General features: G+C 45.2%; 44 protein-coding genes. 18 read left to right on the plus strand and 26 right to left on the minus strand.

Annotated features, from left to right (window positions below; genetic code table 11):
• Positions 1 to 226: 226 nt before the first annotated feature.
• Entirely contained in the window at positions 227 to 526 is a 300-nt protein-coding gene (locus tag QUF61_RS11180) for a hypothetical protein (RefSeq protein ID WP_289681733.1), read from the minus strand.
• A gap of 293 nt (positions 527 to 819) precedes the next feature.
• Here QUF61_RS11180 and QUF61_RS11185 point away from each other — a divergent pair, with 293 nt between their 5' ends.
• Both QUF61_RS11185 and QUF61_RS11190 read left to right on the plus strand, forming a co-directional pair.
• On the plus strand, positions 820 to 2319 hold the full coding sequence (locus QUF61_RS11185) for a M48 family metalloprotease (protein WP_289681734.1): 1500 nt from the start codon (positions 820 to 822) through the stop codon (positions 2317 to 2319).
• Positions 2320 to 2559: a hypothetical protein gene (locus tag QUF61_RS11190; protein WP_289681736.1), complete on the plus strand. Its 240-nt coding sequence runs from the start codon at positions 2320 to 2322 to the stop codon at positions 2557 to 2559.
• A 9-nt stretch (positions 2560 to 2568) separates the two neighbouring features.
• Here QUF61_RS11190 and QUF61_RS11195 read toward each other — a convergent pair whose 3' ends face one another.
• From QUF61_RS11195 to QUF61_RS11210, 5 genes are all read right to left on the minus strand, one after another.
• Positions 2569 to 5268: a glycosyltransferase family protein gene (locus tag QUF61_RS11195; RefSeq protein ID WP_289681737.1), complete on the minus strand. Its 2700-nt coding sequence runs from the start codon at positions 5266 to 5268 to the stop codon at positions 2569 to 2571.
• Positions 5269 to 5272: 4 nt separating this feature from the next.
• Positions 5273 to 5626, minus strand: a complete 354-nt coding sequence (locus tag QUF61_RS18220) for an SMR family transporter (RefSeq protein WP_103921363.1) — start codon at positions 5624 to 5626, stop codon at positions 5273 to 5275.
• A gap of 2 nt (positions 5627 to 5628) precedes the next feature.
• Positions 5629 to 6588, minus strand: coding sequence for a glycosyltransferase family 2 protein (locus QUF61_RS11200; RefSeq protein WP_289681738.1), 960 nt, complete (start codon positions 6586 to 6588; stop codon positions 5629 to 5631).
• Positions 6589 to 6799: 211 nt separating this feature from the next.
• On the minus strand, positions 6800 to 8521 hold the full coding sequence (locus tag QUF61_RS11205) for a hypothetical protein (RefSeq protein WP_289681739.1): 1722 nt from the start codon (positions 8519 to 8521) through the stop codon (positions 6800 to 6802).
• Positions 8522 to 8616: 95 nt separating this feature from the next.
• Entirely contained in the window at positions 8617 to 13839 is a 5223-nt protein-coding gene (locus QUF61_RS11210; RefSeq protein WP_289681740.1) for a glycosyltransferase, read from the minus strand.
• Between the two features lie 425 nt (positions 13840 to 14264).
• On the opposite strand from QUF61_RS11210, the gene QUF61_RS11215 reads away from it, so the two are divergent.
• The 4 genes from QUF61_RS11215 to QUF61_RS11230 are packed head-to-tail and all read left to right on the plus strand — an operon-like array spanning position 14265 to position 19876.
• Positions 14265 to 15368 (plus strand): cytochrome-c peroxidase, encoded by a 1104-nt coding sequence (locus QUF61_RS11215; protein WP_289681742.1) that lies wholly within the window; start codon positions 14265 to 14267, stop codon positions 15366 to 15368.
• Positions 15369 to 15382: 14 nt separating this feature from the next.
• Positions 15383 to 16594: a cytochrome-c peroxidase gene (locus tag QUF61_RS11220; RefSeq protein ID WP_289681743.1), complete on the plus strand. Its 1212-nt coding sequence runs from the start codon at positions 15383 to 15385 to the stop codon at positions 16592 to 16594.
• Positions 16591 to 17166 (plus strand): arsenate reductase (azurin) small subunit, encoded by a 576-nt coding sequence (locus tag QUF61_RS11225; RefSeq protein WP_103921358.1) that lies wholly within the window; start codon positions 16591 to 16593, stop codon positions 17164 to 17166. The genes QUF61_RS11220 and QUF61_RS11225 overlap by 4 nt, the downstream gene beginning before the upstream one ends.
• Before the next feature lie 10 nt (positions 17167 to 17176).
• Complete coding sequence (locus tag QUF61_RS11230) at positions 17177 to 19876, plus strand: arsenate reductase (azurin) large subunit (RefSeq protein WP_103921357.1); 2700 nt, start codon at positions 17177 to 17179, stop codon at positions 19874 to 19876.
• Positions 19877 to 20516: 640 nt separating this feature from the next.
• Here the strand turns inward: QUF61_RS11230 and QUF61_RS11235 are convergent.
• Positions 20517 to 21836 carry a TRZ/ATZ family hydrolase gene (locus QUF61_RS11235; protein ID WP_289681745.1) on the minus strand — a complete coding sequence of 440 codons (1320 nt, stop codon included), beginning with the start codon at positions 21834 to 21836 and terminating at the stop codon, positions 20517 to 20519.
• Between the two features lie 206 nt (positions 21837 to 22042).
• Between QUF61_RS11235 and QUF61_RS11240 the strand changes: the two genes are divergently transcribed.
• On the plus strand, positions 22043 to 24652 hold the full coding sequence (locus QUF61_RS11240) for a DUF4091 domain-containing protein (RefSeq protein WP_289681747.1): 2610 nt from the start codon (positions 22043 to 22045) through the stop codon (positions 24650 to 24652).
• Between the two features lie 46 nt (positions 24653 to 24698).
• Here QUF61_RS11240 and QUF61_RS11245 read toward each other — a convergent pair whose 3' ends face one another.
• On the minus strand, positions 24699 to 25523 hold the full coding sequence (locus QUF61_RS11245) for an OmpA family protein (protein ID WP_289681748.1): 825 nt from the start codon (positions 25521 to 25523) through the stop codon (positions 24699 to 24701).
• 102 nt (positions 25524 to 25625) lie between these two features.
• Between QUF61_RS11245 and QUF61_RS11250 the strand changes: the two genes are divergently transcribed.
• The 5 genes from QUF61_RS11250 to QUF61_RS11270 all read left to right on the plus strand — a co-directional run bounded on the left by QUF61_RS11250 (position 25626) and on the right by QUF61_RS11270 (position 33462).
• Entirely contained in the window at positions 25626 to 26654 is a 1029-nt protein-coding gene (locus tag QUF61_RS11250; RefSeq protein ID WP_289681749.1) for a M28 family peptidase, read from the plus strand.
• Between the two features lies 1 nt (position 26655).
• Positions 26656 to 28125 (plus strand): DUF3375 domain-containing protein, encoded by a 1470-nt coding sequence (locus tag QUF61_RS11255; protein ID WP_289681750.1) that lies wholly within the window; start codon positions 26656 to 26658, stop codon positions 28123 to 28125.
• Between the two features lie 62 nt (positions 28126 to 28187).
• On the plus strand, positions 28188 to 28805 hold the full coding sequence (locus QUF61_RS11260) for a DUF4194 domain-containing protein (protein ID WP_289681751.1): 618 nt from the start codon (positions 28188 to 28190) through the stop codon (positions 28803 to 28805).
• 42 nt (positions 28806 to 28847) lie between these two features.
• Entirely contained in the window at positions 28848 to 32246 is a 3399-nt protein-coding gene (locus tag QUF61_RS11265; protein ID WP_289681769.1) for an ATP-binding protein, read from the plus strand.
• A complete protein-coding gene (locus QUF61_RS11270) occupies positions 32200 to 33462 on the plus strand; it encodes a DUF3322 domain-containing protein (RefSeq protein WP_289681752.1) in 1263 nt (420 codons plus the stop codon). The genes QUF61_RS11265 and QUF61_RS11270 overlap by 47 nt, the downstream gene beginning before the upstream one ends.
• A gap of 186 nt (positions 33463 to 33648) precedes the next feature.
• On the opposite strand, the gene QUF61_RS11275 is transcribed toward QUF61_RS11270, so the two are convergent.
• The 3 genes from QUF61_RS11275 to QUF61_RS11285 form a co-directional block, all read right to left on the minus strand.
• Positions 33649 to 34215: a DUF8082 domain-containing protein gene (locus QUF61_RS11275; protein ID WP_103921347.1), complete on the minus strand. Its 567-nt coding sequence runs from the start codon at positions 34213 to 34215 to the stop codon at positions 33649 to 33651.
• Between the two features lie 6 nt (positions 34216 to 34221).
• Positions 34222 to 35394: a HAMP domain-containing protein gene (locus tag QUF61_RS11280; protein ID WP_103921346.1), complete on the minus strand. Its 1173-nt coding sequence runs from the start codon at positions 35392 to 35394 to the stop codon at positions 34222 to 34224.
• 244 nt (positions 35395 to 35638) lie between these two features.
• On the minus strand, positions 35639 to 37846 hold the full coding sequence (locus tag QUF61_RS11285) for an OmpA family protein (protein WP_289681754.1): 2208 nt from the start codon (positions 37844 to 37846) through the stop codon (positions 35639 to 35641).
• A gap of 32 nt (positions 37847 to 37878) precedes the next feature.
• On the opposite strand from QUF61_RS11285, the gene QUF61_RS11290 reads away from it, so the two are divergent.
• From QUF61_RS11290 to QUF61_RS11300, 3 genes are all read left to right on the plus strand, one after another.
• Positions 37879 to 39111, plus strand: a complete 1233-nt coding sequence (locus QUF61_RS11290) for a vWA domain-containing protein (RefSeq protein ID WP_103921344.1) — start codon at positions 37879 to 37881, stop codon at positions 39109 to 39111.
• Between the two features lie 117 nt (positions 39112 to 39228).
• Positions 39229 to 40392 carry an 8-amino-7-oxononanoate synthase gene (gene bioF / locus QUF61_RS11295; RefSeq protein ID WP_289681757.1) on the plus strand — a complete coding sequence of 388 codons (1164 nt, stop codon included), beginning with the start codon at positions 39229 to 39231 and terminating at the stop codon, positions 40390 to 40392.
• Position 40393: 1 nt separating this feature from the next.
• Positions 40394 to 42817: a reprolysin-like metallopeptidase gene (locus QUF61_RS11300; RefSeq protein WP_289681759.1), complete on the plus strand. Its 2424-nt coding sequence runs from the start codon at positions 40394 to 40396 to the stop codon at positions 42815 to 42817.
• Positions 42818 to 43022: 205 nt separating this feature from the next.
• Here QUF61_RS11300 and QUF61_RS11305 read toward each other — a convergent pair whose 3' ends face one another.
• The 12 genes from QUF61_RS11305 to QUF61_RS11360 form a co-directional block, all read right to left on the minus strand.
• Complete coding sequence (locus tag QUF61_RS11305; RefSeq protein WP_289681760.1) at positions 43023 to 43580, minus strand: protein disulfide oxidoreductase; 558 nt, start codon at positions 43578 to 43580, stop codon at positions 43023 to 43025.
• A 69-nt stretch (positions 43581 to 43649) separates the two neighbouring features.
• A complete protein-coding gene (locus QUF61_RS11310) occupies positions 43650 to 44555 on the minus strand; it encodes a respiratory chain complex I subunit 1 family protein (RefSeq protein ID WP_103921340.1) in 906 nt (301 codons plus the stop codon).
• Between the two features lie 3 nt (positions 44556 to 44558).
• Positions 44559 to 46427: a proton-conducting transporter transmembrane domain-containing protein gene (locus QUF61_RS11315; RefSeq protein WP_103921339.1), complete on the minus strand. Its 1869-nt coding sequence runs from the start codon at positions 46425 to 46427 to the stop codon at positions 44559 to 44561.
• 6 nt (positions 46428 to 46433) lie between these two features.
• Positions 46434 to 47894: a complex I subunit 5 family protein gene (locus QUF61_RS11320; RefSeq protein ID WP_289681763.1), complete on the minus strand. Its 1461-nt coding sequence runs from the start codon at positions 47892 to 47894 to the stop codon at positions 46434 to 46436.
• Positions 47891 to 48364, minus strand: a complete 474-nt coding sequence (locus tag QUF61_RS11325; protein WP_103921337.1) for a sodium:proton antiporter — start codon at positions 48362 to 48364, stop codon at positions 47891 to 47893. Before QUF61_RS11325 ends, QUF61_RS11320 begins: the two co-directional genes overlap by 4 nt.
• 103 nt (positions 48365 to 48467) lie before the next feature.
• Entirely contained in the window at positions 48468 to 49169 is a 702-nt protein-coding gene (locus QUF61_RS11330; RefSeq protein WP_103921336.1) for an MnhB domain-containing protein, read from the minus strand.
• A 4-nt stretch (positions 49170 to 49173) separates the two neighbouring features.
• Positions 49174 to 49488, minus strand: coding sequence for a Na(+)/H(+) antiporter subunit B (locus tag QUF61_RS11335; protein WP_103921335.1), 315 nt, complete (start codon positions 49486 to 49488; stop codon positions 49174 to 49176).
• On the minus strand, positions 49485 to 49823 hold the full coding sequence (gene mnhG / locus QUF61_RS11340; protein WP_103921334.1) for a monovalent cation/H(+) antiporter subunit G: 339 nt from the start codon (positions 49821 to 49823) through the stop codon (positions 49485 to 49487). The genes QUF61_RS11335 and mnhG overlap by 4 nt, the downstream gene beginning before the upstream one ends.
• Before the next feature lie 2 nt (positions 49824 to 49825).
• Entirely contained in the window at positions 49826 to 50119 is a 294-nt protein-coding gene (locus tag QUF61_RS11345; RefSeq protein ID WP_103918272.1) for an MrpF/PhaF family protein, read from the minus strand.
• A gap of 92 nt (positions 50120 to 50211) precedes the next feature.
• On the minus strand, positions 50212 to 50784 hold the full coding sequence (locus tag QUF61_RS11350; protein WP_286019478.1) for a Na+/H+ antiporter subunit E: 573 nt from the start codon (positions 50782 to 50784) through the stop codon (positions 50212 to 50214).
• 256 nt (positions 50785 to 51040) lie between these two features.
• On the minus strand, positions 51041 to 51322 hold the full coding sequence (locus QUF61_RS11355; protein ID WP_103921333.1) for a DUF2442 domain-containing protein: 282 nt from the start codon (positions 51320 to 51322) through the stop codon (positions 51041 to 51043).
• Positions 51303 to 51548, minus strand: a complete 246-nt coding sequence (locus tag QUF61_RS11360) for a DUF4160 domain-containing protein (RefSeq protein ID WP_289681765.1) — start codon at positions 51546 to 51548, stop codon at positions 51303 to 51305. Before QUF61_RS11360 ends, QUF61_RS11355 begins: the two co-directional genes overlap by 20 nt.
• Before the next feature lie 380 nt (positions 51549 to 51928).
• On the opposite strand from QUF61_RS11360, the gene QUF61_RS11365 reads away from it, so the two are divergent.
• A complete protein-coding gene (locus QUF61_RS11365; protein WP_289681766.1) occupies positions 51929 to 53179 on the plus strand; it encodes a tetratricopeptide repeat protein in 1251 nt (416 codons plus the stop codon).
• A gap of 27 nt (positions 53180 to 53206) precedes the next feature.
• Here the strand turns inward: QUF61_RS11365 and QUF61_RS11370 are convergent, their stop codons facing one another.
• On the minus strand, positions 53207 to 54028 hold the full coding sequence (locus tag QUF61_RS11370) for a tRNA 2-thiocytidine biosynthesis TtcA family protein (protein WP_103921330.1): 822 nt from the start codon (positions 54026 to 54028) through the stop codon (positions 53207 to 53209).
• Positions 54029 to 54055: 27 nt separating this feature from the next.
• Between QUF61_RS11370 and QUF61_RS11375 the strand changes: the two genes are divergently transcribed.
• Both QUF61_RS11375 and QUF61_RS11380 read left to right on the plus strand, forming a co-directional pair.
• The gene (locus QUF61_RS11375; RefSeq protein ID WP_289681767.1) at positions 54056 to 55060 is read left to right on the plus strand and encodes an SPFH domain-containing protein; all 1005 of its coding nucleotides are present in this window, start codon (positions 54056 to 54058) and stop codon (positions 55058 to 55060) included.
• A 16-nt stretch (positions 55061 to 55076) separates the two neighbouring features.
• Complete coding sequence (locus QUF61_RS11380) at positions 55077 to 55538, plus strand: NfeD family protein (protein WP_177428569.1); 462 nt, start codon at positions 55077 to 55079, stop codon at positions 55536 to 55538.
• An 82-nt stretch (positions 55539 to 55620) separates the two neighbouring features.
• Here QUF61_RS11380 and bioB read toward each other — a convergent pair whose 3' ends face one another.
• Positions 55621 to 56580, minus strand: a complete 960-nt coding sequence (gene bioB / locus QUF61_RS11385; RefSeq protein WP_103920612.1) for a biotin synthase BioB — start codon at positions 56578 to 56580, stop codon at positions 55621 to 55623.
• 26 nt (positions 56581 to 56606) lie between these two features.
• The coding region (locus tag QUF61_RS11390; RefSeq protein WP_289681768.1) for a tetratricopeptide repeat protein at positions 56607 to 57230 on the minus strand (624 nt) is incomplete at its 5' end.

The following is a 57230-nucleotide window of genomic DNA, read 5'->3' on the forward strand; positions in this document are numbered from 1 at the left end:
GGTCAGATTTCTCCCTTATTTTCGTTAAATATACCCAATATTCGCCTCAAATAATGAAAAAATCTGCCTCAAACCAGCCTTCCCTCGCTACGGCCTCTGTTCTCGGATAGCCTCCTAGGAGGCTGTCCGAGAATAGCAAAATCAATGATTTTGCTAAAATTAACTCATTAATTATCAATGAGTTAAAAATCTAATTTTTAAAAAAACCAATTTCTCAGACAGCCTCCTAGCCCAGCGCGTCTTTAATTTTCTGAAATAAATCGAGGAGTTCTTTTATTACGTATTCTAAAAATGCAACGGCCTGATTGGAGCGCTCTTTCATGGAACCATCATCCATAACCACTTCCAGTTCCGTTCCGTAGACAATCCAGATGAACGTAAAAATCAATGCACCCACGCCCAGTGCCAATAATAAAAATACGATAAGCTTCAGCAGTTTTGACACAATACCTTGCTTGCCTTTGGCATAATAACCCAGCACCAAGCCAAGCAATGCAGAGGCCAGGCAGTATAAAATACATTCCATTACTTGACCTGTTTATAAAAAAGTAGGATTTGCCAGTTATATTGGGAATGATGGGCATGCGCTGCTTTGCCCATCCTACGCTTTATTATTATAACTTGAAGCTAAGGAACGGTCAGTAAATAACTAATGCATTTAATTTGTCTTTTTATCCGTGTTCTGTGTTATGAAAATAGTTATATAGCCCACTATGCGCCTGTTTTCGTGCCTTTTTGAAATAAAAATAATTCAATCCACTAATATGCCAATTGCAATCAGGTATAATGTATTTTTATTTTTCAGTCTATTGAATGCTTATGCCTCATTTCTCCAGCTTACTACTGAGCCTGTTGCTGACTTTAGTCACCGCGCCATCCTTATTGGCTGAAAGTACCCTGCCCGATATTGGCAATCCTGCTGATCAAAGTCTGTCACCTGCTGAAGAAATGGAGCAGGGGCAGGCTTTTTTTCGGGAAATCCGCCAGCAGGCATATCTGCTGGAAGACCCGGAAGTGGAAAATTATATCAACAGTCTGGGGTATAATCTGGGTTCTCACAGCCAGCAATCGCAACAGTCTTTTCGCTTTTTTGTGGTCAAAGATGACAGCATTAATGCCTTCGCTGCACCTGGTGGTTTTATCGGGGTTAATACCGGCTTGATTTTAAAAACCCATAATGAAGGCGAACTGGCAGCGGTAATGGCACATGAGGTGGCGCATGTAACGCAGCGGCATATTGCCCGTCGTGATAATGAAAGCACACCGTGGTCTATGGCATCAATGGCAATGCTGGCAGCGGCAATTTTAATTGGTACGCAAAACCCGGAACTGGGGCAGGCGGGCATTATGACCGCACTGGCAGCAAATATGCAGGTACAGATCGATTTTACCCGCGCCCATGAAGCCGAGGCGGATCGCGTGGGCATCGATACTCTGGCAGGCGCGGGGTTTGATCCTTTGAGTATGCCGGATTTTTTTCAGCGTTTGCAGGATGCGTATAAATATACCAGTGGCGAAGAACCTTTGCCGGAGTTTCTACGCACCCATCCGGTGACGCTGGATCGGATTGCGGAAGCCAGGGATCGCGCTGATGACTACCCACATCAGTTGCAGGAAAGCTCTGTGGCTTACCAACTGGCACGGGCAAAAATTCTGGTCTTGTCCTCAGATGATGCTGGAAAACTGTTAAAACAATTAAAAAAATCCCTGGCTCAGAAAAAATACCGCAGTGAACGCGCTGTGCGTTATGGCATTGCCTTGGCAGGCTTAAAAACAGAAAATACAAAATACAGCACAGAAATACAACAGCAGTTGGATTGGCTCAGGCAAAAAGATAATGATCGGGAAAATTATCGGATTCTTGCTGCGCAGCTTGCCATGCTCAATCAGCAGCCAGAAACCGCAGCGTCTATTTGCCGGCAAACCCTGGATTTATATCCCGGTGATCGGATGGTGACATTAGCCTGCGCGCAGATATTTCTGGACAGCCAGCAGTCACAAACCACAGAAACCATCCTCAGCCAACTGCCCGATCAGAAAAATTTTAATTACAATCCTGCTTATTATCGCCTGCTGGCAAAAGCCCAGCATGACAGGGGAAAAACCGCAGCATCACGTTTATCAATGGCTGAGGCTTATTATCAGAATGGACAGACAGGGCAGGCGGTGACGCAATTAAAATTGGCGCGCAAAGCGAAAATGGATTTTTATCTGGCTTCGCAAATTGATGCGCGCCTGGAAGAACTGGAAGCATTGTTACTGGCGCAAAATAAACGTCCGGATAAAAAACAGCGCAAAAAAGAAGATGAGGAACCTTAAATGCCCAGTATTCAGCAGTTATTACAAGATCCAAATATGCAGACACAGTTTGCGTTGGTCTACGCGCCGCGCCGCCAGCGCAACCGTTTCCCGGAAAACTGCGTGGAATGCGTAGCAACTCAGGAAATTGCGCTGGAACGCGCAGATCCTGATAAAAAACGCTATCCTGCGCAGGTTTCCGGGCCGTCCCGCTCTTCTGAAGGGGTTAATTTGTATTATCTGGTGCAGTGGTTAGGATGATGAGATCACTTAAGTTTTTATTTTATTCCCATTTCTTAACCGCTTTACCGTTTTGACAATGTGTTTCGCGCGTTGCTCAAAGCTATGATATTTTTTTATAAAGTCTCGCGTTAAACCATGCTGCTGTGGATTTTCCTGCATTGCAGTATATCGCTGTTTTAATCCCGCTGGCGTGTCATCATAAACGCTGACCGCGCCCTGAAAAAACACGTTCAAATCCACACCTGCCACAGCGTCAGAAATAACCCTTGCATTGCAGGCGCAGGCATCAAATAAACGATTGGAAATAAACCCCGCTTGGCGCATGGCATCCCAATGATCATTAAGTAATACCTTGCAACGGCTGTAATATTGGCGTAGTTGTTGGTTCTGAATATGTTGTTCAGCAATATAGTGTTCCGGAATGCGTTTGTGCCAGTGGTTGCCGTATACGGTTAAGGGTAAGTCGGCCTGGATGGCATTAAACACTATCGGGCGGTTTTGCAAACGGGAGTTACCGATAAATAATAATTCATGTTCAGCTATATCGGGGTTTGATTCAGGATAAAAAATATCCGGGTCGGTGCATTGCAATAACACTTCAAGCGGTACATCCAGGCGTTGTTTTAATTTTTCTGCCCAGAATTCAGAGGCAATAAATACCAAATCATAGGTTTCATATTCTTCATCTGAAATTTTATCTGGATGGCTGATATTCCATAATAGATTGATCTGATCAGGGCGCGGCAGGTATTGGCTCAAACCACGTAAAACCAGCGTAACATTATCGTCATCGCAATGTTCGCCATACCACTGATCCAACATATCAATCCGCGCTGCGTGACCTTGCTGTTCCAACGCTTTTTTCACACCACAGGCAAAATGATAATCGCCCCATTCCTGGCAAACTTGTTGATTGGGTGCGGCAATTTTTAAGGCAAATATCAGCTTATCAGCGCAAGATTTACTGATTGAAGCTTGAATGATTTGTTTAAGCGTGACAGCGCGATGCGCATAAGTGTGTTGCGCCAGCACCTGCTGGCGTAATTGTTGAACTTTTTGCTGGCGTTGTTGTGGGTTTTCCAAATAAAAACCTAATAAGTCTGCCAGTTGTTGTGGGGTTTCCCAGACTGGTAATGCTCCGGCAAAAACCTCCTCGGCACCGGCCTTGCCATTGCTTAATACCAACACACCTGCCGCCAGGGCATCAAACACCCGACTGTTGACTGAAGCCCAGGGCTTGGTCACATGGTTGGCATCATCAAGCAGAATTTTACTGTTTTGATAAACTTCAGCCAGTTGTGTATACGGCAAAAAACCTTTTAAGTAAGGCTTAAATTGTGGTGTGTTGTCCCAGCCCTTACCATAAAGGGCAAATTGATAGTTTAATGCTGCCGGATTAAACTGTTCAATCTCTCTGGGGCTGTCCCAGCGACTGCCGGTAAAACAATAATCAATGGATATTTTGCTATTTTCCGGTGCGGGTTGAAAGCACTTTGCATTGGTTGCAATGCGTAATACTGAAACCGGTAACTGATATACATCCGTTAAAAAATCTGCGGCTTTTTGCGAAGATGCCAGACGTATATCGTAATGGGTATAACTGGCTTGTTCCGCCCAACGGGTAAACCAGTTGCGCATCCAGGCAATGGTTAAGGGTGGTTTTTTCTGCTGACTAATTTTATCCAGTTCATAATCATCCAACATGACAATTAATACATCAATACCAGTGAAATGATACCAATCTGCCCGCGCCAGATAAGAAATTTCCCAGCCATAGGCCTGATTTAAGGCCTGCCCCAATTCTGAGGCCGTAAAATAATCTCCTGCCGTTGTTTTTGGGTGGTTGTCTGTTACCGCAAAGGCCAGACGGAGGGTGTTATCTAAAGCTAATTTTTTAGCAGGTTTAATGTTTGCTGAAGCGGATGTGACAGGCTGCTTAAACCGGTGTATCTGACCTAGAATCTGTTGCAGATGATCGGCTGCTAATTGTACTTTAGGACGGCGCAATACAATTTCAATCAAGCGAATCAGGCGATCCCCTAATTTCCAGCGCCAGGAAGCCAGCAAGGCTTGAATGTCAAATTCAAGTTGATCCAGCCAGAGTTGCATACGCTGTTGTTGCTGTTTTTCTTGTTTGAGTTGTTGTTGCCAGTCTTGATGCATGGCTAACAGGTCTTGACTGCCTGCGGATATAGAGAGTATAGGTAATGGGGTATTTGTTTTTTGCAACCATTGTTCAATGGTTTTATCCAGTTGTGCCTGGGCAAGTGATAAATAAGCAGCAGGTACAGTTTCCGCTAAGTTGATTATGTATTTTTCAGCTTGAAATGCTTGCTTTTGCTTAAAATCTGGCAAGTATGTGTTAAGCGCAGCAAGTAAGTTATCTGCTGCTTGCTGAGGTTGTTGCAGCCATTGTCGACCATCACAGCAAATACTGTTTAATGGAGTTATTACAGATAAAACCGAAACTACATAGTCTTCCCATTGCGCTAAAGCCAAGAGCAATGCATGGGTATTCAAATACTGGACAGCCAGCAAGGGCGGTGTATATACAAATACAAACAGATTATTTTTATGTTCCAGCGAAGTCAGTTGCTGTTGCAGCTTATCTCCTACATTCTGTGCTGGAAAAATCCAGTTATCCATGACTGTCAGTGACTGTTGCTCGAGCCAATATTTAACCGGCTCAGTCAGCGGTGGGCAACCTAACAGGATGATTTTTGCCATGATATTAAGCGGGCTTGACTAAAAATATTCCGGCAACGATTAAAAGAATACCTATGACCTGGGATAGATTAATGGGTTCTTTAAACAGGAATGTACCAATTAATAAGACAAATACCAGGGAAAGACCCGTATAGGAAGCATAAAAACTACCAATATTAACAAATTTCAATACATGAAGATAATAAAGGAAAATAAGCACATAAACACTAATCGCTAGTCCAATATAAAACCAGTAGTTTAAGACTGTAGACATGTAATCAACATTGATATTTTTGTTGGCTACCCATTTCATTAGACCATGGGAAAAGGCCAACATGCCGGCCAAGATAATGGCATTCAGTATAGAATACAAATACATCTCTAAGTTTTACCTTTTTTTTCTTTTAAAATAGTGTCTTTTTTATTTAATAAATAATGTGGACGTTGTTTGACTTCATTATAAATATGGGCAACATAAACACCCAGCATACCTAATCCCAACATCAGAAACCCGCCTATCAGTAATAACAATAATATCACTGTAGTAAAGCCACTCAATGCAATCCCCATAAACTTATCATATAAGGCAATCCCTCCCGTAATGACACTGAGTATAATAAAGGTAATGCCCAAACCGGTGATAATATGTAGAGGAGCGGTGGAAAAACTGGTAATGGCAGTAATAGATAGTTTTATGAGTCCTGTAATTGACCAACTGGAAGTGCCATGCAAACGTGGTTCAACTGTAAATGGAATTTTTGCGCTGCTAAAACCCATCCAGCTAATCAAACCACGAAAAAATCGCTCCCTTTCAGGTAGATTAAGATAAGCATGAACAACTTTTATATCTAAAAGTTTAAAATCAGAATGATTTTGCAACTCAATTTTAGATAAAAAGTGAAACAAACTATAAAAGCTATTTGCAAAAATATGTGATAATTTCCCCTCATCGCCACGCGTCGTTTTATACGCCTCTACAACATCAATACCTTGTTTCCATAAGTTAAGCATTTTGGGAATTAAACTGGGGGGGTGCTGCAAGTCACTATCCATCACAATCACAGCATCGGGTGTGTTGCTAACGGCCTGTTGTAAACCGGCAAACATGGCAGCCTCTTTACCAAAATTACGGGTTAAACAGAGCAATTCAATCTGATCGTATGTCTTAATAAGCCGCTTTGCTTCTATTACTGTCGTATCTTTAGAGCCATCATCAACCAATAAAATATCTATTTTCCAATCTGAGATTTCATCAATATATTGAACAAGCTTGGAAATATGAGGGTAAATACCTTCAGCTTCATTGAATATGGGAATAACAATAGATAATTTATTTTTCATATCATACTGATAAATTGTACTAAGGAGTGAGGATGAAATAAGTGCAGGAACTGGGCACAGGATTTTTATTCATTTTCAAGGCGTGAAAACAGGCGCATAGCAAGCTATGTAACTGTTTTTACAACGCAGAAAATGGAGAAAAAGACCAGCCAGGTTGCTGAAGTTATAAAATTCTCACTCCTAAATAAAGTGAAAAGAAAATTAATAGATATTAATAAGAATATCTAGTAAATATATTTTTTGAAAATAGCATGATACGCATGGCTTTGATTTGAATCATAAAACTTTGCTCTGTTTTTGATACTAATTTAAGATTCAACTTTTTAACTTGGTGATATTGATATTCTCTTTTTTGCCAGTTTTTGATAGTGAATGGCATTTTAAGTGAACGCCGTTTAAATATACCTTGTTTATTAATATAGGGTGTAAGCACTGCTTCATGAACTACCTTATCCATTTTATCAATTAATTGTAGTTTAACATGGCAATTTTTAATTTTTTCACTTTGGAACTGTATCCAAAAATAAAAATCAACTGGTAACCCAGGAATAGAAATTGATTTTTCAGTACCTGCCGGAGTACATGTAAAATTTTCTGGAAATACTTTGTTCAAAATATGTCTTGTTTTATTAAATAGCTCAGGATTATTTAAGTACATTTTCCAGCGTGGAGCAGGCCATACTGTAATCAGCTTATCAGGATTGTTTGTCCAGGCATGAATTTCATTTCCCCATAAAGGGGTTGTTTTTTGATATGCCAGATAGTTGCCCTCCTTATAATGGGTAAGCATATTAATTATGATAAATAAAATTATCATATTCAACCACAAAGGGCGAATAGATAAAAAATATACTGTTTGATTAGAAGATATGGATTGAACACTTAATAAAGAAATGATGAACCATAATATAAATAACCCAGGTAATACCATATAACGTCCTCCTGGTACATGGCGCATTGCACCGTAAGTAACCAAAAGGCTTAAAAGCGGGAATAATATTAATAGCAGCCAAAAATAAGGGGATAAACTCCGACGTTGCTGAAATAACCAAATACTCAGGATAAAAATTAGAATACCTGCCAAACACAGCCCCAATATAAAATGCTGGTTTAACCAAGCAGTAAGGCTAAGCATATTTTTATATCCCACTAATGGAGATAATACATGATATTTTAAAAGGGAAAGTAAGGCAGTCCAGAGATCAAATTCTGTTGTTTTAGCTAATGATAATAAATTGTGGGTTTTGAGATAAATAAAAATACTGACTTGTATCAGTGCTGTGAAACTGACTAATAAAAAATGAATAACTGATTCTCTACTGCGTTCCAGCCACATTTTTATAAAAAAGCCAGGCCCTAAAAAAGTGGTATAGACCCCGGATAAACCACAAAAAATCAATAATCCACGGTATAACCAGCGAGCTTTTAGGGATAATCCTTGTAAACGTTCAAATAAGATAACTGCACTGATTACACCACAAAATACTTGTGAGTTTGTTACATTAAGCCAAACTTCATGAGGTGCTGAAATATTTGCTGAAATTAAAATCACCATAGAAGCTGCTAGCAGTTTTTGCCAGGCACTGTCCCATAAATATGAGCTTCCCCAGAGTAATAAAGCAACTGGAATAAGGGTAAATAATAGTGCAAAATAGGTATTTACAAATGGTGCATATTCTAGTGGAACCAGGGTTGCTAGGCTGCTAGCCAGATTTGCCAACAAGCTGATATAACCTGCGGTATAGACTGGAATATTAAACAAGCCAGCCCAAAAACCCTGTTCAAATGCAGTGGCAAAAAATAAACTGGCTTCTTCTGCCCAAAAGCGAGGCATCCATAATAATTCTGGAGCACGATAGACCAGAAGAAAAAAGAAAAACAGAAAAGCAAAATATTTTTCTTGTTGCGTAAATTGTTGTGATTGATTAGACATTATAATAATAAAGTTCACTAAAAATTACAGTAATATTTTAGATGGTTTTCAGTGCTATAAGCAATGAAAACCATCTAAATAAAACTTAGGTTAAATTAAATTTTTTGTAAAACAGCCGTAATATTCAATCCGTTTCTATCCATAGTATTGACCTTAAAGGAGATTTGGGTTGACAACCAATTTAAAAATATTTGAAAACTCTCATCAGTCCAGGTATGTACATGGATATTCTGTTGATTTTCAAATGCTATTTGAATATGCGCTGAATCAGTAATATTTTTTACATTTTTAAAATAGTCAGCATAATTGTTCAAAGATACCTGTGTGGTTTTTTGTGAGTATTTTTCCTTTAGCTCGGATAAGGGGGTTACGGCACGTTCTCTATCAAAACATTCGCGTTTATCCGGCACCATCATATAGACAATACCACCGGGTTTAACCACGCGTAACCATTCTTCAATTGCCCGTCCAGGGTTTGCCAAATGCTCAATCAAGTGACTGTTACAGACAAAATCAACGCTGTTATCTTCCAGGGCAGAAAGATCATCGCCATTACTGATAATACTGACATTGACAATTTTTTCGAGCGGCACATTCTGATGGCTTGCATATTGTTTTTGCAGGGAGGGTGTATCCATGCGATCAACATACAGCATTTGGGTCTGATCATTGATTGGAAATGGTGCGTGTAATGCACCAATTTCTACACCAGTACCTGATAAGTATTGTTTAACAAAGGCCTTCACGTCACTGGGAATCACCAGTGTTTGATTAAAAGAAAAAGGTGCGCCAAGTGTTTGCATTGCTTGGTTTTGTAAGCCCTGATAAGCAGCAACAAAATCACTGGCACAATGTTTTAGAATGTGTTTTTCCTCCAGTGTAGCAAAAGCATTTTGAGCTAATTTTTCACGTAAAGCCTCATCTTCAATCAATGATTTCATCGCCTGATACCAGGCTTTTGTGGTATTTTTAACCAAAAAGCCATTATCTCCATCGCGCACAACCGCACGGTAAGGAGTAATATCACTACAAATTGCGGGTATACCCAGTGCGGCATAATCCAGATACTTGATATAACTTTTACTGCGGTTAAACGGTGTTTGCTCCAATGGAATAATACCAAAATCCCAGCGGTTGTTGCGGCGAAACCATTGTACAAATTTTAAATAGGCATCATCCTTGCTGCTGATGCCTTCAATTTTAAGAATATTGGCAAATTTCTGGAAGCTTTGATTGGTATCGCTAATACCGCCGATAATGTCGAGTTCAATATTTGTTTGGGAACTGGCATAGTCTTTTTTTAATTGCTGCCAGGCTTTGGTGATTTCCTTAAGATCACGTTCATGCGTCTTGGTACCCATATATAAAATACGGATGGGATCACTGGCATTACGCGTGGGTTGTGGGCGACTGAAGCTGTTTCCTGCTGCCTGCAACCAGATTTTTTCATCATGTGCATTCGGCACCGATACCACGTCCTGATTATAAGCTGACATGGTTTGTTTGAGTTGTTCAGAGCTGACGACAATGCGATCTGCGGCTTTGGCAAGTGCTTCCAAGGCATTAATATTATCTGCACGATAGGTCACATCTTTGGCTTTTTTATGGTGCAGATTGAGCAGATCATCATCCATTTCCAACACCAGTTTCAAGCCTTTTTGCTGGCAATGTCCAACCAGTTTTTTAACAAAATCTGGATGCGGCAAGGTGGCGCGTTGTATGACGATAATACCAGTATCCACACTCAACAGATCTTTGGGATCGGTGAACACCTGCAAGCAAAGTTGATCTTTGACTGATTTATGTAATAAGGGCTGTAATAAGCGGATGCTGGCAGATCCCGTAGGCATACCACCACGTTGCACAGCTACCAACAATGACAGGTGTAATTTATGTGGCGCGTTATTCCAGTCCGGACTATTGTATGCGGCAAGTTTATCGTTACAGACAACGGGCTTGGCTTGCCTTGCTTGTTTCGCCAGCATCAGATGGAATATTGCCAGTTCCGATAAGGCGGCGCGTGGCACGCTGTAGTTTTTAGCGGTATTTAATGCCTGCTCACGCAACTGTTGGAACAGGGATTTATTATCAATCAGGCTTGTTAACGCCGTTTGCAATACTTTCTGATTGCGGGTATCAACAATTAGCGCATTGCTCTTATCTTTGGCATATTCATGCACCCCGCCTTTTTCTGGCAGAATCGGTACGCAGCCGCAGGCCATGGATTCCAGGCCGGTGCGCCCAAACGCCTGATAATCTGAAAAATCGATAAAAATGTGTGCCTGGTGATATAAAGCCGCGACTTCTTCACGGGTGAGAATACCGTGGTTGCGATAAGCAAAATCATGCTCCAGTTCTTGCAGGGCTTTATCCTGGCAGCCGAATAAATCAATACCGATTTTATTACCATAAATCTGGCTGATGTATTTCAATACTGACATAGTTTTTCCCGCACCACGCCTTGGTGTTGCCGGTCGAATCATCGCCACAATACGGATCTGCTCAGTACCGGGCAAACTTGCAGGAGGATGAAAAATGATACGATCCAAACCTGGCGATACCTTATGCATCTTAACCTGATGTAACTCATCAACGGTTTGACACAACCAGTCGGTTTTGGCGAATAAGCACATATTGGGAATCAAGGTATAAGATTCCAATGCAATTTTTAGCTTATCTGGGCGGATATTGGTGAAAAACCACGGCTCATAATCCTGCACATAATATGCGGCAACAATATCCGGGTATTTTTTGAATACGGGTGCAAGCAGGCGTGGCGAGGACCAGACCGTTGCTACCAGCACATGCACTTGGGCCGCTTCCTGGTATAAATGATTCTGGTTTCTATAAAAGAAAAATAAATCCTCTTTATAAAGCTCAGGATAATAACGTGCGTATTCCCCGGCATTTTCCGCCATGGTTGCTATCCGTGCATCCACTCCCAGGCTGCGCATTCCTGCGCATTCCTGCACAATGGAATGGATGCCACCCGCCACACCGCCCACGGGTAATACAAACAAAATACGCCAGGCATTTTGTGCCTGTGGCAACGCTTTTCCGCTTAACCAACTATTTAAACGTTCTCGCATCCCAGATAACACCGGATTCTGGCGCAGATTCTGGGTCAAGGACTTAACCTTGTCCTCGCCGTGTTTGTTTTTCAGCGCGCTATCGCCGGCTTTGGCTAAAACGGCGCGGCGCTCATGGCTGTAGCTTTTAGACTTGGCATGATATACATAGAGTTGATCGGCAATCGCCAGCTTAAAACCCGCATCCCCGGCGCGCAGGCAATAATCATTTTCTTCGCCATAGCCTTTAGGAAAGTTTTCTTCATCCAGATAGCCAATTTTATCAATCAATGCCCGCTTCACAGCAAAACAAAAGCCGTTAACGATAGGCACAATCGGAAACTGAAAGGCTGATGCCTGATACACCAGTTCCGCCATATCATTAACTGTAAAACCTTCCGGTAATTCATTAACCGCCCAATCCCCATTTTCAGCAAAACGCTCGGGTACGGATTGCCAGCTTGCGGCATTGGATAAAGCGCCGATAATACCGATTTCTTGTCGGCTTTGACCACAGGCCACTAAATGGCTGAGCCATAAACGCGGCACGATGGTGTCGCTGTTGAGTAATACCACATAATCTGCTTTAGATGCACGCAGACCTTTGTTGGCAGCTTTGGTATAGCCTTGCGCGCTTGCGTTTTCCAGTAATACTGTGCTGGGATGCTGTTGGCAGAAGGTTTTCAGGAATTCTGTGGTAGGGGCTTCCGAGCCATCGTTAACCAGATATAAGGCATAAGGCTCAATGGTATTTTCGATAATTGAAGCCAGACAGTTTTTGACGTCCTCCAGCGCATTATGAATACACACGACAACATCAATACTGGGTAATTGTTGCAGGTTTTGCAGGCCCGCCAGGGGTTTTTTAGTACCAGACAGTGTTTGTTCCAGGCCATAGTGAACTTTTTCCCGGCTTAAGTTACGAAATTCTTCGGCAATTTCTGTGATGTGCTGCTGGGCACCTAATGAAGGTTGGCGTAATAATAAACGTTCAGCCAGATTGACTAAACCGCGTCCAGCTTTCCAACTGACCGAGTTAAATACGGCTTCGGTATCACTGATGAGATGGCGCATTAAACGCCGGGTATGATTTAAATGCCGATCATGAATACGCAAAGCGTCTAATTGCTGCTGGTTTTCCTGCTGTAATTTTTGACCCGTATTTTGCAATTGTGTTTGTGTCTGTTGCAACTGTTTAAGTGTTTGATCTTTTTGTACCAATAACTGATTTTTTTCCGTCAATTGCTGTGACTGCTTAATATTAACCGCTTCCAGTGCCTGCTGTTTTTCTTCCTGGGCTTGACGATAGGCCTGCTGTTTTTCTTCCTGGGCTTGGCGATAGGCCTGCTGTTTTTCTTCCTGGGCTTGACGATAGGCCTGCTGTTTTTCTTCCTGGGCCTGGCGATAAGCTTCAAATTCCGCGCTCAAGTCCCAGATTTTTTCCTGACTTTGTAAAATCTCTATAGCACCCGCAGACAATTCAAATTCTGGAAGATTTTCCAGGCTGTTGGCTTCTATTGCCGTAAGCAGTGCCTGATCCAGGCGTTGCTGTGCAGTAGAAATTATATCCTGCTGTAAATCTTCTGCACCGTGTTGATGAAATAATGAAGGGTCAATAAATGCTAAAATTTCACGTTCACTGGGGAGGTGTAAGGCATTAACGCCTAAAGCCTGCAATTGTGCATATAAAGTTTTTGTCGTGGCTATGGGATCGGCCAGCATAGCTTCATGTTTAACCAATATCCCTGGTAAATTACGCATGGCGCGCAGTGTTTCTACGGTATATTTCTCCCACAAGGCCAGACTAAAAGACAGTGGGAAGCCATTGCGTTTTTGCAAAGACTGGGCAATCTGGATAGGGCTGCGGTACACATAAACATAAACAGGCACTTCCAGTAAATGCTGCCACATGGGAAATAACAGGCAAAAACGTGGCTCTTTTATGACCCAGGGGCGGTGAGCATCCATTTCCAGCAAAACTTTTCCCGCTTCACTGAAAAAACGTTTTTTGGCATCTTCAGGAATTTGATCAAAATGAAAATCAGCAACCCGGTTCCAATCGGCTTTGGCGGAAAATAATAAGGCATCATTCAGATCACGAATATCCCGCCGCTCCCAGAAACCTTTGGGATTTTCTTCATTTGCACCGGTTGATTTACCTTCAGCACCAAAATATAGGCCCATCAAATTTAACATGCGGGTGACCACAGAGGTTCCTGAACGGTGCATTCCCAGTACAAACACTTGCATAAATCACTCCTTAGTGTAAATTTCTTAGTGATGATTTTATAAAAAAGCGGATAGTATACCAATAACTTGTTATTTTCGATCACAATGAAATTGTGCATGAAGTAATGGTGGTTCTTTATGCCTCAAATCAGCTTTCCCTCACTACGATCTCTGTTCTCAGACAGTATCCTGGTCAGTATTGTACATTTTGTACCTATGTTATCCCACTATCTGAAAAATGAAGAGAACGAAACGTTCTATATTTTTTATCACAGCCCCTGCAAAGCTTAATTAAAGCCTGAAATTTTGCTGAATTAATACTTGAAAATCAAGTGATAACCGTAAAGAACGTGTGCCTTATCAGTATCGGCACGTAATATGCGTTTGGGGTTCTGGTTTGTTGTTTACAACCTATTCAGACACACATTATTAAGGAGGCCATCTGGATGAATATCAAACTCACCAGCCGACGGACACTTCTGGCGACAAGTTTAGCTGTCGTTTTAGGCTCGTTTTCTGTTGCCAGTGTCGCGGAGTCTTTGCCAGCATTGAAAATCAATGAGGCAAAAGCAGCATTAGGTAAGCGTTTATTTTTTGATAAGCGTTTATCGGGCGATGCGGCAATCTCTTGCGCAACTTGTCATCAGCCTGAGCACGGTTTTGCCCATCCCGACGCATTATCACCCGGTTATCCCGGTAACAAGCATTTTCGTAACAGTCCTACCGTCATTAATTCCGCACATAAAAAAGTCTGGTTCCATGATGGTCGTTTAGGTACCAACTTAAACGATGTCACCCGTGAAATGTTGACTGAAGATTATTTAATGAATATGGACATGCGCATTATGCAGGAACGGGTCAAACAAGATCCGGTCTATGTCAAAATGTTCAAAGACGCAGGTTATGGTGAACCTTCTAACGGTTCCGTGCGTAAAGCCATTCCTGAGTACTTAAAAACCTTAACCTCTAAGAACGCACCTTACGATACCGGAAAAATGTCCACAGCCGCGAAGCGTGGACAAAAAATCTTTAACGGTAAGGGCGGTTGTTCTTCCTGTCATAGCGGTGCAAACTTCACCGACAATAAACCCCATAACACAGGCGTTGCTGAAAACTTTGATGTTTTCTTAGATCCTATGCGCCATCAGGCATTTATTGCTTATGCGATGTTCATGGGTGTTGAAAACTACATGAACTTAAAGCGTGATCCTGGTGCTTATGTACAGTGGAAAAAAGCTGATTTCTCCAACATGGGTACGTTTATCACCCCAAGCCTGCGTGAGTTAAAACAAACTGCACCTTATATGCATAATGGCATGATCAGCACGCTGGATGAAGTGGTTGAGTTTTATAACCAGGGTGGCGGTCAGGACAGCCATAAAGATGCTGCTTTAAAACCTTTGAAACTCTCTGCTAAAGAGAAAAAGGATTTGGTGGCTTTTCTGGAATCGCTGTCGGGTGATCAATTAACGGGGCCAGAACATGTCTGGACGGAAAAATATCCTGATGAATATCCCGTTATCGCTGATTGGAACAACGTCAAGAATTAATGAGGAGCAAGGTTATGATTAAATTTAGACCACTGTCATCAGGGCTTGTGACTCTTGCTGTAGCGGGCATCATTACCGGATGCACGATGGCAACGGCTGAAACAGAGTCTGCCAAATCGGCTGCAAGCACTGCGGGTGGCCCGACTTTGGCCCCCTTAGATAGTATTAAAATGCCAATTCCACCAGATAATAAACAAACCGACGCAAAAATTGCTTTAGGCAAGTTATTATTTTTTGATCCACGTTTAGGTGGTGATGCTTCAATTTCCTGTAGCAGTTGCCATGATCCCGAACAGGGCTGGGCCTGGGCGGAAGATTTCTCCCGTGGTTATCCCGGTACCGTGCATTGGCGTAACTCCCAGTCCATTATCAACTCGCAATACTATGGCAGACAATTCTGGGCAGGTGCCGCCGCTTCCGGTGAGAAACAAGCACCTTCTGCGGCTAAAGGTGGCGTTGCCGGTAATGGTGAAAACGACATCATGGAAGCGCGTTTAGCGTTAATTCCTGAATATCGTAAAGCCTTCAAAGAAGTGTTTGGTGATGAATGGCCATTAATTGGTAACGCCTGGCGTGCAATTGCTTCATTTGAACGTACTTTAGCGCAAACCGATACACCTTTGGATAATTACCTGAAAGGGGATAAAACCGCGCTGTCTGAAGAGCAAATCCGTGGTAAAGCGGTATTTGAAGGCAAGGGTGGTTGTGTCCAATGTCATAATGGCGCATTAAGCTCTAACGAAGACTATGTCAACGTTGGCGTACCACCAGCAACACGCTGGCAGGAAGATGGTTTAGCACAAATCACCTTCCGCTTTGAGCAATATGCCAAAGGCCAGACTGAAGAAGGTTATCGCAAGGCAAAAAGTGATTGGGGTTTGTATTACCGCACTAAAAATAAATGGGATAAGGGCAAATTCCGCGTACCCAGCTTAAGATACACCAAATACACCGCACCTTATATGCACAACGGTGCATTCTACACCTTTGAAGAAGTGGTGGATTTTTATAACAGTGGTGGCTTTGATGAGGAAGGTCGTACGACTTTATTCCCGGAAAATAAAGACAAACGGATGAAACCTTTAGGTTTGACAGAAGCTGAGAAAAGTGACTTAGTGGCTTTCCTTGACGCATTCTCCGGTGAAGAAATCATGATGGATAAACCTACCTTGCCAGAATATGCACCTTTGTTTACCAAAGCTGAGTTGGAGGCGGTGAAAAAATGAGCGAACAAAAAAAGCGTTGTGATACGCCAAAATCACATAATGCTTGTATGATGAATCGACGCGACTTTATATTGTTCAGTTCAGCGGCGATTGTAACAACAAGTACTATCAGTTTAACCTTATTACCCGGCACCGCACATGCAGCCGAGCAAAAAGCACAAATTGCCGGTTATCCACGCAAGAAAATTGGCAAGCTCAGCGAATTAAAAGACAATCAACCGGTTGATTTTAATTACCCTGATGATAAAGGCAGTTGCACCCTGGTGAAAATGGGTGTTGAAGCGGGCGGCGGTATTGGCAATCAAAAAGATGTGGTGGCTTTTAATTATCTTTGCACTCATCAAGGTGGGCCTTTACAAGGTACTTATCAAGCCACTGATGAACACCGCACCTTAGGGCCTTGTCCTTTGCATCTGTCCCTGTATGATTTGCGCAGACACGGCATTATCGTTTCCGGTCAGGCCTATCAAAGCGTACCGCAGGTATTGCTGGAGGTTGACGGTGATGATATTTACGCAGTGGGCATGATGGGACTTATCTTTGGTCGTAATAAAAACATAATGGATGCTTAAGGAGGCTAATATGTCAAATGATATTTACACGCCACAAGACCATGTGCCTTTACCCCCTAAAGATGCGGAAGTCTTAACCACTGCTTGTGATTATTGTATTGTTGCCTGTGGTTATAAAGCTTATCGTTGGCCGATTGGCAGCGAAGGTGGGCCTAAAGCCGCAGATAATGCTTTTGGGATCGATTTTCCTTCTAATGTCTTGCAGGCATGGGTCGCGCCCACACAACACAATGTGGTCATGCACAAAGGCAAAAAACACAATCTGATTGTGGTGCCTGATAAAGATGCCACCGTTGTCAACAAAAACGGGGACTCTTCTATCCGTGGTGGTTTGCTGGCACAAAAGTGCTTCAATCCAGATACCCCGACCAAGGATCGTTTGCAAAAACCTTTGGTACGTATTAATGGTGAATTACAGCCCACTTCCTGGGATGACGCCTTAGATATCGCCGCAGCACTGGCAAAACACGTCATTGCCAAACACGGTGCCAACGCTTATTCGGTTAAGACCTACTCTTACCAGTTTGTGGAAAACACCTACGCGATTACCAAATTTGCGCGCCGTCATGTGAATACCGCAGCATTCACCTTCCACGATACGCCATCGGATGTCACCTCAACGCCTGGGTTTAGAGATGCAGGTTATGACAACTTTGGGCCGTCTTATGATGACTGGGGCAACGCGGAAACCTTAATGGTTTGCGGTACCGACCCTTACGAAACCAAAACCATTTTATATACCCAATACCTCATGCCTGCATTGGCTAGAGGGCAGAAAGTGGTTATGCTCAATCCACGAGAAACCGCTGGCGTGGCACATGCGAAAAAACATGGTGGCTTGCATTTGCAGCTCTATCCTGGCACCGACACTTTAGTGGTTGGCGCAATCACCCGCGTGATTCTGGAAAATGGCTGGGAAGATAAGGAATGGGTTAAGAAATGGGTGAACAATAAATGGGAATCCAATTCCGGCTTTGGTCAGGGCACCCGTAACACGCCTTGGCAGTGGCGCTCAACCTGGGGTAAATTCCAGACCAAAGGTTTTGAAGACTACAAAAAATGGTTGTTATCGCAAGACGAATATAAGGCAGAAAATGCCGCGAAAGTGGCTGGCGTCAGTGCTGATGACATCCGTACCGCAGCAAAATGGATGGCCAAACCCAAAGCCGATGGCAGTCGTCCAAAAACCTCTATCGGGATTGAAAAAGGCTTTTACTGGTCAAACAATACCGGTAACACCAATGCTATTTCTTCACTGGCAACCACCGTAGGCGCTGGCGGCAGACCTGGGCAAATGGTCGGGCGTTTTGGTGGACACCAACGCGGCGGTACTGGCGGCGGTAAATACCCACGTGCGAAATCACCAGAAAAAGTACCGGGTCGGCGTAAACGCTCCTTAGATACTGACCGCTGGTTGGTTTCTGGTCATACCCGTATGGCGCATGTGGTGGGTACCACCTGGGTACAATCCATGACCGGTTCCGAGGGTTTGGCGGCGAAATTCCACGAACTCGTGGTAGCTAACCCCAATCAGCCCAAAACCAATAACAAAGCAGATATTATTGCCGCGTTAAAGGCACGCGCTGATTCTGGTGGCATGGTCGTCATTGACCATGATATTTACCTGCGTGATCCGATTGGTGCTAAATTTGCTGATATTATCTTCCCCGCCGCAACCTGGGGCGAAGAAGACTTTATCCGCGCCAATGGTGAACGCCGCCTGCGTCTGTATCAGAAACTGGCTGATGCGCCGGGTGAAGCCAAACCGGATTGGTGGATTATTGCGCAACTGGGACAGCGTATGGGCTTTGATGGCTTTGATTGGCAAAATGCCAATGATGTTGCCGAGGAGTCTTCCCGTTTCAGTCGCGGTAACCGCAAAGCCTATCACATGATCAAAGTGGCGGCTCATGCAGAAGGCAAAACCCTGCATCAAAAAATGCGTGAACTGGGTACTACCGGTATTCAAGGGCCAACCTTCTACAACTATAAAACGGGCAAACTCTCTGGCTCCAAGCGTTTGCACGATACCACGCTGACTCCGGAACAATGTGCGGAACGCGGTGCACCGATTGGCGCGAATATGGTCAACAAGAAAATGACCCATTTCAACAGCCAAACCGGTAAAATCAACATCCAGAAACATCCCTGGGGTTTATATTCTGATATCTGGGAATTTGTTCAGCCTAAAGATGATGAGGAATTATGGCATACCAATGGTCGTATCAATGAAATCTGGCAAACAGGTTTTGATGATCGCGAGCGTCGACCTTACATCAAACAACGCTGGAGCCATCAGTTTGTTGAGATTCATCCCGCAGATGCAAAAAAACGCGGCATAGAATCTGGTGACAAGGTATTGGTATATTCTGATCGCGTACCAGCTTTTGAAGACACGCTAGTCGGTGTGGGGGGAGATGACTTCCAATTCTCAGAATTGATGAAAAATGGTCATATCAAACTCCTTAAAGGCGCATATGAAGCCGTTGCTTTGGTTTCTGACGTGATTAAACAAGGTGTATTGTATGCCGATGCCTTAAACACTGATCAGCCTTCCAACTCAGTGCAAGTGCGCGTGGTGGATAACATCAGCGGTAACTATAACTACAAACTCGGCTCCGCCAAAATCAAGAAAATTGGCGAATCCGAGTTTAAGAAAGAGTTTAAGCGGATGTCATTTGTGCCACGTAATATTGTGACCAAGGCGTAAGTGTTGTGAGTTTTCCCGATCAGTGTTGCATACACTGATCGGGTTTATAGGAGCAAGAATTTTATAACTTCAGCAACTTGGCTGGTCTTTTTCTCCATTTTCTGCGTTCCAAAAACAGTTACATAGCTTGTGCCTGACCGAAAACCCTGAGAAATGAAATTTTCACTCATAATTTAAGTTCTCAGAGGCTAAATACCATCATCTTTTGCACTCATTTCCAGAAAAAATACCAAACAGAGCGTCGTAAATAAGAATATTCCTCTATTCAGTATTTACACAACGTATAATCTCACGGAGGAATAATCTACTGAACACTGTTTTTTTACTAACCGATTGATTAATAGGGTAAATTAATCTTTTATCACTTTTATATAGCGAATGGGAAGTTCTTCAACTCCTTTTCAATCCAATCAGGCATCTCTTGCGCTGTGTTGCCGGTTAGCGGTAGCGGCGATAAGGAGTGAGGATGAAATAAATGCAGAAACTGGGCGCAGGATTTTTATTCATTTTCAAGGCGTGAAAACAGGCGCATAGCAAGCTATGTAACTGTTTTCACAACGCAGAAAATGGAGGAAAAGACCAGCCAGGTTGCTGAAGTTATAAAATTCTCACTCCTAAGTTATAAGTAAAAGCTGAAAAGCTATGAATCATCACCAATTTTCTGTCGCCAGAACAAAATACGGGTTTGCAGTTCTCGCATATCCATGGTGCTGAGTATACGAGATTTCAGTAAATGCTGACCAGCCACCCAAACATCAGTCACCTGATGGCGACTGGCGGCATACACAATTTGTGACAAGACATTATAAACCGGTTGGGTGGACAAGGCGCTCATATCAATGGCGACCACATCAGCGGCTTTGCCCGGTTTCAAGGAGCCGGTAATATCATCAATCCCCAATGCCTGCGCACCACCTAAAGTTGCCATGTGCAGCGCTTTTGCGGCAGGCACGGCAGCGGCATTGCCACTGATGCCCTTCGCCAGCAGTGCCGCCGTGCGCATCTCTCCGAGGATATCCAGATCATCATTGCTGGCAGCGCCATCAGTGCCTAAAGCCACGTTGATACCATTTTCCAGCAAACGCGGCACCGGGCAAAAACCACTGGCTAATTTTAGATTTGATTCCGGGCAATGCACCACATGACATTGGTGTAATTGCAAGTATTCAATATCATTGTCATTGAGTTGAGTGGCATGAACTGCGAGAAAACGCTCCGATAACAGACCTAAGTTTTCCAGCCTTTCTATCGGGCGTAATTGATATTGCTTTTGCGATTGCACCACTTCATCGGTGGTTTCATGCAAATGCATATGAATGGGTATATCCCAGCTTTCTGATAAGGCCGCAATAGATTTCAGCGGATCATCAGAAACGCTGTAAGGCGCGTGTGGTGCCAGCGCGGTTCGGATCAGCGAATGCTGGCGATAGTGTTTATACAGCCCTTCAGCTTTGCCCAGATATTCACCGGGGTTTTTTGCCCAAATCGTTGGAAAATCCACCACGATCAAGCCAATACAGGCGCGTATACCAAGTTCTTCCACCACGCTGGCAGTGGTTTCCGGGAAAAAGTACATATCATTAAAGCAGGTGATGCCCGCTGTCAGCATTTCCGCAACTGCCAGCCGCGTCCCATCCGCCACAAAACTATCACTCATCCAGGCCTGTTCTGCGGGCCAGATATGCTCATGCAACCATTCCATCATCGGCAAATCTGAACCATAACCCCGTAATAAGGTCATGGCGGCATGTGTGTGCGTATTAATTAAACCTGGAATCAAAGCATGTTGCGGCAATCGGTGCGTTACCCGGGCAGAAAATTCCCGCACTGCTTCTTCTATGGGTAAAATTGTAACAATTTTGCCTTCATGGATCGCCAGTGCGTGCTTTTCCAAAATGCGATCTTCAGGTTCCCCAGGAATAACCCAACCTGCAAAAATTAAGCTGTCAATATGGCGCATACGTATTAAACATCGGTAAGTGAATTGAACTGAGAAGCTGTTGCTAAAGCGCCATTGTAATCTAAGCACTGACTAGTGTGTGCCAGATTTTGCTATTTTTTCTTAAAAAACCTTACCTCATATTCAATTGAGAAGCTGTTAAACATATAACAAATCATGATATTGTGTACCTGCCTGAATATGACACCTCACAAAGGAGTCCCATCATGTTTTTAAAAAATATTGTATTAAGTTTTTTATTACTGCTGTTACATAGTCTGGCTACTACCCAAGCATTTGCCCAGACACCTACTCAGACACCTACTCAGACACCTGCTCAGACACTGGAAAATTTCAGTTATCGTTTGACTGAATCCACCCAGCAGCAATTGTTATGGACAACACCGCCCAGTGAACGTGTTTTCAAAGACAGCGTGGTACCGGAAACAACAGCCAGTGGTATCCGCTTATATGCTGCAAAAAATGAATTTGAGCCATTTTTATTAGTAATACAAGTACCACAAGACAGCACCCTAAATATACAGCTTCCTGATTTTGGTCATGGCATCCTGACCACGCTGCATCAGGTGCATTATGTCAATATCCAACAAGCCACTGATAATCTGGGGCGCATTGGCCCTTATCCTGATCCCTTACTGCCTTTAAGCAATCCCGCGCAACTCAGCTTAAAAGCCGGTGAAAATATGCCCTTGTGGTTTACGCTGCAAGTGCCGCCGACAACGCCAGCCGGTGATTATTCAGCCACAGTGACACTGGGTAATATCACTGTCCCTGTGTCCTTACATGTGTTTAATTTTGCTATCCCTGAAACCTTGCATGTGCACTCGCAGATGAATTTTTCCCATCAGGCGGTGCTGGAAAAATACGGTGTGCCGGGTACGGGTGATGAATATTGGCGCTATGTGTTAGCCATGAAACAGTTTTTTCTGGCGCATCGGCTGACACCAAAATCCACGCTGTGGCCCGGCGGCGTAACGGGTAGTGGTGCAGCGCCTTTTATTGATTATGATTGCGTGACGCAAAGCTTTAGCGATCCGCATGGCATCTGGGGTTTTGAGATTCCCGCCAGCGTTTTTCTGCAAGGCGTGGATTGGTTTAACAGCGGCACAGGGTTTCCCGAATTCATGGCGGCAACTTTTCGCAATAATGACGCATCCCAGGATCAACGCCCGGATGAATTTTGTGGTCACAGCCGTAGTGCAAACGACTGGTATACGGCGAACAATCCCAACACAGCTTATAACCAGGCCTGGTTTGCATACATCCGCGCTTTGCAGAACTACCTGAGTGGGCTTGGGCTGCTGGATAAGGCGCATTATTATTTTGCCAATGAACCACAGGATCAGGCTGATCACGATGCGGTCGCCTGGTATGCACGCCTGCTCAAACAGGCTGCGCCGGATTTAAAAATCATGGTCTCGGAAGAAGCCAGAGCAGAAATTTACGCTAATCCCACTTACGGTGCTGCCAATATCGACATCTGGCTGCCCGTACTGAACAACTATGATCCCGATATTGCCCGCCAACGTGCGCTGGAACACCAGGAAGAAAGCTGGATTTATTTTTTACATGGTACCCGCCCGCCTTATTTTAATCCGATTACGCTGGATCATCCCGGCATAGAAAGCAAACTCACGGGTTGGTTTTTATGGAAGTATCGCATTCGCGGCATTGCTTATTATGCGCTGAATCAGTGGAGCCGCAACCCGTGGACCGATCCCATGACCGATGGTCATAACGGTGATACGTTTATGCTGTATCCGCCCTCAGCGGATAATCAAGCCATCAGCTATGGCGCAACGGAACATCGTTTTGCCAGCTCTATCCGCTTTGAACTCATGCGCGACAGTCTGGAGGATTACGAATATCTGTACGTGCTTAATGGTCATAGTCAACCGGAACACAATCAGGCTACGCCAGCAGATACCCAGGCTGATAAGATTATTCAGGGCTTAACCAGTTATAACCGCGATAGTGAGTTTATTTATAATCTGCGCCGGGTGATTGGCCTTAAAAATGGTGGAGAAATCAGTGAAATTCCTGATTTAACGCCTGTTGCTGGTCATCCTCGCGCACAAGGTGCACCCGGTAATTATTATCTTAATTTCCAGGATCCCGCTGCTGAACCACTGGCAGAACCCTTGGTGGTGGATAATAAAACCTACCTGAAAATTGGCTGGAATGCTTATGATGAGCAACTGGGGTATGGTTGGTTTGGCGATTTGGCACATGTCATGTCCCGCTATGTGGACAGCGCACCAAACCCACTGCAAGCCAGTATTTTATTTGATGACTGGGGACGCCAGAAAAGCTTTGAATTCGATTTGCCCAACGGCAACTACAATGTGACGGTTTCCACCGGCTGGCAGGGGCGAACCTATAAGCGTAATTATATTAATATCGAAGGTGTTGATTTTATTAATGACGAAGCCACTGATCCTTATTTGCTGAGAACCCGGGAAGTCAGTGTGCAAGATGGCAAGCTCAGCATGGTGATGGGTATTTTTGATGAATACACCATGCTGAACTACATGGATATTGAAACGCTTGCACCGGTGAACAGCAAGCCAGTATTAAACATACAAACCCAGGATGAGGCGGTTAGTTTAAGCTGGAATGCAATCCCCGGTGCCTTGAGTTATACCTTATATTATGCGCCTTTAACACAAACACCTATCGAGACTTGGAATATGGGTGTACAAACACAGCTCAGCATCAATTTATGGTCAGGGGCAGCCTTTTATGTGGCGGTTCAGGCAAACCTGAGCCACGGCCCAGGGGAGTTTTCAGACATTGGTTTGCTGCAAATACCTTGATTAGGAGGCAAGAACCAGCGCTTGTTTTATAGCTGATTCGTGGTCTCTATTGCCCAGGAGCCAGCATAAAACCTTCACCAACATTAATTTCTTCAGTACGTTCCATATCCAGGTTGCTGCTTATCGTTTTCGCATAACGTCCGTGCACATAAGGATGAACCTCAACCCGGCGGTTGTTCGGGTTTTTGGTTTCATCTGCGCCACTGGCTTCACCAACGGCAATGGTGACAACGGTATTGGTGGGTAATCCGCGTTTTTGCAACATTTTCAACACCGCCTGATTGCGTTTTTCTGCGAGTTTGTAGTTATAGGCTTTATCGCCAACGGTGTCGGCATAACCAATTAACTCCAATGCAAACACGGGGTATTTTTTGAGAAAGTCCACCGTACCCTGGATTTTCTTTTTCTGACCACTTTGAATACGGCTGTTGGCAAAACCAAAATAGAGATTATGCTCAGGGATTGCAACGCCTTCAGGGATATGCAGAGCTTCAATATAAGACAAGCGATCATCCATCTGCTCAATGGTCAGGGTATTGCCTTCACTGATAATGGTGAGCGGAGCCATAATTTTTTCTACGGTTTGCTCTGCGTTTTTACGATGCTGCAAAGCACTTTTTGCCGCTTGGGTACCCTTAGCCGCCATTGCTGAACTGCCATGACCCCGTTGAAATTTATGATAAATATTTTCCGCCGTGTCCAGATTGTCTTCCGCTTTGTGCATATGTACCAGAAAATCACCAAAATAACCTGCTTTGGTTGCAGCCATCGCTGTTTCCATTTCACTGAGATCAATTTGTTTTGATGACGTGCTGCTACAGGCATTCAGCACAATGCTGAAAATCAGCAGTAACAGAATGTTTTTGTTCATGATTTTGACTCCTGCCAATTAAAAACTTGTTAGCAGTAAAAAAGCATGAATCATGCCTAAACAAAATATGGTTTGTAGTTTAATGACAATTTGTGCTAAAAAATGCTTTTGCATAACAGTAAAATCCAATATAAAACAGGGGTGGTTATTATCAAGAATACGATTATCAAATCTATTTTCCGCATTAGCTTATTATTTACTGTCATCCTGACAAGCATTTGGATCATAATCGCACGTCCTGTTTATACGCCGCAGACGCTACATGATGTTGAGGCATTGGTTAATACAGCGGCATTGCAACAACATGTCATTTTTTTAACTGAAACCACAGTCCCCAGAAACAGTGAAAACCCTGAAAATTTAGCACTTGCCGCTGACTATATTAAACAACAATTTGAGCAATCCACAGCCAGGGTTAATTTCCAAACTTACCTGGATCAGGGGCGTGAATATAAAAATATTATTGCTCACTATGGCCCGGAAACGGATGAGCGCATTGTTATTGGCGCGCATTATGATGCTTATGCGAATCTCCCCGGCGCAGATGATAACGCCAGCGGCGTGGCAGGTTTGCTTGAACTGGGTAAACTGTTAAGCGCTTTGCCATTAAAAAACCAAGTGACATTGGTAGCTTATACCCTGGAAGAACCGCCTTATTTTGCCAGCGATAAAATGGGCAGTTATGTACACGCCGCCATGCTGCAACAGCAAAATGTTAAAATAAAAATTATGATTGCGCTGGAAATGATTGGCTATTTCAGTGATGAACCTGGCAGTCAGGTTTATCCTATTCCAATGCTGAATCTGTTTTATCCTGATGCGGGTAATTTCATTGCGGTGATTGATCGCTTGCAATCCAACAAGGCGGCAGCCATCAAAGCCGCCATTAATACCTATACTGATTTGTCCGCTTACTCCATCAATGCACCGGATTACGTGCCGGGCATTGCGCTTTCCGATCACAGCAACTACTGGCTGTTTGATTATCCGGCGGTGATGGTGACAGATACCGCGCTGTATCGAAATCAGGCCTACCATACCCCCCAGGATACGCATGACAGACTGAATTATAAAAATATGGCAAAAGTGATTTATGGCATTTTTCAATATATCAAAACCATAGCCTCCTGATATGCAAACCGCTAAAACCAATCTTGACTACACCAGCCTTGAGTTATTACGCCAAACGCATCCTGCCTGGCGTTTATTATGCTCGCCTCATGCCGCACTGGTGGCAAGTTTTTTGAACCGTATTTTTATTGTGCCTAACGTGCGCACGATGGCACAAAGTAATCTGGTGGAGTCTCTGGAAGATGAGTTATTTGCCCTGCGCGAATATCTGGGCGCGGAAGCCTTCCCCAAACTCGCCCGTGATTATTTAAATGACTGGGCGCAACCTGAGCGGGGTTGGTTGCGCAAATTTTATAGGCAGGATTCTGATGAGCCATATTTTGACCTGACCCCAGCCACGGAAAAAGCGATTAGCTGGCTGGAAAGCCTCAGTGCACGCAGTTTTGTGGGCACGGAATCGCGTTTGCTCACCTTGTTTGAATTGCTCAAGCAAATGAGTCAAGGTAGTGAAACCGACCCGCAACTGCGAATTGCAGAATTACGCAAACGCCGTGATGAGATTGATACAGAAATCGCGCGTGTGTTAAGTGGGGATATACCGCTGCTGAATGCAACCGCCTTAAAAGATCGCTTCCAACAGTTTACCCAGCTTGCGCGTGACTTGTTAACCGATTTCCGTGAAGTGGAGCAGAATTTTCGGGTGCTGGATCGGCGGGTGCGCGAGCGCATTGCGCAATGGGATAGCGGCAAGGGCAGTTTGTTGGAACAGATTATGGGGGAGCGTGATGCAATTACCGATTCAGACCAGGGCTTGAGCTTTCGCGCGTTTTGGGATTTCCTGATGTCCAGCCAGCGCCAGGAAGAATTGTCCACGCTGTTGGAACGAGTATTGGCTTTGCCACCAGTCGCGGCACTACACCCAGATGCGCGGCTGTACCGGGTGCATTATGACTGGCTGGAAGCCGGTGAGCATACGCAACGCACGGTAGCGAATCTCAGCAAGCAACTCAGGCGTTTTCTGGATGATCAAGCCTGGCTGGAAAACCGCCGCATTATGGATATTCTGCACGACATTGAAAAAAAAGCCCTGGCACTGCGGGATTCAGCGCCAGAAACTGAAATCATGTATATTGCAGATACCAGCGCCAGTATTAATTTACCGCTGGAGCGCCCGTTGCATACGCCCACCGCCAAACCCCGCATTGAAAATATTGCTTTAACGGCGGGAGACAGTGAAGTAGATACCAATGCCTTATTTTCCCAGGTGGTTATTGATAAAAGCCAATTAATTCATCACATTCAGCATATTTTGCAAGATCGCGTGCAAGTGACTTTACGCGAAACCTGCGAATTACGACCTTTGCAGCACGGGCTGGCAGAACTGGTGACTTATTTACAGCTTGGTGATGTCGGTTTCAAAACCATGATTGATGAAACGATAACGGACACCATCATCTGGCAAAGCAGTGATAAAACTGGGCAAGCATGGGCGAAGCAAGCACAATTACCGCGTGTCATTTTTGTAAGATGAGTGCGACTATACCTTATTAATAAACCTTCTGGTGAACCTCAAAACAAAGTTGATAATATGCTATGGTGACACAAGAACCGATTGCAGATAACAATGATTTTTCCCTGGTCGTCATTGCTTTACTAAAAGGCATTGTGTATCAGGAAAATGATGATAAGTTATGGCATCGCTTGATGAATCTGCAAGCGCGGGTGCGTGATTACATCCGTGTATTGGGGCTGGAACTGGTGCTGGATGAAGCCGAAGGTTATGCGTTTTTACGCTCGCGCCCAACAACTGAAGATGAACCGGAAAGCAAGCTGCCGCGCCTGATTACTCGGCGCGCCCTATCCTTTCCAGTGAGTTTATTGTTGGCTTTATTACGCAAGAAACTGGCAGAATTTGATGCCAGTGGTGGTGATACCCGACTGGTGCTCAGCCGCGATGATATTGCGGAATTAATACGTGTATTCCTGCCTGACAGTAGTAACGAAGCCAAATTAATTGATAAGGTCGATACCCATATCAATAAAATCATTGACCTGGGATTTTTGCGCCGCTTAAAACCCGCGACAGGCAGTACCAGCAAACAAACAAATTTTGAAGTACGGCGCATTATCAAGGCTTTTGTGGATGCACAATGGCTGGCGGAATTTGATGCGCGGCTGGAAACTTACCGGCTGCATCTTCAGGAAAAATAATATTTAGAATTTTACACCCCGCAGGAGAACATTAGGCTGTTGATGAATAACGCAGAAAACCTGGATTTTATAAGCAATGATGTCACTGATGACACCCTGGCAGGCTTTCGTCTGCAACGCCTGGAAGTATTCAACTGGGGCACTTTTGATCAACAAGTCTGGACGCTGAACTTAAAGGGTAAAAACACCCTGTTGACCGGTGATATTGGTTCCGGCAAATCCACTTTGGTGGATGCCGTCACCACCCTGTTGGTGCCAGCCCACCGCGTGGCTTATAACAAAGCCGCAGGCGCGGATAATAAAGAACGCTCCTTGCGCTCTTATGTGCTGGGCTATTATAAATCTGAGCGCAATGAGGTCAGTGGCAGCGCCAAACCCGTACCGTTGCGTGATAATAATGCCTATTCCGTGATTCTGGGCGTGTTCCATAATGCCGCTTACGCGCAAAACATTACTTTAGCCCAGGTTTTCTGGTTTAAAAGTGGGCAGGGGCAGCCGGAGCGTTTTTTTGTTGGCGCGGAGCAGGATTTAAGCATTGCAACGGATTTTTCCCAGTTTGGTGCTGATATCACGGGTTTGCGCAAAAAATTACGTCAGCGCAAGGCCACCATCTTTAACAGCTTTCCCCCGTATGGAGCCTGGTTTCGCCGCCGTTTTGGCATTAACAACGAACAGGCGCTGGAATTATTTCATCAAACCGTGTCCATGAAATCAGTGGGCAATCTGACGGACTTCGTGCGCAAACATATGTTGGAGCCGTTTGATGTTGCCCAGCGTATTGCCGACTTAATCACGCATTACGAAGACTTAAACCGGGCACATGAGGCGATTCAAAAAGCCAGTAGACAAATTGAACTGCTCACCCCACTGGTGGATGATTGCCAGCGTCATGAGGCACTGACGGCGCAGGTGGCGGTATTACGTAATTGCCGGGAAGCGTTGCGGGTTTATTTCGGGCAGTTAAAACAGGATCTGCTGGACAAAAAACTTACCTCAATTAATACGGAATGGCAGCGCCATAACCGCAAGGTTGAGCGTTTGCAAAGCCACTTGCATGAGCTTGAAAACCAGATGCGGGCATTGCAGCAAAATATTGCCGATAATGGCGGTGATCGTCTGGCGCAGCTTGATGAAGCAATACGCCAGAAAACCGCTACGGGCAAAAAATGTAAAGAAAAGGCTGAGCGTTATGCAAGCTTATCCAAGCTTATCGGCGAAAAACCTGCTGTGGATGAGCATGGTTTTTTGCAACAAAAGCAGTATTTTTCCGGGTTGGCAGAAACGGCGCGGGAACAGGAAGCCGATTTGCAAAATCAGCTCACGGAATACAGCATGGATTTACGCCAAGGTCGTGAAAAATATCAGGAAATTGCCAATGAAATTAAAAGCCTTAAATCACGGCGCAGCAATATTGATACACAGCAAATCCGCTTACGCACGGCCTTATGTCAGGCACTGAATATTGCAGAAACGGATATGCCATTTGTTGGCGAGTTATTACAAGTGCATGAACAGGAACGTGACTGGGAAGGCGCGGCGGAACGCCTGTTACGGCATTTTGGCTTGTCGCTGCTGGTACCTGACAAGCTTTATCCCAAAGTGGCGCAATGGGTGGATAAAACCCACCTTAAAGGACGCCTGGTCTATTTTCGGGTGCGTCAAAGTGTTAATAATAAAATGCCGGACTTGCACCCGGACTCATTAGCGCGGAAACTTTCCATCAAGCCCGATTCACCATTTTATGACTGGCTGGCACAAAATCTGGCAGGCAGGTTTAATATCGCCTGTTGTATGACGCAGGCGCAGTTTCGCCGCGAAGCCCGCGCCGTTACCCGCGCCGGTCAAATCAAAATGCCCGGTGGACAGCATGAAAAAGATGATCGCTATCATCTGGATGACCGCAGTCGGTATGTGCTGGGCTGGAGCAATCAAGAAAAAATTGCTGCACTGGAAACCCGCACCAGCCTGCTGGAAGAAAAAGTAGTCAAGCTGGGTGCGTTGGTTGCAGAGATTCAAGCTCAGCAACAAACCTTAACTGAACGCCTGCATAGTCTCTCTAAATTGGAAGAATATATTGATTATCAGGAGCTGGACTGGCGAGCTATGGCGGCGGATGTCGCCCGCCTGGAAGATGAAAAGCGCGCGCTGGAAAATGCTTCCGACAGGCTGCAAAAATTGACTGAGCAATTAAAGGCAGCGGAAGCGGAAGCCGATGACACCAAGCAACAGTTAGACAAGCATAAAGACCTGCGTTCTAAAAGCGAGCAAAAGAAAATTGAGGCGCAAGACTTACGCGCGCAAATCCAGGCTTTATTGGCAGAAGCTGAGTATGAAGTTCATGCCGGATATTTTAAGCAACTGGAAAAGATGCGCGCAGAAGCCCTGCCGCAACAGTCATTGCGCGTGGAATCCTGCGATAACCGGGAACGTGACATGCGCGACTGGTTACAGCGCAAAATTGATGCAGAAGATAAAAAAACCAAAAATCTCAGTGAAAAAATTATCAAAGCAATGGTTTCTTTCAAGGCTGAATATTCGTTGGAAACCAATGAAATAGATGCCAGCCTTGCCGCAGCTTCTGAGTATCAGGCCATGCTCAACAGCTTGCAAGCGGATGATCTGCCGCGTTTTGAAGCACGTTTCAAAGAATTATTAAACGAAAATACTATTCGTGAAGTGGCTAATTTTCAGGCGCAGTTGGCAAAAGAGCGGGAAACGATTAAAGCGCGTATCAAACTGATTAACGAATCGCTGATTCAAATCGACTATAACCCCGCCCGTTATATCGTCCTGGAAGCGCAAGCAACGCCGGATGCCGATGTGCGCGATTTCCAGACGGAATTGCGTAGCTGCACCGAAGGCGCGTTGACCGGCTCGGATGACAGCCAGTATTCTGAAGCCAAATTTTTGCAGGTAAAACAGATTATTGAGCGTTTTCGCGGGCGTGAAGGTACTTCCGAGCAAGACCGCCGCTGGACCAACAAAGTCACCGACGTGCGCAACTGGTTTGTGTTTGCTGCCAGCGAGCGTTGGCGGGAAGATGACAGCGAGCAGGAACATTATTCCGACTCTGGCGGCAAATCCGGTGGGCAAAAGGAAAAACTGGCTTACACCATTCTGGCGGCAAGTCTGGCCTATCAATTCGGCCTGGAATGGGGCGCAGTACGCTCCCGCTCTTTCCGTTTTGTGGTGATTGACGAAGCATTTGGACGCGGCTCCGATGAGTCCGCGCAATATGGACTGACATTGTTTGAAAAGCTGAATCTGCAACTGTTAATCATCACCCCCCTGCAAAAAATTCATATTATCGAACCCTTTGTCGCCAATGTCGGTTTTGTGCATAATGAGGATGGACGCACATCCCGGTTGCGTAATATTTCAATTGAGGAATACCGTGCAGAAAAACAAAAACAAGAGGCCGCGCTGGACGCATCCATCTGATATACGCACCCAATTGCAAAAGCAATGGCAGCGCGGGGGAATACTAAGTGCCTTGGTGATGGGTAAAAATTTATTTCCCAAACGCCTCGCCATCAAAACACCCAGCGCAACTGAAATGCTTGAGCAATTTGAACCCGTTCGCGCCTGGATTGAAGCACTGCGCACCATGCCGCATTGCCGGGTGGAAATGCGCGAGTTTAAGCACAAAAATCTGGGGAAAAATACCGTGCCCCAGGCTATTTGGTTTGATGGTCTTGAAGACCTGCTGGCATTTATCGGCAAACATGCTGAAGTTAAACGCTTTATGGCAGTCATCGAAATCACGGAAAAACAACAACCGGCCCTGCTGGCATGGCTGGCAAAAAAACCACTACGGGCGCTGGCCTTATTGGCTGACTGGTCAAAGCTCATGCAGGTATTATCCTGGATGCAAACTCACCCGCGCCCTGGCCTTTATTTAAGGCAAATCAGCATCCCTGGCATTCACACAAAATTTATTGAAATCCATCGCGGGGTGCTGGCGGAATGGCTGGATCTCACCCTGCCTGCAAACGCCATTGATTTTAATGTCTCCGGTGTCAGCCAGTTTACCCAGCGTTACGGCTTTCGTGACAAACCGCTGTTGGTACGCTTTCGCCTGCTCGATCCAAAAATCAAGCTGCTGCCGGGAAATACCATGCAGGATATCAGCCTGGATGCCGATAGCTTTGCCGCTTTAAATCCGGCTGTGTCACAGGTTTTTATCACCGAAAATGAAATTAATTTTCTGGCATTTCCAGCGATGAAAAGCAGCTTAATCATTTTTGGCAAAGGTTATGGTTTTGAGATGCTGCACAAAGCCCACTGGCTCAGGCAGTGCCGGATTTATTATTGGGGGGATATCGACACGCATGGCTTTGCCATTCTCAGCCAGCTTCGCAGCCATTTTCCTGAGGTAAAATCATTGCTAATGGAGCGTAAAACACTGCTGGCATTTAAGCACCACTGGGGAAAGGAAGATGACCCCACCAAACGTGAGCTATCCGGCTTAAGCGCAGCAGAACAGGGTTTATATGATGATTTGCGCAATCATTGTTTACAAGAAAACCTGCGCCTTGAGCAGGAAAAAATTGCTTATGATTGGATAAGGGCGGTGCTTAGGAGTGAGGATAAAATAAATACAGAAACTGGGCGCAGGATTTTTATTCATTTTCAAGGCGTGAAAACAGGCGCATAGCAAGCTATGTAACTGTTTTCGGAACGCAGAAAATGGAGAAAAAGACCAGCCAAGTTGCTGAAGTTATAAAATTCTCACTCCTTATGACGCTGTAGACTTTCAGCTATAGTTTTTCAGATAATTAATTTCTCACGGAAACCTGACAGGTCTTCAAGACCTGTCAGGTTTTTGAAAACCTATAGTTTACTATTTTGCAATGGTTTGTCTGGCTGCAACGATAAAGTGCTGGCGTTCAACTTCTCCATCAATTTCTGTGGCAACACTGAGGATCATTTTTTCAACTTCATTGAGTGTTTTGGGTTCACCTGAATCTTCCAGATAATCATTACAGGTAAATTTGGCAAAAGGGCCAATAAAGTTAGCCAATTCAGCTTCAACTGCTTTTATACATAGCGCCATGCTTCCTGTTGCAGCAGGTTTTGCAGGGGTCTTCCCCTGTTTTAGTGATTTTATTGAATCACAAAGACGTTGCAGTACTTTCTGGGTATCTGGCAGGGGTGTTTCATGGGCATTTTCAAAAATATTCTCAGCAAATTGAACCCGTCCCCCAGTGATGTTTTCCAATTCCTGCATGGCTTCAATACTGGAATGACCCGCATCAAACTCTATTGAATGAATATTACCCTGCTGCATGGCAACACGCACCAGGTGACCGCCATCGGCAGTAATAAATAAAGTACCAGAGCGATGTTGCTGACAGATTTCGCACAACTCTACCATGATTTCATCACGACTTAGATGTGGATTATTCATGACTGATTAACCTCGCTGTAAGCGCTCCATGGCTTTGATCATACTTACGCGCAAGCGTTCAAAAGCTTTTGCAAGCTGACCAATTTCCCCTTTGTTGTCAACTTCAACAATGTCTGTATCCAGTTTGCCTTTACTGATAGCGTCAGCAACTTCAGTCAAGTGCTCAATAGGACGGGTAATCCGACCACTAATAAGCAATGCAATCAGTAATGCAATCACCAGCGTTATCACTAAAATAAGGGTGAATGTAGTTAAAAACAGATACACGCCGGCAAGGACTTTAGCGGCATCTTCTTTTAAGATTAAATGCCATGACATACTGGAACCAGGCACATCAACCTGAATGCTACTCAGTGTTAATCGGCGGGTATTAATTGAACCATCCTGACGCAGCAAACGCTTGTTGAGCGTTGGAAGCTCGGTTTCCAGGTTATACCCCGTATCTAAATCACGCTGACTGCCCCATTCATTATTATCATTGGGATGATGCATGAAAAAGCCCTTGGCATCCACTAATCTTGCACTGCCTAGCGTATCTAAAAATTGTCCGGCATCAATATTGGTAATCAGTATGCCAACTGTTTTATGTTTGCTGTTATAAACTTTTACGCCATAACGAATAACCGGTTTATAAGGTGTTTCAACTTTGCCCTGCTCACGATTTAAGTCCAGTGGTGAGACAAATACCTGTTGCCCACGTTGTTTCATGGTATCGGTGAAATAATAGCGACTGCCTTTATTTTGTAAACGCTCTGCGGCAATGATTTTAACCTTTCCACCTTTGGTATCAATTCGTACTATTTCTTGACCTGTTTCATCAAGGTAGCGTATCTGGTAATACACTTTTCGGTAATTTGATAAGGCGGCAAATTCCTGTTCTACATTTTTTCGTGCTTTTTCCAGTGCTTCAACGGAAAGTTGTTTTTCTCTTGCCCCAATATATTGCTTAAAAGGAACTGACTGGGTCAAAAATAACAAGTCACTACGTGCGGTAGCAAGAAAGCGCTCAATACTGTCTTTTAACGTCATCACTTGCTGTTGCTGCATGGATAGTGCTTGTGTTTTCAGTGCTTTTGCAGAACTTTGAATTGCAAAAAAACCCGTCACTAAAATTGGCAATAAAGTGATCAGTGTAAAAACGAGCATAAGTTTAGTACGTAATCGGTGATAAAATTTCATGAGTTATTATAATCCTTATTCTTTTGTAATAAGTTATTACTATTATATGATACTTCCAAATCCCGATGAGTACGCAAAATTAATGCCTGTTTTTTTCTTTAAATAATTATCCGGTAAGTCCAGCAGTACCCAAAGTGTGTTTTCTATTGCTTGTGCAGCCAGAATATGTTGCTGCTATTCTGGCTTTAAGCAATGAAAACGCCCTTTTGCTGTTAATACAATTAATAGAGGCTTCCGGGTGGCTCTATTTTACAACCAGGCGAATGCGGCGGTTTTTTTGTCGTCCTATTGCGGTGGCATTATCTGCAATGGGGTTGGCTTCACCTTTGCCTTCAACCTGAATTTTATTGGCATCCAGGGTTGTGTGTTGAATTAACCATTCTTTTACAAAAGCTGCGCGTTTTGTGGACAAACGCAGATTGTTTATTGCCGCACCATGGCTATCGGTATAACCTTGTAAAGTAATCAAATGATTTTTTAATGTGCTATGCGTCAAAGCGATGGCTAATTGTTCTAATAATTTTTGATCAGAGACTGACTGACTGGAACCGGGGGCAAAAGCAATTGTTAAATCCAGATATCTGCGACCATCTGCCAGTTTGTTTATCTCCGTTGCCAATAATGCCTGTGTAATTTCATTATCAGGCTGTGCTATTTGCTTTTCAGTATCAGCCTGTTTCTTGCTATCAGTTTTCTCAGTATCAGCAAGCTGAGTAAGCATTTTGTCTGTAGCGACTGCTTCTAGCGTAGCCTGCGTGACTGATTCGGGTTTTGAGGTGATTGCTTGCACTGCGTCCATGTTAGCCTGGGGTGCTTTCAGGCGGGTTAATGCTTCACGAATCTCTGTCATTGCAGCCAGTAAAGCAGGTTCTGTTTTACTGCTGCTGTCTTGCAATGCAGTTAACTGTGTCTGCATCATTTCCCTGCTGAGCGATGTTTGTTTATTTTGTTCTATCTGTGCCTGCATCGCCTGTTGTAACTGCTGTAAATCATTTTGCATGGTTTTTAGTAGTGCCTGCTGCTGCATACTGTGGTTTTGTGTTGTACTTATTTCCTGCTGATAATTGCCTAGCATTTGCTGAAGCTGTTGTGTGTTTTGCTGCCAGTGAGACAAGGACTGTTGTAATTGCGTATTATTTTTTTGCACGCTTTGCCCCATCGTCTCTAAAGCCGTCTGTAATTGTTGGGTTTGCGATGCTAAACCTGTCAATTGCGTTGTGTGCTGTTGTGCTGCATTGCTTGTTTGCAAAGCATTTAAGCCGGTAGCAATACTATCCTGTGTTTGCTTGAGGGTCTGTAATCCCGCTTGTATCTGTGCAATTTGTTCCTGATTTTGATTTTCTGACAGTTGTTTTTCCACATTTTGCAGGCTGTGGCTTAAAGTCTCCACCGTTTGCTGAAGTTCAGTTTGATCTTGCTGGATTTGCGCTTGAGTTTGCTGCTGTTGATTTTGGCTATGCTGTTGCCATTGTTCAAAAAGCTGCTGAACCTGTTGCCTGGTTTCCGGCATAAGCGTCTGCAATTGCGTTTCCAGACTTACCTGACTTTTTGCTAAACCAGTAATGGCTTCCTGGGATGCAAGTTTTTGTTGCTGATTGGCAAGCTGTGTTACGCTTTGTTGCAAGGTGTTTTGTTGTTGTTGATTTTGTTGCTGCCAGTTTTGGTTTTGGCTTTTAATGGCTGAAAATGCAGCCTTAATATCAGTTTCCAATGCTGCTTGCTCTGAACCTAAAGCTTGCGCCTGTTTATCCAAATGTATTTTCAAGCTGTTTAAGTTATCGTTTAACCCCGTTTGCTGCTGTTGCCAATGACTATCCATCTGCCCCAGATGCTGTGTCAGGTGTTGTGTTACCTGCTCAGTTTGCTGCGCTTGTAGCTGATTAATATTTTTTTCCAGTTGCGCTATGCTGGCAACCTGTGTCTGCAAAGTTGCCAAACTTTGTGTAAAATCTTGTCCTGTTGTCTCAACTTTTTGGGCAATCGAAGTCAAGGCATTATGAATGCGGTGTTCTTGCGTTTTTGCCAGCGATTGATTCATATTATCAATATCCAGCGGTGCGGCTAACCAGGCCAGGCTGCCCCAGATAATAGAAGAAGCCATCACTAATGACCCGGTCACCTTTAATGCCTGACGATTATTTTCATCCAGCTTAATCACCCGCACCAGCGTACCCCGTGATACCCACATATCCTTATCCAGACGGGTAAAACGCTCACCTTCCCGGGATTTGATCATGCTGCCGCGTGGCATCCAGGTGTCTTTATGCAAACGCTTGCTGGCAAATTCGCCGGTTTCCTCCTCCGCAGAGCTTGCCTGCTGATCCAATGCTTGTTGATATAAGCGGCTGCCCACATATAAAGCGACAATGCCTGCAAAAACCAGCAGAATGGAAAGCATACTTTTAGCAACGACAGCATAAAGCAAGGCGTCAGTATTGATGAAGGTATCCATGTTTTTTTCCTGAAAAATAGAATATTGTATTTATGAATGATATAGAAACCAAGCTCGCAGCAGCGCGAACCAAATTAATTCTGGACAAGCCTTTTTTAGGTGCGTTGGTCTTACGCCTGCCGATGAAAGCCGCCGCTCCTAAATGGTGCCCAACTACTGCCACCGATGCCAAACATTTTTTTTACAGCGAAGATTATATTCACGCCTTAAGCCTGGATCAGGTGCAGTTTGTTCTGGCACACGAAGCACTGCACTGTGCCTTATCCCATTTTGCCCGCCGCCAGCACCGGGTGAAATTTCGCTGGGATCTGGCCTGTGATTATGCCATTAATCCATTGTTATTGGTTGAAGGATTAACACCACCACCGGATGTCAATATTATGCCTGATTTTAAAGACATGACGGCAGAAGAAATTTATCCCATGCTCGATGAAAATAACAGCGATGAACCGATGGATAAGCATGTGTATGATGAACCAGATAAAAATGATAACAGCAATCAACAGTCGCAGCGGGATAAAAATGAGAATGAGCCGGAGCAAGGTGATGTTGGCGACGCTGATAATCAACCACCGGAAGCCGAACTGGATAAAAATAAAGGGGGAGCCAAACAACCCCCACCTTTAAGCCAAGATGAGCAGGAAAACCTTTCCGTACAATGGCAACAGCGTCTGGCAGGTGCAGCACAACAGGCGCAACAAGCAGGCAAGATGGGCGCTGCGATGGCGCGTCTGGTGGATCACTTATTACAACCGCAACGCCCCTGGCGCAGCCTGCTGGCACATTATATGACCCTCAATGCCCGTGATGATTACAGCTATATGCGTCCCTCGCGGCGTGAAGGTGATGCCATTTTACCCAGTTTGCGCAGCCATCAACTGGAAATTGCCGTGGCCTTGGATAGCAGTGGTTCCATCACGGATAAAGAAATTCAGGCATGTTTGTCAGAAGTGGACGGCATTAAAGGTCAAATCCGGGCGCGGGTCACTTTATTGGCCTGTGATGCTGAAATTGATGAAGATGCGCCCTGGGTGTATGAACCCTGGGATACCTTCAGTCCGCCCAAACAGTTTAATGGTGGTGGCGGCACACGTTTTACGCCGGTATTTGAATGGCTGCAAGGTGCGGATAAACAACCGGATTTATTAGTCTACTTTACTGATGCCGAAGGGGAGTTTCCGGCACAGCCGCCTGATTTTCCGGTATTGTGGCTGGTGAAGGGGAAGCGTAAAGTACCTTGGGGCCAGCGTATTCAGTTGAATTAAGTTGCTTTCCTATCGACTTTCAGGCATATAATTTCCCATTGACAGCACGCCATTTAGACATTTAATATCTGAAAATCTATATTTCAATATTTATAATTCATCATTGATTAATCGGCTATGCTCTCCTTAAAAAAACACTTAGAACAACAACTACAACAACGTCAGCAAGCGAATTTATACCGCCATCGAGCCTCTCATCTGGAGCCACAGGCTGTTATCCGCCATATTCAGGGGCGCTCTTTTATTTCCTTTTGCAGTAATGATTATCTGGGATTGGCAAATCATCCGGCACTGGTCAAAACCTGCCAGAGTGGGTTGGAAGATTATGGGCTGGGCGCGGGCGCGGCACATTTGCTGCACGGGCATAGTCAGGCCCATGAACAATTGGAAACCGCGCTGGCGGATTTTACTGGACGGGAGCGGGCATTATTGTTCTCCACCGGCTATATGGCAAATCTTGGGATTATCAGTGCTTTGCTGGACAGACAGGATGCGGTTATTCTGGATAAACTCGATCATGCGTCTTTAATTGATGGCGCGATCCTATCCCGCGCCCAAATCTATCGTTATCCACATGGCAACCTGGAAATACTCGAACGTCAACTGAAAACCGCCGCTGAGCGGTCACGCTTTTGCTTGCTGGTCACTGATGGCGTATTCAGTATGGATGGCACCTTAGCGCCGCTGCCGGAAATGGTTGCTCTGGCGGCAAAGTATCAAGCCTGGCTGATGGTGGATGATGCGCATGGTTTTGGGGTGTTGGGTGATTCGGGTGGGGGTTGCCTGGAACATTTTGCGCTGGATACAGAACAAGTGCCGATATTGATGGCAACCCTGGGCAAGGCTGCCGGGGTGTTCGGCGCTTTTGTCGCAGGCAGCGAAGTGCTGATTGAAAGCCTGATTCAGAGCGCGCGCAGTTATATTTACACCACCGCCCTGCCACCTGCGCTGGCTCTGGCGACCCGGCAAAGCCTGCAATTAATCCAGGATGAAACTTGGCGGCGACAGCATTTACAGCAACATATCCAGCATTTTCGGGCGGGTGCGAAAAAACTGGGTCTGCCTTTAGTGGATAGCCTCACACCGATACAACCGGTGATTTTAGGCAGCAGTGAGCAGGCTTTGGCTGCAAGTAAGCTATTATATGAGGCAGGTTTATTGATTAGTGCAATTCGCCCACCGACAGTACCGAAAAACAGCGCGCGTTTAAGGATTACTTTTTCAGCTTCACATGAGGCGCAGCAAATTGATTATTTATTGTCACAATTAGCGAGATTATAAAATGCTGTTGGCAAAATCCGGGGTTGTTTGTGGCTTATGCGGGTTGATTTTCAGCCAAAGTGTTGGCGCGATACTCATGCCTGCGGGTTTAACGCGCTTATGGCAGGATTTGCCCACAGCAACAACGCGCCGTAGTCTGCAAAATCTTAAGCAAGCGCGTCATATCCACCTGGATATTCAGGCGCTGCGCCAGCAATTGCAGGCAGCGCATTTGCGCCGTAGCGCACAATCTGTATTCCTGCCGATGCCTGATGGCAGTGATGCCGCGTTTCAAATTCGCCCGCAAAACACCTTATCCCCTGCTTTAGCCAAACATTACCCGGAAATTCTGAGTTTTTCCGGTTATGCGATAACAGATCCCGCGACTATTGTGCAACTGGATATCAGCGAGCATGGTTTTTCCGCACAAATATTAGACAGCAAGGGGCAAACGATTTATATCCGACCTGAGCATGATGCGCAGTCACATTATCTCAGCTATTTTAAGCATCAGATAACACAGGCGCGCAGCCTGACTGTTGATGACCGTTTATGGCTGCCAGCATCTGCCTTGCCTCCTAAAACCAGCTTACGCCGCTCTGCCACAACCGATAATCTGAATATAAAAATCACTTATCGCCTTGCAGTGGCGGCAACGGGGGAATTCAGCCAGTTTTATAACGCGGACAAGGCACAGGTGTTATCGGCGATTGTCAGCCAGGTTAATCAACTGAATCAGATTTATGAACGTGATCTGGGCGTGCGCCTTGAACTGGTGGAAAATACGGAACAACTGATTTATCTTAATCCCGAAACCGATCCTTATACAGCAGGGGATTTGCCATTATTACTGGAACAGAACCAATTACAAATGGATCAGGTGATTGGCAGTGAAAATTATGATATTGGTCATGTTTTCACCACGGAGCAAGGTGGGCTGGCAGGTGTTGGCACCTTATGCTCATATTATTACAAAGCTTATGGGCTTTCTGGATGCGCCTCACCCACAGACGTGCATTTTGCAGTGGATGTATTGGCTCATGAAATTGGTCATCAGTTTGGCGCAACACATACTTATAATGGTAGTCGTGGTGCTTGCAGCCAGCGTTATGCCGACACCGCTTATGAACCGGGCAGTGGCTCCACGATTATGAGTTACCCTGGTTTATGTGCACAGGATAATTTACAAAATCACGCACAAAGCAATTTTCACAGCGCCAGTTTAGCGCAAATACGCCAATATATTTTACAAACACCAGAAAACTGCGGCAGATACAGCATAGCAGCGTTACCCTTAGCTAACCCTGTTGCCAGCCCGGTTTATGTGATTCCCAGGCAAACCCCGTTTATGTTAAGTGGCAATAGTGAGGTTTCACAGCAGGCCAATTACAGTTATAGTTGGGAACAATGGGATTTAGGCAGCACGGGACAGTCACTGTTACAAGATATTGGCAGCGGCCCCTTATTCAGGGCATTTCCTCCCACGCAGTCAGCAAAGCGCAGCTTTCCACAAATGAATGATGTTTTGTATCAGACAACAACAACGGGGGAAATTCTGCCCAGCACCCGGCGCAGCCTGAATTTTCGTTTAATTGCGCGGGATAATCAGGGCAGCGCTGCCACAACAATACAAACCCAAACCATTGAAGTCAGCGATCAAGCCGGGCCATTTCGTTTTAGCTGGCCCAATCGTGCCGTACAATGGCAGGGTGGCAGTATCCACCGTATCCGCTGGGATGTGGCAAATACCAATCAGGCACCGGTCTCCTGTGAGGCATTATCATTAATGCACTCAGAGGATGGTGGCTTGAATTTTAATACGCTGCTGGCGGATTACCTGGAAAATGAGGGCAGCACTTTGATTCGCTTACCAACAGATTGGAATTATCAACATAATCGCTTGCGTTTATCCTGTGTTAATAATCTGTTTTTTGCAGTCAACCCTGTAGATTTTCATATTTCACCACAGCAATGGGTGGATGGCTTGCCTCGCAGTCAGGCGATGGTGCTTAATGCTGACCCGCAATCCACATCCAGTCTTACAGAATTTGTTTTGCAACTGGAAAGCAATCAGGGGCAACGGGGTAATGATTTATTGCTTGATAGTCAGGATCAGGTGCAAATTGCCATGAAAATAGATGCCGATCTGGAGGATATTAATCAAGCGGCAGATACTTTTATTCTGATGTTTTATGCTAATACTGCCTATCAGTTTACCCCACAGGGCTTGTTAATGTGGGATGCCAAGCTGGAAAATTTAATACCTATAGCGCATTATCCAGCATTACAGGCCAGCACTTTATTGGATATTTACCAGGGTTCTTTATCCGGCGTGGCAGGGCATTTTTTATTTTTTACCGCCTATCGTCTCACTGAGGGCTTGCAGGCGGGTAAACTGGTTTACAACCAACTCCCCTTGTCCTTACAGGTGCAGAACAATGATTAATCTGAGTTCGACATAAGCTTCTTTCAGCGCTTGCAGCCAGTGCTTAAAACCGCTCTCGGACAGACTCCTATTCCGCATTGTAAAAACCGTTACATAGCTTACTATGTGCCAGTTTTCACGCCTTGAAAACGGATAAAAATCCTGCGCGCTATGGGGGCGTTATTTATTGCGAGTTACCTTGGTTTATCAGAAACTGGATCACAGATTAAAACCCTGCTAACCACAAACGGGCACGCAGTCCCCAACTACTGGTTAAACCCGGCTCAATAAAACGCACCTGCCCCTGGCTGTCGAGAATAAAGCTGTTCGGTATACCCTGTACGCCATAAGCGGAACCCAGTTTACCGGCATCGTCCACCAGCACGGGCATTTGCAGTCCTTCTTTTTGTAAATGCGCACGAATCGCAGCATTATCACCACCTTGATAAGCCACCGTAATTACCGGATAGTCTTTTGCCAGGTTTTCAATAGTGCCATCCATCAGCCCACAAATCGGACACCAGGGTGCCCAGAAATACACCAATACCGGTTTACCCCGATAGTCCCGTAGATTCATACTCGGGCCATCCAGAAACTGCCCTGAAAATACGGGGGCTTCACCGCTGATGGCATCTTTGAGCATATAACTACGAATGCCGATAATGATCACCAGCAAAATAAGAATTTCAATAGCCCAGCCTAAAATACGGCGCTTCAGGGGCTTTTTAGTTATTTTTTTGGATTCTTGGGCAGACGATGCTGCTGTTTCTGTTTGCTCGGACATGAGTCTGACTGTTCCAGATTTTAATGTGATGGCAATTTTAATTAAAAACAGCCCCATAAAAGGCTATTTTTATACGTTACTCATGACTAGAGCCAATCCTGCCAAGGCAATCATCACCGGCCATTTCCACAACCAGCGCACGGCATCTTCAGTACGGTAACGCCCATAAACATTGGTAATGGAAACAGCGATCAATACCACAGCAAACACCTTGGGCAGGAATGTCAGCCAGTTTAAGCCACCGCCAAGAAATAAAGTGGTATATAACACGCCCACGGTATAGAGCTGGAAGCACTGCATCACAAACAAAGTGCCCATGTATTTACCACTCATTTCCACCATCGGCCCGGTTGCAATTTCAGCGGGGGCGACATACAGCTCAAACGGCTCTTTGCCCAGCATGGCGTGCATGGTCATTAAACCGGCAAGCGCGAGCAGTGGCATGGTTGTTAAGCCCCAGCTCTGCAAACCCTGTTGCTGCTGAATTTCAATAATCGTGGGCAGACTGGTAGTGCCGTAATGGATGGCAGCACCCGCAACCACGATAACAAAAGGAATGTCATAAGCCAGCATGGAGGTCAGGGCACGGGAAATCCCAATAGAACCATTGGGATTGGCGGTTTGTCCAACTCCCATTGCCATGCCCAGCATGGGCACCATCAGCAGATACATCAGGGTGAGTAAATCGGCCTGATGGGCAACACCGTCCATACCGGGAACGGGTAAAAAAATCTCGCTGGCAATATAACCGCCGAGCAGCATCATCATTGCCACATCATGCATATAACCATGTGAAATTTGCGTTTTTTTGGCGTAGAGCTTAACGATGTCATACACCGGCTGGAAAAATGGCGGGCCGACGCGGCGCTCAATTTTTGCCCGCACCTTGCGCATCATTAACACCAGCAGCAAACCCACCAGAAAAGCAACCAGCGGCATCAAGACCAGTTCCAGTAACAGTTCACCTGTATTCATAGCTCATCCTTTAACAATCAATGCCAGCGTGACGACAAGCGCGGCAACGAGATATAAACTGGCGTAAACCACCTGGTAACTGTCATAAAAAACTTCTGACAATAACTTGGCAAAGTGGCGCAGTCCCATTTCAATGTTTAATACCTGCTGCCCGAACCAGCCACCAATAATACGCATGAGGCCGGGATAAAAATTATGACTGTATTGATACGGGGTTTTGGCGGATAAAAAATGCCCCCCCGCATAGTTATCCCACTGATGGGTGACATGACGCTTATTACCCAGAAACAGGAAAATAACTGCGCCAATACCAATGCCGTAAAACAAAATACCGGTGACCCATAGCATATTCAGACTGCCACTGGGCCAGGTGATACCGCCCAAGTGGTGCGGTAATAAGTCATAACCCAGCGCAGCTTGCGCGGCATCAACGATGGTTAAGGCCAGCCCCGGCATCGCACCGGTGACAAAGGCAATCAATACCAGAATTAACATCGGCGCAATCATGGATAAAGGGGCTTCTTTTAAGGTGAAATGAGCTTTGCGCAGTTGTCCGAGGAAAATATTATGTATTAATTTATAAACGCTTAATATCGTACCCAGGGTGCTGATACTGGCAGCAACCAGCAGCATGGGCATATTGGCGTCCATCAGTGATTTGTAAATCAGCCATTTTGAGACAAAACCATTCATGGGGGGTAGTCCGGCAAGGCCAATAATGCCCATCAGTAATACGATGAATGTCCAGGGCATACGGGTAATCAAACCGCCCAGCCTGTCCAAATCCGCAGTGCCAGCGCGATAAATCACTGCCGTAACCGCTAAAAATAAAGCCGCCTGATAGGAGGCGTAATTCAGAATATGCAGCAAACCACCGGCGATACCCATTGGCGTGCCAACCGCCAAGCCCAGCAGCATAAAACCACCTTGCCCGATGCCATGCCAGGTTAGTAATAAGCGCGCATCGGTTTGTTGCAGGGCAATAAAGGTGGGAATGATGGCGGTTAAGGCCGCCAGCCATAATAACAGGCTTTGCGCGTCAATAAAGGCAAACAAGGGCATGGCAAGTATTTGCAAACGCTCCATGCCAATGGGTTTAAGCAAGACGATTAACAAGGCAAATAAACCCATGCGCGCAGCAATGGCATTGAGAAACGCAGCGCCAGCACCGGGGGTTTCGGAATAAGCCGTTGCCTGCCATAAATGAAAGGGTAATAAGGCCATTTTAATACCAAATGCGCCCACGAATAGCAGAGAAATTGTCCACAATAAGGCACTGGGCAAAACCGGCAGCGCATCCCAGAAAGCTTCAAACTGGAAGGAATGGATACGTACATTAATCAGCACAATCGCCGTCAGCAGCATCATGGCTCCAGCCATGGCATACAATAAGTAGCGAAATGCCGCGTCTGCCGCCTTGCCACCGCGCTGGGTCATCATCAGATAAGCAGCCCAACTCACCAGTTCCCAGCCGATAAACAGGCTGAGGAAATCCATGCTGGATAATAACAGCAGCATGGCAAACACATTCACCGCCATAGCCACATGTTGCAGATGCATATTTTTTTGCTGCTGTCCCCATTCTCCGGCGCTGAATGCACTGGTGAGCATCGCCGCAATAATGGTAATCAGGGCAAAAAACCAGCCCAGTCCATTCATGCCCCAATGCAGTTGGTGGCCTTGTATCATAAAATGAAAACTGGAAGGGACTGAAATGTCGCCACTAAAACCTTTCCAAATCGCCAGCAGCATAATCAATTGCATAGCATAAGCGGCGACGGCAAACCAACCCGCCATGGGACGTCGCCCGAATAATAACAATATTAATACGGTTGAGAGCGATAATAAGAATAAAAAATCCAGTGTCGTCATCAGCCATTACTCTCCAGTTTGCCACATTGGCAGGGTATGCTTGATATAAGTCTCGGTATCATTGGCATGGTAGGCCATTTGGGTCAATTCATCACTGATAGTACCAATATTCAGGCTGATAAGCAGTAATAAAACCAACAGCAGGGCGGCAGGCCAAAGTTCTCGGTCAGGGGGAATGTTTACCGGCGGTTGATTGTTTTCGCTTTGGAATAACTGGCGGTTAATGCGCAACCAATAGGCGGTTTCGATCAGTGTTGTCAACACAATCAGCACAATAGCCCAGTTAAAAATACCACCCGCAGTCAGCCCCGCCTGGAACAGCAGCAGTTTTGCCCAGAAACCGGGTAAGGGCGGTACGCCGATTAATGAGAGCGTCATGATGAGAAAAATGACGCTTGCCAGTGGCGCAACCTTGACTGCGCCAGATAATTTCTGCCAGTGTCCACCCCAGTTTTCGATGAGTAAAAACAGCGCGGGTTTAGCTACCGCATGATGCGCAGCCAAGGCAACACCGGCAATTAACCCCGCCTCACCAGGAATTGAGAAGGCGATAGCGATTAAACCCAATTGCCCCATTGAAGAATACGCCAGTATCCGGCGCAGGTCGGTTGCGTGCAGCGCGGCAAACTCTGCGGTCAGTAAGCCCAGCGCCCCAAAACCCAGTAATATCAGGTAAGCATCACTGCCTGCATATAACAGTAACAATAAACGTACAATAATTAACATGGCGAGTTTGGAAACAAAGCCACCGAGCAAAGCAATCACCCGAATCGGTGCATGTGCATAAACTTCAGGTACCCAGGTATTGACTGCAAATAGTTCTGCCTTGACCCCTAAACCTATCAACATAAAAGCAAATGCCGCCAAACCGGTGGTGCCGTGCAATAACTCCGGCGCAAGCACCGCCAGATGCGATAAGTTCAAAGTGCCAGTCAGTGCGTAAATCAAAGCAATGCCCAGCAATAACATGCTGGAGCCTAAAGCGCCAACAATCAGAAAACGTAAACTGGCAGCAAATGATTGACCACAGTGCCTGCGACTGGCGGTTAAACCATAAGAGGCCACTGCCATGATCTCAAAAAATACATAAATATTAAATAAGTCACCAGACAGCGCCATACCCGTGCCGCTGCCTATCAGTAACAAGGTCAGCATTTCTTCCTGTAAGCGACGATGCCATGCGCCCAGCCATAACGACAAGGAGCCTGCTAATAGCAGAATAATAAACAGCAAGGCAAGGTGATCGATATAATAGGTAATGCCTAAAGGCGCGGCAAAGCCCCCCATCAACAAACTTTGCGGCCCGACCATACTGACGCCGAACCATAAAGCCAGTGCAATAATCAGATTGGTAATTACCACCATAGGCGCGGCCCAGTAAGCGGCGCGCAGATAATGCTGGTATACCAGGGGCAAGAGAAATGCGCCAAGAAAGGGTAAGGCAATAAGGAGAACTGGCCCGATCATGTGTCAGAACCTCCACGGGTCAACGTATTTGGAACAGTGGCAGCCTGTCTGGAGCAGTTTGAGCGGGTAAAATCATGGTGGCTTAATTGCTGGGATTGTTGCTGGGTAATGTTGGCAATTTCCTGTATATCCAGGGTGCCATAAAAACGATAGACTTTAATCACCAGAGACAAGGCCAGTGCCTGTACGCCAACGCCAATCACAATCGCAGTCAATACCAGCGCTTGTGGTATGGGGTCAACCGCCAAAGTAGTCAGTGCAGTTTGCCCACTTTCTAAAATTGGTGCAATGCCACCGGGGTGAAAACCAATGGTCACCAGTAACAGGTTAATGGCAGATTCCACCAATACCAAACCCAAAAGGATGCGAATCACATTACGGTAAATCAACATTGTCAGCAATCCCAGCAACAGCAATCCGATTACGCCCAGATACGCAAAAATATAAATCCAGCCTGCATCATCTGTCATTATTTTTTCTCTTATTAATTGGTGTTACGCAAAAGCTTCTTTTTCTTCACGCCGGTTTTCATTTGTGCCTTGCCAATCCCTGTTTTGTATTTTCAACAAAAAGTCAGGCATCACGCAAACGTGCCAGTAAGTTAGCCAGTTCGGCACCGACTTTAATCCCGGTTGCCAGATATAGCAAAGGCAGGCTACCCGCAGACAGCAAGGCACCCGGCACGCCCGGTTCACCTAAAGGCGCGAGAAACTGCCCCTTCCAGAACAAGGCAATCAGGCCGATGCTGATAAAACTGATACCCGCCAAAGCCTCCAACAGGCTACCTAGTTGATAATCCATGCGCTTGCCCGGCAAGGTGAGCAGTGGAATAAAAAAAGCAGCAGCCAGAATCGCCCCACCTTGAAAACCACCGCCTGGAGTGATATGCCCATGTAATATAATATACATGCCGGTAATGAGCAGAAAAGGCATCAGCAAATCTGCGGCTGTTTGCAAAATAAAACCAGCGGGTTGTTGCTGTTGTTTTCCCAAAACACTATCTGTCAATTCATCTGGATTATAGGCCAGCACCATACCCGCAGCGATAGACGCGGTAAATAAAATTAATAATTCACCTAAGGTATCCAGGCCACGATAAGCCAGAATCACTGAGGTTACAATATTGGCGGTACCGACTTGCTGGGGTGCTTGCGCATTGATATTGGCACCAATCCCCGTCAGATTGTTGCTGTAAGGCAGGTTTTGAAAAATACTGATTAATAACAGACCTAAGCCCAGTAAAAATAACAAGCTACTGATATGACGTGCTTTCATAACTTCACTCCGTTGATTGCTTGTTCCGGATGGGGGCTTGGGACGAAGGGGAGGAAGCGGCGTGTTTTATCTCGGCAGAGACATCCCAAAGCCCGACACGGCGTAAAGCCAGGGCAAAAATAACACCACTCAAACCCGCGCCGACAATGGCCTCTGCCATTGCCACATCCGGTGCGCGTAAAATCACAAACATCACCGATAAAGCCAGAGATACAATGCCTGAAGCAACCACGGCTGACAGGGGGTTACGTAATAAAACCACACCCGCAGCCGCTACCAGCAAAATACTAATCGTCAATAAAGCAAGCCAAAATATCATTTGATGTGCTCTCCAGCACCCGTGTTCTTTGCTGCACTATCCGCTTCAACATCTCGCTGATAAGGGCGAAAACCGATTAACCAGGCTGAACGCGCCAAAGTTGAAGAGGCCACGGGTGAAGTAATTAAAATAAATACAGCGATTAACAGCAGTTTGAGCCACCAGCCAGGGTGATGCAGCACCATCCCCAGCAATACCGTTAATGCGCCTAATGTCGTTGCTTTAGTGCCCGCTTGAATACGGTTATACACATCCGGCATACGTACCAAACCCAAAGCACCAAGAAATAAAAAAATACTGCCAATCAATAATAGTATATTTGCCAAAAGTTGCATTATTAAGACACCTCTGAATTTTTTTCAGTCTCAGATTTATGCAACGGCGTTTCAATCATGCGGGCAATGGTGACAACCCCCACAAAAGCCAGCGCCGCGTAAACCAAAGCAATATCCAGATATAAACTACGCTCAAGTTTATCGGCAACCCAAACTAGAACTACGGTGATAATCACGGTTAAAGTGTCAGCAGCCACCACGCGATCAGGGGTGGTGGGGCCTTGCAGCATACGCCAGGTGCCTAACACTAAAGCCAAACCCGTTAATGTCATTGCGATGATTTCAATATTATCCATGACAAACCTTCTATCAAAAACTTAGCATGAGACGGAAGCAGTTTTTTTGTATCATTTAGTACAAAAAGAAGCTTACATCGAACTCAGATTAATTAGTAAAACAATGCCGCCAGTGAATGCTCAAAACGCCTTGCAATAATCGCGGTGGCATGGGGCAAATCAGTACCGGAAGAGCTGTCCACCCAATGCACCAGCAGATGCTGTGCTTCAATATCTACAGTCAGGGTGCCCGGTGTCAAGGTGATACTGTTTGCCAGCATCAATTTACCCAATGGCGATTGCAAACGGGTTTCTACTTCAACCAGCGCGGGATTAATCGGTAAGGAGGGGGATAAAATACGACGCGCCATGTCCAGGTTTGCCAATAGCAGCGCAAAACAGAACTGCGCCAGAAACTGCGCCAGATAAAAAGGCATGGATACAGACCAGCGTATATCATCTAAAATCATTAAGTGTTTTTGCGCAATCCAGGCGGTTAACATAGACGCAAACAGTCCTGCCAGTAATTCATCCCAGGCAAGGCTGCCAGTTAATAATAGCCAAATCATAAATAACAGCAAAGTGGCAATCAGAAAACGCTGCCCATTTTTAGCGCCGCGACGATGTGCCAAGGCAGGTGTCTCCACGGTATGCGCCGAGGTATCCCGTTGTGCAATATGGCTCATTAGATAGAATATTCCTGTTGTGAATGACAGAAGACATCAGTCGCAGGTGATTCTACACAGATTTGAAAAAAAAATCGCTGCAAACCTTCAAACTTACGAAAGGGATGCCCAGAAAAACAAGCCAATCATACGAAAAAAACCAAAAATCAGCCATACCTTACCTATAAGCAATTAATTTTAGTTCATAAATATTGCTTTATATAAATTGGAAGCATCCCCTTTGATTATAAATTGGAAGTGTCCCCTTTAATTATAATTATGCTGCTAAATTTTCTGAAGATGAATAAGATCGTGCCCTGTCTCCAATGCCCATTAACAGGTATTCAACACTGATATCCTCATCAAGTTCATCCCAATGCAAACCACTACCACCGCCACTGATTTCATAGTGTTGACATTGTTCCAGTTGAGCATTGAGTAAACGTGGAAAATAAGCCAGTGGCACTCCTAATTTTCGACCATCAACCAGCTCAAGCCACATCATATCGGTATCAAATTTAACATTTTTTGCTAATGGTTTATTGGCTGAAATAGACATTCCATTTCTCCTTGATGAAAGCTTCATGTTGTTTAATCAGTTGTGATAATTTTCGCAACTCTGATGAGGCCATCTCATAAGACTCAGCCAGTTTCACCTCTGGTTCCAACCAGAATTTAGCAACCGCACCGCCTTTTCTGACATGAATATGACAAGGTTCGAGTGGGTTTTCTTCATTTGAAAAAAAGAAAAAACGGTAACCCTGGTATCTGAATACAACGGGCATATTGGATGACCTTTGTTTAGTTTGGCGGATTACAAGTTATCACAAAACCACATCAAACCATATTACCCAATTAAAATGGTAGCGTCCCCTTTATATTTTATGGGGTGCCTCAAGTATGCTTCTTGTCTGAATAAAAAACCAATATAAGCTAAAATCGGAACAGAAAAAATCGATAAAAGTACCTAAAAATGCTACTTTAGAGCATTTTTTACTGAGTTAGCTGAGTATCCTCAATAGCTTTGGTTGGAAGAAATTTTTTCCTTCTTGAAGAAAATTGGATACTTATTAAAATAGCTTTTTATTCAAAAGGTTAAGTTAGTGAGAACTTTTGACTGTCAAGTTAAGCCATATAACCAGCAAGCTGATTTTTCAGGAGAAATATGATGCGCTTTTTTGTTATTTTAATTTTTGCTTATACACATTGGGCATGGGCAACTGAAAACCTTACTATCGAGAAGCAGATCCAGGAGAAACAAGCCCAGGAGAAACAATTGCAGGCTTTGCAAGTCGAAGTTGTTAAACATCCCGGAGCCAGTCAACCCAAAATACAGTTAGCACAATATTATATTCAGCGTGGTCGCCAACAACAAAATCCAGCTTATTTTGCAAATGCCCGGGCATTATTAAAAAAAATCAGACAAAAATCACCTGCCTTACTTGCATTGTTGATGCTGCGAGGGCAACTTTTACATTATGCACATCAATTTGACAGCGCATTAAAGGATTTGGACATTGTTATTGCCAAGGATAAGGGCAATAAAGCTCAGGCAGAAATCCTGAAAAGTGTGATTTACCGGCACCAGGGTAAATATGAACAAGCTTATAAAATCTGTGCAAAAATTCTGGAAAGCAGCAACGTGGTTTTCAGTTCTTTATGTTATGCCAATTTATACAGTCGCACGGGGCAAAGTAAACGCGCTTACCGGGAACTGGAATCCGTACAGGCTAACGCTTTATTAATGGGGAAGGCGTTTGAGCACTTATTAAATGCTGAAATGGCGGTTATTCATTATCGCCAACATTATTTTCAGGGCGCGGAACAGGCATTTAACAAAGCTTTAAAAACAGGAGGGGAGTCTCTGTATTTATTGACCTGGTATGCAGATTATTTATTAGACCGTGGTAAAGTGCAGCAGGTCTTGCAACAATTACCTTTTGACCATGCCCATCCCCGAATACAATTACGACGCGCTTTGGCACTGACAAAAACCGGCAAAACCACAGCACAGTTAAAAAATCTAAAACAGATGCTCAGAGAACGTTTTGCGCAAGCCTTCGCAGCTAAAGATTTCAGCTTGCTTACCGCAGAAGCCCGTTTTTTGCTGGAACTGGAACAACAGGCTGGTGCCGCTTTATCCCGTGCGCAAACAGCCTGGAAAAACTTTAAAGAGCCAGAGACCGCGCGCATATATCTACAAGCTTTGCTTGAACTGAAAATTCAAAACCAATTAGAAGCTGATGCACAATCAGCCGCAGAAACGATGATAAGCTGGATAAAACAACAGCGTTGGGAAGATCCCATTTTAAATTTTCTAATCCATGCCTATCGTGACAAAGACAACAGTTGTAAGGTTTATACGACAAGCCCCAAAAATTTCAGCTATTTAATAGCAAAATTTTGTCAAAAATAAAATTGGGGGGCTGATGTTTGATAGGATTCAGACATGATGGTTGTTTCCTTCTTTGTTGGCTAAATCCGCAGGATCAAACCCCATCATTAACGGACGCATGGTGTGTAATAAATTTTTAAATAAATGCGGGTGGCTTTTTTCCTGGGCTGCCAGCAGTTGTTTCATGGCTTCGCGCTGAGTGGGTGCGGAAAAACAGGCGGGGCAACTGTCCAGGATAATCGGCAGGGCGGCTTGTTGGGCAAAGTCCCGTAATTGTCGCTCACGCACATAAACCAGTGGACGTATCACCCGCAAATCCCCGGCATCTATGGTGTAATTGGCTTTCATAGTTTTTAACTGCCCACCAAAAAAGGCTGACATCAAAAAACTTTCCGCCAAATCATCCAGGTGCTGCGCCAACACCAGCACATTGTAACCGGCTTCACGCGCGGTGGTGTACATAATGCCGCGTTTCATGCGCGCGCAATAAGCACAGAATGAGTCTCCCTTCATATTTTGTTTGGCTGATTCCATAATCGGCTGCTGCCGATAAAAATATTCAATGCCCTGCTCTGCCATATAGGTTTTCAGGCGCTGCGGGTGAAAACCTTCCACTTCCGGGTCTACGGTAACCACGCCCAATTTAAAATCAATCGGGGCATGACGTTGAAAATGTTTTAATATTTGTAATAATGACAGGGAATCTTTGCCCCCGGATACACCAAGTAACAGGCGATCTCCAGCGTTAATCATGGCATAATCTACCAATGCCCGTCCGGTTTGCCGCAACAATGATTTTGCGGGTTTGACGGTTTTGGGCTGGGCTTTGAGTGAAGTAGCATCTAGGCAAGAAGATTGATTTGAATTCATATGATTATTTTTTAGAGAGTATCATCAATGGAAATCGGTTTAGCGATTATTTCCGGCTTGATATTGCTTATCGCAATGACAGCCATTTTCCTGGGTTTCAAAAAGGTACCACAGGGCTTTAATTATACGGTAGAGCGTTTTGGAAAATATACCCGTTTTTTACATGCAGGACCTAATTTCATCATACCGTTTATTGAACAGGTTGGTCAGGAAATGGATATGCGTGAGCGTACCATTGATATTGAAAACCAAAAGGTAATTACTAAAGATAATGCCACGGTAATGGTTAACGGGATTATCTTTTATCAAGTCATTGATGCCGCTAAAGCCGCTTATGAAGTCGAAAATTATGTCGAAACCGTCAAGGATTTGATCACCACCAACGTGCGCGGCACGGTCGGTTCCATGGAGCTAGATGAACTCTTATCCAAACGTGAGGAAATCAGTGAAAGCATTCTGACGGATGTTGGCAAGTCAACAACAAGCTGGGGTATTAAAATATTCCGGGTTAAAATCAAGGATATTGCGCCACCGGAAGAACTGGCGGAAGCCATGAACAAACAGTTGACAGCAGAGCGTCAGAAACGCGCGGTATTACATGAAGCAGAAGGTCGCAGGCAATCTGAAATCATGCGCGCGGAAGGTAGTAAAAAAGCCAAGATTTTAGAGGCGGAAGGGGAAAAGCAGGCGCAAATCCTCAAAGCGCAGGCACAACAGGAAGCAGAGTTATTGTATTCCAAACAACGTGAGGAAAGCGCGACACATGACGCGCTGGCTCGGGAGCGTCTGGCACAGGCGGAGGCCAAAGCCACTGCGATGATGTCGCAGGCACTGGCAAATGGCGATGTGCAGGCGGTTAATTATTTTGTGGCGGAAAAATATATTAAAGCATTTGGTGAGCTTGCCAAGGCCCCGAATGAAAAACTGGTTATGCTGCCGATGGAAGCCACCAGTATGTTAGGCGCGTTGCAGGGCATTGGCGAGATTGGTAAAGAGGCTTTTCAGCGTAAAAATGAGTCAAATAATACTTAAAAAAGGAACCCAGAAAATGCAGGAATTATTACAAATGGATGCGTATTGGTACTGGTGGATGGCTGCCTGTGTCCTTCTTTTACTGGAAATGATTTTGCCGGATATTTTTTTCCTGGCAATGGCGATTGCATCAGGTCTGGTGGGTTTATTGGTCTTATTGGTACCGGGCTTAAGTTTTTCCTGGCAGTTTTTCAGTTTTTCCACTATTTCTATTTTTGGTCTGGTGTTATCTCGTATTTATCTCAATGCGATTCCACCGGAAACTGATCAGCCATTCTTAAACCAGCGGGCAGAACAATTTAATGGTCGCATTTTCACTTTAACCGCACCGATTGAAGATGGCGTGGGTGAAATCAAGGCCGATGGCAGTTTCTGGGATGTGTATGGCCCGGATTGTCCCGCAGGCACCCGCATTAAAGTGGTAGGTTCCTCCGGCATTATTCTGAACGTAAAACCTGTGGAAACGGTGCAGGGTTGATGGTAGGAAAAAAACTAAAAGACCTTCCAGGTTTTCAAAACATGGAAGGTCTGGTATGCATCAGGTCAAACAGTCATGTTGTTTACACTGCGGTCATACCCAAATCCTTAATCAATTGCTGATCCTTGCTGACATCCATATTGGCAGTGGTCAATAAGGTTTCACCATAAAAAACAGAATTGGCACCGGCCAGAAAGCACAAGCTTTGTAACTCATCAGACATTGCCGAGCGTCCAGCGGAGAGACGAACCCAGGATTTAGGCATCATAATACGGGCCACAGCAATGGCGCGCACCATATCCAGTGGCGGCAGTTCTTCAGCATCTTCCAATGCCGTGCCGTCAACCTTGACCAACTGATTAATCGGCACGCTTTCCGGGTGTTCGGTTAAATTTGCCAGCGTCACCATCAGCGCGGCGCGATCATCAATGGTTTCCCCCATGCCCAAAATACCGCCACAGCAGACTTTTAAGCCTGCCTGACGCACGTTTTCCAGGGTATCCAGGCGCTCACCATAGCTGCGGGTAGTAACAACCTGTGGATAATATGCCTCGGAAGTATCCAGATTATGATTATAATAATCCAGCCCTGCCACTTTCAGTGCCTGCGCCTGATCCTGGCTGAGCATACCCAGCGTCATGCAGGTTTCTATGCCTGTTTTATGAACTGATTCCACAATATCCAGAATTTTCTCAAAATCACGACTATTAGGACGCTTCCAGGCTGCGCCCATGCAAAAACGGCTGGCTCCCGCAGTTTTAGCCTTTTCTGCGGCAGTGACAATTTCTGCAACCGGCATCAAAGGTTCAGTTTGCAAACCGGTACTCACCCGCGCACTTTGCGAGCAATAACTGCAATCTTCCGGGCAGGCACCGGTTTTAATATTCAGCAGACTGCTTAATTGCACCTGCTCTGGCTGGAAGTATTTACGGTGCAGAGTTTGCGCCTGATACACCAGTTCATTAAAGGGTAATTGAAACAAGACCAAGGCCTGGTCTGTGGTCCAATCGTGGCGGATGTCCGGGGTTTGCGTGTGTGTCATAAAGGTTTTCTTTTGCGGTTGCGGTTTTAAGAAGTCGTATCCGTGGCATTGATTTCCGACAAAACCTGTCGAAACTGCCCTGTCAATGCTTTGTAGTCATTATTGTTCGGAAAAGCAAGCCTTAATTGTTCGGCAATATCCAGCCCTTCCTCAAAGCTTGCCTGCGCCGCCTGTATATCATTCATCGCCTGCCTGATTGAGCCGATATTACTCAGGGACACGCTCAGGTCGCGCAAGGCTTCGGGGGTTTCGCCGATACGCGCAAGGATTTGGCGGCGAATGTCCAAACTTTCCTCAAAGGCGGCGCGGGCATCTTCTTCGCGCCCTTGGCGCTGTGCTGTTTGACCGACGTTATTTAACGAAACGCTCAGGTCGCGCAAGGCTTCGGGGGTTTCGCCGATACGCGCAAGAATTTGGCGGCGAATGTCCAAACTTTCCTCAAAGGCGGCGCGGGCATCTTCCTCGCGCCCCTGGCGCTGTGCCGTTTGACCGACGTTATTTAACGAAACGCTCAGGTCGCGCAAGGCTTCGGGGGTTTCGCCGATACGCGCAAGGATTTGGCGGCGAATGTCCAAACTTTCCTCAAAGGCGGCGCGGGCATCTTCCTCGCGCCCCTGGCGCTGTGCCGTTTTACCGACGTTATTTAACGA

Origin of the sequence: Candidatus Venteria ishoeyi (assembly GCF_030378065.1) — a bacterium.
Taxonomy (GTDB): Bacteria; Pseudomonadota; Gammaproteobacteria; order Beggiatoales; family Beggiatoaceae; genus Venteria; species Venteria ishoeyi.

Excerpts from the sequence above, each read along its gene's own strand:
- QUF61_RS11280 (WP_103921346.1), bottom strand. The coding sequence starts at position 35,394 with ATGAAATTTTATCACCGATTACGTACTAAACTTATGCTCGTTTTTACA.
- QUF61_RS11325 (WP_103921337.1), bottom strand. The coding sequence starts at position 48,364 with ATGACAGATGATGCAGGCTGGATTTATATTTTTGCGTATCTGGGCGTA.
- QUF61_RS11320 (WP_289681763.1), bottom strand. The coding sequence starts at position 47,894 with ATGATCGGGCCAGTTCTCCTTATTGCCTTACCCTTTCTTGGCGCATTT.
- QUF61_RS11250 (WP_289681749.1), top strand. The coding sequence starts at position 25,626 with ATGCTTTTGCATAACAGTAAAATCCAATATAAAACAGGGGTGGTTATT.
- QUF61_RS11240 (WP_289681747.1), top strand. The coding sequence starts at position 22,043 with ATGTTTTTAAAAAATATTGTATTAAGTTTTTTATTACTGCTGTTACAT.
- QUF61_RS11210 (WP_289681740.1), bottom strand. The coding sequence starts at position 13,839 with ATGCAAGTGTTTGTACTGGGAATGCACCGTTCAGGAACCTCTGTGGTC.
- QUF61_RS11235 (WP_289681745.1), bottom strand. The coding sequence starts at position 21,836 with ATGCGCCATATTGACAGCTTAATTTTTGCAGGTTGGGTTATTCCTGGG.
- mnhG (WP_103921334.1), bottom strand. The coding sequence starts at position 49,823 with ATGCAACTTTTGGCAAATATACTATTATTGATTGGCAGTATTTTTTTA.
- QUF61_RS11285 (WP_289681754.1), bottom strand. The coding sequence starts at position 37,846 with ATGGATACCTTCATCAATACTGACGCCTTGCTTTATGCTGTCGTTGCT.
- QUF61_RS11220 (WP_289681743.1), top strand. The coding sequence starts at position 15,383 with ATGATTAAATTTAGACCACTGTCATCAGGGCTTGTGACTCTTGCTGTA.
- QUF61_RS11310 (WP_103921340.1), bottom strand. The coding sequence starts at position 44,555 with ATGAATACAGGTGAACTGTTACTGGAACTGGTCTTGATGCCGCTGGTT.
- QUF61_RS11300 (WP_289681759.1), top strand. The coding sequence starts at position 40,394 with ATGCTGTTGGCAAAATCCGGGGTTGTTTGTGGCTTATGCGGGTTGATT.
- QUF61_RS11290 (WP_103921344.1), top strand. The coding sequence starts at position 37,879 with ATGAATGATATAGAAACCAAGCTCGCAGCAGCGCGAACCAAATTAATT.
- QUF61_RS11180 (WP_289681733.1), bottom strand. The coding sequence starts at position 526 with ATGGAATGTATTTTATACTGCCTGGCCTCTGCATTGCTTGGCTTGGTG.
- QUF61_RS11275 (WP_103921347.1), bottom strand. The coding sequence starts at position 34,215 with ATGAATAATCCACATCTAAGTCGTGATGAAATCATGGTAGAGTTGTGC.
- QUF61_RS11375 (WP_289681767.1), top strand. The coding sequence starts at position 54,056 with ATGGAAATCGGTTTAGCGATTATTTCCGGCTTGATATTGCTTATCGCA.
- QUF61_RS11215 (WP_289681742.1), top strand. The coding sequence starts at position 14,265 with ATGAATATCAAACTCACCAGCCGACGGACACTTCTGGCGACAAGTTTA.
- QUF61_RS11380 (WP_177428569.1), top strand. The coding sequence starts at position 55,077 with ATGCAGGAATTATTACAAATGGATGCGTATTGGTACTGGTGGATGGCT.
- bioF (WP_289681757.1), top strand. The coding sequence starts at position 39,229 with ATGCTCTCCTTAAAAAAACACTTAGAACAACAACTACAACAACGTCAG.
- QUF61_RS11185 (WP_289681734.1), top strand. The coding sequence starts at position 820 with ATGCCTCATTTCTCCAGCTTACTACTGAGCCTGTTGCTGACTTTAGTC.
- bioB (WP_103920612.1), bottom strand. The coding sequence starts at position 56,580 with ATGACACACACGCAAACCCCGGACATCCGCCACGATTGGACCACAGAC.
- QUF61_RS11245 (WP_289681748.1), bottom strand. The coding sequence starts at position 25,523 with ATGAACAAAAACATTCTGTTACTGCTGATTTTCAGCATTGTGCTGAAT.
- QUF61_RS11345 (WP_103918272.1), bottom strand. The coding sequence starts at position 50,119 with ATGGATAATATTGAAATCATCGCAATGACATTAACGGGTTTGGCTTTA.
- QUF61_RS11225 (WP_103921358.1), top strand. The coding sequence starts at position 16,591 with ATGAGCGAACAAAAAAAGCGTTGTGATACGCCAAAATCACATAATGCT.
- QUF61_RS11315 (WP_103921339.1), bottom strand. The coding sequence starts at position 46,427 with ATGACGACACTGGATTTTTTATTCTTATTATCGCTCTCAACCGTATTA.
- QUF61_RS11330 (WP_103921336.1), bottom strand. The coding sequence starts at position 49,169 with ATGAAAGCACGTCATATCAGTAGCTTGTTATTTTTACTGGGCTTAGGT.
- QUF61_RS11370 (WP_103921330.1), bottom strand. The coding sequence starts at position 54,028 with ATGAATTCAAATCAATCTTCTTGCCTAGATGCTACTTCACTCAAAGCC.
- QUF61_RS11230 (WP_103921357.1), top strand. The coding sequence starts at position 17,177 with ATGTCAAATGATATTTACACGCCACAAGACCATGTGCCTTTACCCCCT.
- QUF61_RS11255 (WP_289681750.1), top strand. The coding sequence starts at position 26,656 with ATGCAAACCGCTAAAACCAATCTTGACTACACCAGCCTTGAGTTATTA.
- QUF61_RS11205 (WP_289681739.1), bottom strand. The coding sequence starts at position 8,521 with ATGTCTAATCAATCACAACAATTTACGCAACAAGAAAAATATTTTGCT.
- QUF61_RS11360 (WP_289681765.1), bottom strand. The coding sequence starts at position 51,548 with ATGCCCGTTGTATTCAGATACCAGGGTTACCGTTTTTTCTTTTTTTCA.
- QUF61_RS11195 (WP_289681737.1), bottom strand. The coding sequence starts at position 5,268 with ATGGCAAAAATCATCCTGTTAGGTTGCCCACCGCTGACTGAGCCGGTT.
- QUF61_RS11200 (WP_289681738.1), bottom strand. The coding sequence starts at position 6,588 with ATGAAAAATAAATTATCTATTGTTATTCCCATATTCAATGAAGCTGAA.
- QUF61_RS18220 (WP_103921363.1), bottom strand. The coding sequence starts at position 5,626 with ATGTATTTGTATTCTATACTGAATGCCATTATCTTGGCCGGCATGTTG.
- QUF61_RS11260 (WP_289681751.1), top strand. The coding sequence starts at position 28,188 with ATGGTGACACAAGAACCGATTGCAGATAACAATGATTTTTCCCTGGTC.
- QUF61_RS11365 (WP_289681766.1), top strand. The coding sequence starts at position 51,929 with ATGATGCGCTTTTTTGTTATTTTAATTTTTGCTTATACACATTGGGCA.
- QUF61_RS11305 (WP_289681760.1), bottom strand. The coding sequence starts at position 43,580 with ATGTCCGAGCAAACAGAAACAGCAGCATCGTCTGCCCAAGAATCCAAA.
- QUF61_RS11335 (WP_103921335.1), bottom strand. The coding sequence starts at position 49,488 with ATGATATTTTGGCTTGCTTTATTGACGATTAGTATTTTGCTGGTAGCG.
- QUF61_RS11355 (WP_103921333.1), bottom strand. The coding sequence starts at position 51,322 with ATGTCTATTTCAGCCAATAAACCATTAGCAAAAAATGTTAAATTTGAT.
- QUF61_RS11265 (WP_289681769.1), top strand. The coding sequence starts at position 28,848 with ATGAATAACGCAGAAAACCTGGATTTTATAAGCAATGATGTCACTGAT.
- QUF61_RS11350 (WP_286019478.1), bottom strand. The coding sequence starts at position 50,784 with ATGAGCCATATTGCACAACGGGATACCTCGGCGCATACCGTGGAGACA.
- QUF61_RS11190 (WP_289681736.1), top strand. The coding sequence starts at position 2,320 with ATGCCCAGTATTCAGCAGTTATTACAAGATCCAAATATGCAGACACAG.